The following is a 57671-nucleotide window of genomic DNA, read 5'->3' as shown; positions in this document are numbered from 1 at the left end:
ATGCGCAAGAAGACCGTTCTGCGGGCGGCCGCCGCCGCGACCGCAGCCCTGCTCACCGCCACGGCCTGTGCCACCCAGCGAGGCCAGGAGGACAAGGGCACCGCCGCCGACGGCGCGTGCAAGGGCCAGCAGACCACCGGGATCACCGACAAGACCATCAAGCTGGGCGGGATCTACCCGCTGTCCGGGCCGGCCTCCGCGTACGGCACGATCAGCAAGGGCGTGGCCGCTTACTTCAAGTACGTCAACGACAAGGGCGGTATCGACGGCCGCACGGTGGAGTTCGTCGTCCGCGACGACGGCTACCAGCCGCCCAAGGCTGTCGAGGAGGCCCGGAGACTGGTCGAGCGGGAGAAGGTCTTCGCCGTCTTCCAGACCCTGGGCACCCCTTCCACAGCGGCTGTGTGGGACTACCTCAACCAGCAGAAGGTGCCGCAGCCGTTCGTCGCCACGGGCGCCTCCGTGTGGGGGACGGACGAGGCGCACCCCTGGACCACCGGCTGGCAGCCCAATTATGTGGCGGAGGCACGGATCTACGCCAAGTACCTCAAGGACACCAAGCCCAAGGCGAAGGTCGCGGTCCTGTACCAGAACGACGACTTCGGCAAGGACCTGCTCGGCGGGTTCCAGGAGGCGCTGGCCGGCAGCGGCATCAAGGTCGTCGCCAAGGAGAGCTACGAGGTCACCGACCCGTCCGTCTCCGCGCAGATGGCCAGCCTCGCCCGGTCGAAGGCGGATGTGCTGCTGAACATCACCACACCCAAGTTCGGCAGCCAGGCCCTCGCGGCCGACGCCAAGATCACCAAGTGGAACCCGCTGCACATCGTGAACAGCGTGTCGTCGTCCGCCGCCGTGCTCAAGCCGGTCGGGTTCAAGAACGTCCAGGGCGTGGTCTCGGCCACCTACTTCAAGGACCCGGCCGATCCGCAGTGGGCCAGTGACCCGGAGATGAAGGCGTATCGGCAGGCACTCGGGAAGTTCGCGTCGGACGCCGATCCCGCCAACCAGTTCAACGCCTACGGCTGGGCCGTCGCCTCGACCATGCACCAGGCTCTCGCGGCGATGAAGTGCCCGACCCGGGAGGGTCTGCGGGATGCGGTGCGCAACCTGAAGGACGTCAAGGTGGGCATGCTGCTGCCCGGCGTCACCTTGAACACCGGGCCCGATGACGCCTTCCCGATCGAGACGATGCAACTGATGCGGTTCAAGGGTGAGCGGTGGTCGCTCTTCGGCGAACCGGTGGACACGCGCAAGGAGTTCGGCCCGGTCACCGGCTGATGTGACGTGAGACGGCCGCCGCCCGGAACCGGGCGGCGGCCGTCATGATCCGGTCCGCGCGGGTGCTCAGACGCCGACGGGCTTGCCGGGGCCGGGGACGCTGCGGAAGCGGAACGGCTCCGGTTCCCGGCCGGGCTGGATGAACCAGCACTCCCCGGTGCCGTCACCGGTGACGATCCGCAGCACCGTGTCCGCCACCACTTCCGCCGGGATGACGGGCAGTTGCTGTGCGGAGAGCATCTCGCGCAGCGGGTCGATGATCCGTGACTCGGCGAACCCCGGGCAGACGGCGTTGAAGCGCACGTTCTCCTGCGCGAGAGCCGGTCCGAGGGAGCGGGTGAGGCCCACGACCGCGTGCTTGTTGGCCCCGTACAGGGGATCGAGCGGTACCGCCGCCAGCCCCGCCAGCGACGCGGTCGCCACGATGGACCCTCCGCCGCGGGCCCGCAGCGCCGGCAGCACCGCGTGGGTGCCGAAGACCACACCGTCGAGGTTGGCGCCCATCGCCCGCCGGTAGCGCGCTGGATCGAAGTCCTCACCGACGCCGCATCCGGTCGCCACACCGGCGTTGAGCAAGGCGATGTCGACGCCGCCGAACTGCTCCTGGGCGAAGTCCACCAGTGCGCGGTTGGCGTCGAGGTCGGAGACGTCGCAGGCGCGGAAGTGGCCGCCGACCAGGTCGGCCACCTCCCGGCCGCCGCGCGCGTCGAGGTCCGCGACGACCACGCGGGCGCCCGCCTCGGCCAGTGCCAGCGCCGAGGCGCGGCCCAGTCCGCTGGCACCCCCGGTGACGATCGCCACCTTGCCCCGGAGCGGGGCGCCGTCCGTGTGTTCTCCCCGCGGGGCGGCGACCCCGCTCTCGGCGGCGCTCACGCCAGCTCCAGTACGAGCTTGCCGACGTTGTCGCCACGGAAGAGCATCTGGAGGGTCTCGGGGAAGTCGTCCACGGTGCCCCTGACCACGTGTTCCTTGACCTTGATGCGGCCGTCGCCGATCCAGCCGGCGATCTCCTGCGCGGCCTGCGCGTAGCGCTTGGCGTAGTCGAAGACGACGAAGCCCTCCATGCGGGCGCGGCGCACCAGCAGTGTGAGGTAGTTCGAGGGGCCGTTGACCGGTGTGGCGTTGTTGTACTGGCTGATCGCGCCGCAGATGACGACGCGTGCGTGCATCGCCAGCCGGGTCAGGGCGGCGTCGAGGATGTCGCCTCCGACATTGTCGAAGTAGACGTCGATGCCGTCGGGGGCGTGCTTGCGCAGGGCCTTCTTGACGTCGTCGGCGCGGTAGTCGATCGCCGCGTCGAATCCGAGTTCGTCGGTGAGCAGCGCGCACTTCTCCGGCCCTCCGGCGATGCCCACGACCCGGCAGCCCTTGGCCTTCGCGATCTGGCCGGCGATGGTGCCGACGGCGCCGGCCGCTCCCGACACCACGACGGTTTCGCCGTCCTTCAGGGCCCCGACGTCCAGCAGGCCGAAGTAGGCGGTCATGCCGGGCATGCCGAGCGCCCCGAGATAGGTCGAGGCCGGGGCGAGGGAGGTGTCGACCTTCAGGGCGCCCTTGCCGTCGGAGACGACGTACTCCTGGACCCCGAACGTGCCGACCACATGGTCGCCGGGCCGGAAGTCGGGGTGGTTGGACGCGGTGACCTCGATGACCGAGCCGGCGCGCATCACCTCGCCGATGCCCACCGGCGGCAGGTAGGAGGGGCGGTCGTCCAGCCAGCCCCTCATGGCCGGGTCCAGGGAGATGACGCGCGTCCGGCCCGCGAACCGGCCCGGGCCCGGATCCTCGACGGGCCCCGAGAAGTGCTCCCAGTCGTCGGGCTTCACCTGGCCCACGGGGCGGGCGGCCAGACGGATCTGGCGGTTGGTCGCAGTCATTGCGCCTCCTGTCGTTCGCGGCTTCCGCGACCATACCGACCAGTAGGTACGCAGCGTGGCGTGATGTTCACCACAGGCAGTCCGGCTCACTGCGGATGGGGCGCCGCACCGAGCCCGAAACGTAACGTCCAACGGGCTTACCAGGCATTCCTACCAGTCGGTAGTGTTCGCCGCCGCAGCCGTCCCTCCGACCCCCTGCACGGATCAGCGCCACAGTGAAAGGCCCAGGCGATGACATACGCCGACGAAGACTGGTATCCGCCCTCACCACCGGGGTGGCAGCAGCCGGGGACCGCGCCCCAGGGGCACACCTCCCGACACCAGCCGTACGGCAGAGATCTGTGGCAGGAGCCGTACGGGTACACCTCCCGGCACGACGCGTACGGGCACACGCCCCGCCACGACCCGTACGAGAACTACCGGAACGGTGCCGACCTCGCCGCCCTCCGCTCGGCCTACCGCCTGCTCCGCCGGGTCTCCACGCTCACCGCACTCGGCTCCTTCGTGGTGTACGTGGTGCTGTCCTGCGCCACCCCGGATCTGATGGGCTCCAAGATCGCCGGAGAGCTGAGCCTGGGCATGGTCCTCGGGGTCCTGCAGCTCGTCGTCACCTTCGCGGCGGTCTTCTGGTACGGCCGCAGCGCGGAGCGCTCGGTCGACCCGTTGGCACAGGTCGTCAGGGAGCAGGCGGGCACGAACAGCGGAGCGGCGCGATGACCGACTTCAATTCCGGAACCCAGGCCACCGTCCTGATCCTGTTCACCACCCTGGTCACGCTCACGCTGCTGATGTGCGTGATGGCGGGACCGGAGCGCGACGACCTCGCGAACTTCTACACCGGCTACCTCTCGCTCACCCCGCTCAAGAACGGGCTGGCGATCGCGGGCGACTACATCTCCGCGGCCACGGTGCTGAGCACCACCGGCATCGTCGCCCTCGCCGGATACGACGGCTATGTCCTGGCGGTCAGCACGGCCCTGTCGCTGGTGCTGCTGATGTTCCTGCTGGCCGAACCGCTGCGCAACGCGGGCAGCTTCACCATGGGCGACGTCCTCGCCCGCACCATGCCCGGGCGGGCCGTCCGCATCGCCGCCTGTGTGGTGACGCTCGCGGCGACCCTGCCCTTCCTGGTCGTCCAGCTCTCCGGGGCCGGATCGCTGCTCACCTTCATCCTGGACATCCCGCACGGAGCGGGCGCCCGGACGATCTGCATCACCCTCGTCGGCAGCCTGATGATCGTTTACGCGGCGATCGGCGGCATGCGGGGCACGGCGCTGATTCAGATGATCAAGATCGTGCTTCTGCTGGGCACCAGCTTCGTCGTCGCCGTCCTGGTACTCAACCGCTTCGACTGGAGCCCGGGTGAGGTGCTCAGGGCCGCCCAGCAGGGCAGCGGCGCCGGCCCCACCTTCCTCCAGCAGGGCCTGCAACTGGGCACCTCGGCCGGTGAGCGGCTGGACTTCGTCGGTCTCCAGATCACCGTGATCCTCGGCGTGGCCTGTCTGCCGCACATCACGATGCGCCTGTACTCCGCGCGGGACGTCCCGGCCGTGCGCCGCTCCATGTCCTGGGCGGTCAGCACCGTCACCACGTTCTGCCTGCTCGTGATCATCATGGGCACCGGCGCGGCGGCGCTGGTGGGATCGCAGTACATCACCGCCGCCGACCCGCAGGGCAGGACGTCGATACTCATGCTGTCCCGGGTCCTCGGCGGGGACGCCTCCTCCGTCGGTGCGACGGTGCTCTACGCCGCCGTGGCGGGCGTCGTGTTCATCACCCTGCTGTCCTCGGTCGCGGGAATGACCCTGGCCGCGGCCTCCTCCCTCGCCCACGACCTGTTCGCCCACGCGGCACAGCGGGGCAAGGCGGAGCCGCGCACGGAGATGGCGGTGGCGACCTGGGCGAGCGTGGGCGTGGGAACCCTGGCCATCGTTCTGGCCACCCTCGCCCAGAACTGGAACGTCGGCGTGCTGACCACGCTGGCCATCTGCATCGGGGCGTCGGCGGTGGCGCCCGCGCTGACCTACTCCCTGTTCTGGCGGGGATTCACCCGCACCGGCATGCTCGCCACCCTCTACGGCGGCGCGGGCTCGGCGCTGATACTGATGGTCTTCTCCCAGGCGGTCTCGGGCACACCGGCCGCCGTCTTCCCGAACGCCGACTTCGACCTGTTTCCGATGCAGTCCGCCGGCCTGGTCTCCATCCCGTTCGGCTATCTGGCGGGCTGGCTGGGCAGCCGCCGCGACCACCGGCGCCGCGCCGCCGAGAGCCGCGAGAACCTGCGACTGTACGAGGAGAACGAGCCACGGCTGCTCGCCGCGGCCGAATGACCACGGCCGGGCCCGGCGCGGGCCGGATCAGGGACCGGCAGGTGCCTTGTCTCAGACCGCGCTGAGCCCGCCGTCCACCACCAGACTCTGTCCCGTGATGTAGGAGGCCCGATCGGAGAGCAGGAAGGTGACGGCCTCGGCGACTTCCCACGCCGTGCCCTGGCGGCCCAGCGGGATCCGTTCGAACGAGACGGTCCGCGAGGCTCGCGCTGCGGAAGCGACGCGGCCCATCGGAGTGTCGATCAGACCGGGGACGACGAGGTTGGCACGGATGGCCCGCGGTGCGCCCTCCTTGGCGACATGACGGACGAGACCGAACAGCGCCGCCTTGGAACTGTCGTATGCAGGGGAGTTGGTGGCGGCACGGAGTCCGGCGACCGAGCCGGTCAGCACCATCGCGCCGCCGTCGGCCAGTTCGGGCAGGCCGTACTTCGCCGCCAGGAAGGGAGCACGCAGATTGAGCGCCATCACATGCTCCCAGTCCTCGGGCGAGGTGTCCGCCAGACCGGAGCCGAGGCCGGCACCCACGTTGACCACGATGGCGTCCAGACCGCCGAGGCGGCGGCGCGCCTCGGCGATCACCGCGGAGGACTGATCCGGGTCGGTGGCATCGCCCACGACGGTGATGGCGTCGGCACCCTCCGCGCGCACGAGCGCGGCGGTGGCCGCGGCCGTGTCGGCGGAAATGTCGGCGCAGGCGACAGCCGCGCCTTCGCGCGCAGCGAGGACGGCAATGGCCCGGCCGTTGCCCACCGGAGCTTCGGGATCGTCGCTGGGCCGGGTACCCGCGCCGATGACCAGCACCGAGCGGTCGGCCAAGCGGCGGGCGGCGGTGATCGGCGGCTGCGGAACGTCGCTCACGGCCTCATGTCCCTTCGGTGGAGCCTGTCGCAGTGGACCCCGTCGTGCCCGCGGCAGCCGGGGAAAAAGGGGGCGGGTCGAAGCCCGGATCGAGTGGTGTGCCGGCCGAGTTCAGGAAGAACGCCACCATGTGGTACTGACCTATGAGCAGGGTGATTTCCAGCAGGTCGGCATCGTCATGCAGCGCGGCGAGAGCCTCCCAGGTGGCTGCGGAGAGCCGTGCGTCGAAGTGGAGCTCATCGGCGGCGCGCAGCAGGTGCCGTTCGTACTCCGCCCATCCGTCGGCATCCGGCCCCTGGAGAATCCGTTCGATCTCGGCCTCGGTGAGGCCGACCGCCTTCGCCAGCGGTACGTGGCGGCCCCATTCATAGATGGCCCCCGTGTGCAACGCGGTACGAAGGATCAGCAGTTCACGGACCCGGCCCGGAAGCCTGCCGCTGCGCAGCAGATGGGCGCCGAACGGCATGAAGCGCTCGTAGAGATCGGGATGGCGTACGAGGGTGGTGAAGATGTTGGGGACCCGGCCTCCCGGATCCCGTGGGGCCAGGGCGAGCAGGTGGCGGATCCGGGTGTCCCAGCGGTCCTCGGCGAGCGGGGTGAGGCGAGGGCCGGCCCCGGTGGCATCGCCGCGCCGTGGGTCATCCTGCGTGGTCATGGCAGCCTCCAAGTTGAGACACGCGTTCCGTCTGTCGGCCGTCACCGGCGGTCACGTCACTGTGCTTGTCCCGCGGGCCTGATGTCGATGGCTCGTCAGCAAACGATGACCGGGGGCATATTGTTCGCTCCTACAACGCGCGGGCGACAACAGAGGTGAAGTCCATGACCGGACCGCAGGGCGGCGCACAGACGCTGGAGGCGGTGATCGACGCCATGCGCGGCAAGGAGGCCGAGGTCGGCGACCGACTGTGCACGAGGCTGGCCGACCGCATTCCGTCCTACCGCGCCGTGCCCGGCGAACTGGTCGAGGAAGCGTGGTCCCGGCACTTCAGGCGTGCGCTCACCGTGCTGCGCGACGGCTCGGTGCCCGCGCCCGAGGACATCGACGAGGCGGATGTCGCCAGGGACCGAGTGACCCGGGGAGTACCGCTGGGCGACGGCCTGCGCGCCTTCAGGGGGGCACTGGGCGCAATACGCGACCTGTTCATCTCGGAAGCGACCCACCGAGGACTCGACCCGCTCCTGATGGTCGAGCGCACCAAGGCCCTGTGGCAACTCGCCGACACCGAAAGCCTGCAGATCGCCTCGGTTCACCGCCAGGCAGAAGTCGATGCGGCCCTGTGGGACGCCCGTCGTCGCGCGGACTTCCTGCGCGGCCTGCTCTACGGGGCGCACAGCGCGGCGGAGATCAACAGCGGCGCCGCGATCTACGGGCTGGATCCGCAGCGTCGCTATCAGGCCATCAGAGCCGTGCCGAGGGGCGGTCTCGGCCTCGACCGGTCGGAGCGGGTGCTGGAGACGCTGTGCCGTGCACACGGCCGCACCGCGATGCTCGCCGTGCTGGACGGGACGATCGCGGGGGTCACGGAGAGCAGGCCCGTCATCGGGGAGCTGGAGTTCACTGCGGGACTCGGTCCCCCGACGCACCTCGGCGAGGTCCACCGGTCCTTCCTGACCGCCGGCCGCATGCTGGACGCGGCCCGTGCCTATGACCGGACAGGCGTGTACGACCTGGGTGACCTGTCCTGGAGAGCGGCGGTCCTCGGCGAGCCGGAACTCTCCGCTGTGCTCGTTGCCCGCTATCTGACGCCGCTCGAAGCGGAAGGCGCTTTCGGCGAGCTCATCGAGGAGTCCGTACGGCTGTACCTGGAGACAGGGCGGCACATCGCCGACGTCTCGAGGAGTCTGCACATCCACGTCAACACCGTCCGCTACCGTCTGCGGCGCTTCGAGGAACTGACCGGCGCCCGCCTCGACTCGCCGGATACGACGGTGGAGATCAGCTGGGCACTGGCGGCACGCGAGCTTCGGACATCGGGGTCCGCGTGATCACGGCCCGAGCAACGGCTGCTCGGTCCAGACGGTCTTTCCCTCGCGCGTGTAGCGGGTACCCCAGCGCTCGGTCAGCTGGGCCACCAGGAACAGGCCGCGCCCGCCCTCGTCGGTGGTCCGGGCGCGACGCAGGTGCGGTGCGGTGTGGCTGGCGTCGGCGACCTCGCACACCAGAGAGCGTTCACGGATCAGTCGCAGGGTCACCGGCTCACTGCCGTAGCGGTAGGCGTTGGTCACCAACTCACTGGCGATCAGTTCCGTGGAGAACGACAGGTGTTCCAGCCCCCAGCGGGCAAGCTGGGTGGTGATGAGCGTTCTGGCGTGAGCGGCGGCGGTCGGTTGCAGCGGCAGGTGCCAGGAGGCGACGTTCTCCGGGGGCAGGACACGGGTACGCGCAACGAGCAGGGCGATGTCGTCGGCGGGCTGCGCGGCCACGAGGGACTCGACCACTGCCTGGCACGTCTGCTCCAAGGGGTCCGCGGGATGTGTGAGCGCCGCGCGCAGCCGTTGCAGGCCCGTGTCGACGTCGATGTGTGCTTCACCGATGAGTCCGTTGGTGTAGAGCGTGAGCAGACTGCCCTCGGCCAGTTCGATCTCCCGGGACTCGAACGGCAGGCCGCCCAGCCCGAGCGGCGGGCCCGGGGGCAGGTCCAGCATGGTGACCTGCCCATCGGCTCCGGTCACCACGGGCAGGGGGTGGCCGGCGCGCGCCGCGACGCACTGCCGGGAGACGGGGTCGTAGACGGCGTACAGGCAGGTGGCACCGACGACTTGTTCGACCGCGGACAGTTGGCCGGCTGTCTCCTGTTCCGCAGCAAGGATGTTGACCAGGTCGTCCAGCCGGGAGAGGACCTCGTCCGGCTCCAGGTCGAGGGTGGCGAGGGTGTGGACGGCGGTACGCAGCCGGCCCATCGTGGCAGCGGCGTGCAGTCCGTGGCCCGCCACGTCGCCGACGACGAGGGCCACCCTGGCCCCGGACAGAGGGATGACGTCGAACCAGTCACCACCGGGCCCGGGGGCCGTGCTGGCCGGGAGGTAGCGGTGGGCCACATCGACGGCCGACTGGTGCGGAACCGTCCTCGGCAACAGCGCGCGTTGCAGAGTGGACGCGGTCTGCTGCTGCTGGGTGAAGCGCCGGGCGTTGTCGATGCTGACGGCGGCACGCGAGGCGAGCTCCTGGGCGAGGGTCAGATCGTCGACCTCGAACGGCTCCGGGTGCCGCGCTCGCCACAGGCTCATCACGCCCAGCACCAAGCCACGGGCGGCCAGCGGCACCACGATCAGGGAATGGGCCGAGAGATCCGGTGCAGGCTCGCCCCGGCGTGGATCCGCCCAGAACCAGTCGGGCGACAGGACCGGCTCCAGGACGGGACGCCCATCGGCGAGGCATCTGGCCTGTGGCGTGCCGGGTGCGAAATGCACCCGCTCCCCCTGCGGGTTCCTCGCGTCGGGCTGCTGGGCCACGACGCTGCGGACCGCAACCCGTGCGACCGGGACCGTCAGGGCGTGCGCCGGCTCCTCGCCGCGCATCACGGGCTGCGACAGGTCCACCGACACGAAGTCGGCCAGGTGAGGGACCATCACATCCGCGAGTTCCCTGGCCGTCTCTCCCACATCGAGCGTCGATCCCATGCGGGCCCCGGCCTTGTCGAGGAGCGCCAGACGCAACCGGGCGCGATGGCGTTCGGTGACGTCCTCGACCGTCTCGGCCACTCCCAGGACCCGGCCGGCGGGATCTTCCAGCCGAAAGGCCGACACGGACGCGGCACGGACGCGCGTCGGATCCCGCTCCAGACGGGCGTACTGCTCGGTGGAGACGAGTGATCTTCCGCTCTCCATCACCTGGCGCACCCGGTCCACCGACCTCCGGGCATCCTCGGAGACCAGCAGCGTGCCCGTGGGCATCCCCCGGAATTCGGCGGCCGGGACTCCGGCGAACTGCTCGATGGCCCGGTTCACCCGCAGAACCGTCAGGTCGGGACTGTGCACGACCAGACCGATCGGGCACCGGCGGAACAACCCGTCGAGGACGGCTCGGTCCCTTTGCTGCTCCAAGACCTCCGCCGCGGGTGCACCGACGAGGAGCCACTCGCGGACATCGTCACGGCGCTGCAGCGCGCCCACCCTCACACCCATCTCGACGAGACGCCCGCTGCGATGCCGCACCGCCAGTACGCCGAACCAGCCTCCGTCCCTCCTGCACGTCGCCCGCGCGGCCTTGGCGGCCGTCAGGTCGCCGGGGTCGATCAGGACGTCGAGCGCCGGACGGCCGATCACCTCGGGCCCGGCGAAGCCGAGCAGTTCTTCGGCACGCCTGCTCCAGGCAACGACGTTCCCCCGGTCGTCGAGCACCGCCGAAGCGGCGTTGTGCAGAGCGAACGGATCGTCGTCGCTCTCACTGAGCACCGTGATCCGCTTCTCCACCTCGGACACCACCTCGTACTCGGCTCCGACGACCGGTGCGCCGGCCGGACTGATGCCACGTGCCGTATTGAACCCGGTCGGGCCGGCAGTCCGCCCGGCGCCGTGGCACGGCACAGCGTCCATCACCCGCACGGTCCCACACGGGATCCGCCCGCCCCTCCCACGTTGGCGCGGCACGCCCGGGGCGAGGCCTTGCCGTCAGGTCAGGTTCGACGGGACGATCCCGTAGCGGCGCATCTTGCGGTACATCGTGGCGCGGGAGATCCCGAGGTCCTGCGCGGTGCGCTGGACGTTGGAGTTACGGTTCAGCAGCCCGCGCAGAATGGCGTCGCGTTCCAGCGCTTCGATGGTGGTCAGGACCTTGTGCGAGGACACCCGGCATTCCGGCGGAAGGTCCTCCGCGTGGATCATCCGGTCGGAGGGCCGCCGCGCCAGGCCACGGATCACCGACTCGAGCTGCCGTACGTTCTCCGGCCACGGACATCGCTGCAGCATGGACAGCGCATCCATCGAGAATCCGCTCTCGCCGCTCGCTCGGTACTTGCGCAGGAAGAACCGCATCAGGTGCTCGATGTCCCCATGACGATGGCGCAGCGGCGGTATCTCCACCGAGATGCCGCAGAGCCGGTCGAGCTCATCGTCGGTGCTGACCATCGACGGCTGACGGGTCATCACCAGTTGCCCGGTCGCGGTGCCGTCCAGGTCCGTCAACAGGCTTGTCAGCTGCTGCCGCAGTGGGTCGCTCAACAGGTGGACGTCGTGCAGGACGAGCACGTGGGACGGCTCGACCAGCAGCCTTTGGATGTCATGCAGCCAGCGCTCGATGACGGCCGGTGCATCCGACGCCGGTGGCTGTGTCATCACCAGGCTGCGTCCGCCACCGTGGGCCCGGTGCAGGGCCTCGACCAGCGTCTTCTTGCCCACGCCGGCTTCGCCCAGGAGACGCAGCCACGTCCCGGCGACGAAGGCCGCTTCGCTGTCGGCGACCGCACGCAGCCAGTGCGGACAGGAACCGACCAGTCCCAGGTTCGACCGGGCGGGCACGGCCGCAGGGCCGGGCTGGGGGCGCCCGATCAGCCGTACGCGGAAGACGGCGCCCGCGTCGCTGTCCTCGCGGCGGCAGCGACTGACCCTGAGTTCGGCGACCCGTCCGGAGGGCAGGGCGATGCTGCGGGTCCCCTCCCACCGGGGGTCTTCGCCGACCTCCCTGGCATGGTCGAGCAGCGCGTAGTGGTCCGGCCCGGTCACGGCCGCTCTGAACTGCTCGTTCATCATGACGACATCGCGGTTGAGGGCCAGTACGGGCCCCGGGCGCACCGAGGAGCATGCCTCCATGTAGTCCTGGAACAGGGCCCGTTCACGCCGCGAGGTGATCGCCGCGATCTCGGCCTCGATCTGGGCCGCGACCGAGCGGGCGAAGGCCATCAGCATGCCGTCGGAGCCCGGCTGGATGGTGGTGAGGTTGAAGGCTCCCAGCAGGGTGCGCCGGGTGGGATGCAGGATCGGTACGGCCGCGCAGCGGAAGTCCCGCAGTGCCTCGACGTAGTGCTCACTTCCCGCGATCATGACCGTGCGGCCGCTGGCCAGAGCGGTCCCGATGCCGTTGGTGCCCACGTAGCGCTCGGCGAACACATGGCCCGGCGCCAAATGCACACGGTTGAGGTTCGTCGTCAGACCCTCGTGAGACACCTGCCGGGACAGCACCACGCCGTTGCGGTCTGTGATCATCGTGGACACGGGGTCGTCGGCGAGCTGCTCGTGCAGCCTGTCCAGGATCGGCAGCGCCGCCCGGGCGAGGGGGGTGTCGAGGTTGGGGTTGTCCAGGTAGGGGGCGTCGAGGCTGCCGGACTTCACCTTGTATTCCATCGAGCGGTGCCACGAGGCCACCACGAGCGGCCGGGCGCTCGGATCCTTGGTGACTTGCATGTAGAGCTCTCTGGCTGCTCGCAGCGAGCTCCCGGATGGGTGTCGGGGCATTTAACACTCCCGTACGGCGTGCGTCACAGTCCCTCGGTGCAGTGATTGGAACAGCTCGACGGCGCCACGCCTACGTTCTGTATCACATTGAGACATACGCGGACGGTTTCTGAGACATCGACGGGCGAACGGCGACCTGTGTAATCGGCGCACCACCCACCCGCCGACTCGCAGGGAGCCGCGATGAAAGCCGTGCAGGTCATCGAGTACGACGAGCCGCCCGTGCTCATGGACGTGAGGGACCCGCAGATCACCGGTCCGCTGGATGTGATCGTGAGGATCGGGGGCGCCGGGGTCTGCCGGACCGATCTGCACATCCTCGAAGGACAGTGGAAGCAGAAGAGCGGGGTCGCCCTGCCCTACACGATCGGTCATGAGAACGCCGGCTGGGTCGAAGAGGTCGGGCAGGCCGTCACCCACGTCCAGGTCGGCGATCCGGTCATCCTGCACCCGCTGGTGACCTGCGGCCTGTGCCGCGCCTGCCGGGCGGGCGACGATGTGCACTGCATGGACTCGGCCTTCCCCGGAATCGACACCGACGGGGGCTACGCCGAGTACCTGAAGACCACGGCCCGCTCGGTGGTGCGCCTCGCCCCTTCCCTGGAGCCTGCCGCGGTGGCCGCCCTGGCCGACGCCGGACTCACCGCGTACCACGCCGTCGCCAAAGCGGCCCGGGTGCTGCGGCCCGGCGACAAGGCCGTGGTCATCGGTGCCGGCGGCCTCGGGCACATCGGCATTCAGGTGCTGCGGGCCCTGTCGCCGGTCGAGATGATCGTCATCGACCGCAGCCCCGAGGCGCTCGCGCTGGCCAAGGAACTGGGCGCCGACCACACGATCGTCGCGGACGGAAGCGAGGCCGAACGCGTACGGGAGCTCACCGCAGGGCACGGGGCGGAGGCGGTCCTCGACTTCGTCGGCGAGGGGGGCGCCGTGGAGACGGGCGTGGCATGCCTGCGCCGCCATGGCGACTACTACGTCATCGGCTACGGCGGCCGGCTGAACGTTCCGACGATCGACGTCATCTCCACGGAGATCAACTTCATCGGAAACCTCGTCGGGTCCTACAACGACCTCTCCGAGCTGATGGTCCTCGCGGCCCAGGGCAAGGTCACCCTGCACACGCAGCGGTACCCCCTCGCCTCCTTCCAGCAGGCCCTTGACGACCTGGACGCCGGCACCGTACGCGGCCGAGCGATCTTGATCCCCTGACGCGACAGGAGAAGCCTCATGCGCAGCAGACCGTACACAGCCCTGGCCGCCGCCGCGGCCGTCGCGGCCCTGACCGCCACCGCATGCACCGCCCCGACGCAGGAACAGGACAAGCCCAAGGAGAAGGCCGCACTCTTCAAGCCCGGATCGGAGATCAGCTACAAGAAGTACGGCAAGGACTACCCGGCCACGACGGTCAAGGACACTCCCGGCCCCTGCAGCTACGAGTCGATCAGCCGCAAGGACTACTCCGGGCAGACCCTGAAGATCATCAGCCATGCCGTCCCCGTCATCGGTGAGCCGACGCAACTGCATGCCAAGCAGTTCGAGGAGATCACCGGCGGGAAGGTGGAGGTGGTCAACGTCCCCTTCGGCGAGCTGCACCAGAAGATCCTCACACCCCTGCAGGCGGGACAGCCCGCCTACGACGTCATGTTCTACCCGTCCCTGTGGATCGGCGACATGGCCCCCTACCTGGCACCGGTGCCGGAGAAGTACCTCAACACCCCCGGCATGAAGGACGTCACCAAGGCCTACATGGACGTGGCGACCTGGAACGGGAAGGTGGTGCAGTACCCGGTGGACGGTGACCGGCACTACCTCAAGGTCCGCACCGATGTGCTGAAGGACCCCGAGCGGCAGGCGGCGTACAAGAAGGCCACGGGCAAGGACCTGCAGGTGCCAAGGACGTGGGCCGAATACCAGGAGATAGCCGGGTTCTTCAGCGGCAAGGACCTCGACGGCGACGGCAAGCGCAACTACGGCAGTGCCGAGGTGACCAAGCGCGACGACCTGACGTTCTCCGCGTTCATCAGCCGGGCGGCGCCGTATGTGAAGAACCCGGACGTCAAGGGCGGTGTCTTCTTCGACATCGAGACCATGAAGCCGCTGATCAACACCCCCGGCTTCGTCCGTGCCCTGGAGGACATGGTGAAGGCCAAGGCCACCTGGGCACCCGGCGGCGCCAATTTCGGCCTGGGAGACGAGATCTTCTCCTTCGGCGGCGGCCAGACGCTGATGTCCTACTCCTGGGACGACGCGTTCATCCAGGCCCAGCAGCCGGACAGCAGGATCCGTAACAAGGTCCAGGCGGCGCCGCTGCCGGGGTCCTCGGAGGTCTACAACCGCACCACGAAGTCGTGGGACAGCAAGCCCAACCAGGCGCCTTACTTCACCTGGGGTTGGACCTCCGCGGTGGCCAAGGCCTCCAGCCACCAGCAGATGGCCTTCGACTACCTGTGCTTCTTCAGCAACGAGGCCAACACCGGCCTCGACCTGACCATCGGCCGTTTCGGTGTCAACCCCTACCGCAACACCCACTTCAACCCGGCGTTCTGGGAGGTCCAGGGCTGGGACAAGGACGTCGCCACCTCGTACGCGCGAACGCTCTCCGACATGGAGAAGAGCCCCAACCGCGTCTTCGACCTGCGCGTTCCGGGTGTCAACCAGTACATGTCCGCGCTGGCCAACGGTGTCGCGGCTGCCCTGGCGGGCCAGGACAATCCGCAGCAGGCACTGGACGACGTGGCCCGGGAATGGTCCAAGATCACCGACCAGATCGGCAAGGACAAGGTCCAAAGCGCCTACCGCAACGTGGTCGCGCTCGAGGACAACTCCTGATCCGACCGCAGGACGCCCCGGTGGCCGGACCCGACCGGCCACCGGGGCCGCCCGCCCCCTTCCGCAAGGAGAACCATGGACGGCCTGCGCCGGCACAAGAGCATGTTCCTGCTGCCGGGACTGCTCACACTCTTTCTGATCATCATTTTCCCGCTGCTGTTCACCATCCGCGTCAGCTTCTCCGGATGGAACGTCAGCCACCCTCAGATGGACTTCATCGGAGGGGCCAACTACACCGCGATGCTGCACGACAGCCGCTTCTGGACCTCCATCACCCGGCTGATACTGCTGGCCGGCGGGTCGGTCGTGATCCAGTACGTCATCGGGTTCGGTATGGCCCTGCTGGTCTGGCGCGAGGTGCGCGGCCGCCGGTTCTGGCGGGTGCTGTTCCTCGTCCCCATGATGACCACGCCCGTGGTGATGGCCGCCATCTGGCAGACGATCTTCCACGAGTCGCTGGGGCCGGTGAACGATCTCCTGGGGATGCTGGGCCTGAGCAGCGTTCCCTGGCTCACCGAGTCCGGGCCGGCGCTGGTCGCGCTGATGACGGTCGAGGTCTGGCAGTGGACGCCCTTCCTGTTCCTGCTGCTGCTCGCCGGCCTGCTCAGCCTGCCGAAGGAACCGTTCATGGCCGCAGCGATCGACGGCGCCGGCACCTGGCGCACCTTCTGGAAGGTGACGTTCCCGCTGATGGCTCCGGTGTCCGTCGCGGCGGTCGTCATCCGGCTGATCGAGGCGTCCAAGCTCTCCGACAGCGTCTACGTCCTGACCTCCGGCGGGCCCGGCTCCTCCACGGAGACGCCGGGCTACTACCTCTACATCCAGGGGCTGAGGGACCAGCAGACCGGCTACAGCGGGGCGATGTCCCTGACCTACCTCGTCCTGATGATCGTGACGCTCACGGTCGTCGCCGCCCTGCTCACCAGGGCCTTCAAGCTGAAGGGGGACTCATGAGGTCGCGCCTTTATCCCATGTTCAAATACACCGTGATCGCCCTGTGGGCCTGCTTCGTCGCGGGACCGTTCTTCTGGGCCATGACGACGAGCTTCAAGAACGCCAACGCGGTCCAGGGCGGTCCCACCTACCTTCCATGGGCACAGTACGAGCCCACCCTGACCGGCTGGCGCAACATCTTCGGCGGAGCCGGCGGTGTCGATGTGATCGATCCCTTCATCGACAGCGCGATCGTCACCGTCGCAGCGTCCGCCATCAGCCTGGCCCTGGGGTCGCTGGCCGCCTACGCCCTGTCCCGCTACCGGTTCCGGCTGGGCTTCATCAAGAACAGCGACATCGTCTTCTTCTTCGTCTCCCAACGGATCATGCCGCCGGTCGTCCTGGTGATTCCCTTCTTCTATCTCCTGCAGTGGGGCGGCCTGCTGGACAGCATCGCGGGCCTGGTCATCGTGACGGTCGCTCTGCTGCTGCCGATCGCGGTCTGGGTGATGGTGGACTTCTTCAACGGCATCCCGCGGGAGATCGACGAGATGGCGATGCTGGACGGCTGCGGCCCGTTCCAGACCTTCGTACGGGCGATCCTGCCGAACTCCCTGCCCGGGCTGACCGTGGCGGCGATGTTCTGCGCCGTGTTCGGCTGGAACGACTTCTTCTTCGCCTTCCGGCTGACCTTCACCGAGGTGCAGACCCTGCCCCAGGCGGTCGTTGCCCTCAACTCCTCGATTCCGCCGTGGTGGACGCTGTCCGCCGCCGCGCTCTTCGGCGTGGCGCCACTGATACTGCTCGCCCTGTGGGTGGAGCGCCTGTTGTCCAAGGGGAACCTGTCGGGAGCCGTCCGATGAACCTGAGTGCCACCGATCTGTGTCTGACCGTCGACGGCGTCGACCACCTCACCAACGTGACCGCAGCCTTCCAGCCGGGGCGGCTCCATACCGTCATCGGCCGGACGATGGCCGGAAAGACAACGCTGCTGCGGGTCCTGGCCGGCCTGCAGAAAGTGGATTCCGGCTCCCTGACCCGGGCGGGAGCGGACTTCCTCGGGACACCGGTGTGGCAGCGCGACATCGCCATGGTCTACCAGCAGTTCATCAATTACCCGCATCTCAGTGTGTTCCACAACGTGGCCTTCCCGCTGAAGCGGGCCGGGCTGTCCCGCGAGGAGATCCAGCGCCGGGTTCGGCAGAGCCTGGCGAGTGTGGGGCTCACGGACTTCGAGAAGCGCAAGCCGTCCCAGCTCTCCGGCGGCCAGCAGCAGCGCGTCGCCATGGCCCGCGCCCTGGCACGCGGCACCGGCATCCTCCTGCTCGACGAGCCGCTGGCGAACCTGGACTACAAGCTGCGTGAGCAGTTGCGCGACGAGTTCAAGACCCTCTTCTCGGACCGGGGCGAGACGATCGTCATCTACACGACCACGGAACCCGCCGAGGCCATGATGCTCGGGGACGTGGTGCTGGTCATGCACGAGGGACGAATCCTGCAGACCGGCACTCCGCAGGAGGTGTACGAACGCCCGGCGACCACCACGGTGGCGTCCATCATCAACGACCCGCCCATGAACATCTTCACGGGCCGGCTCGAGAGCGGCCAGGTCACGGTGGCCGGCTTCCAGGCCACACATGTGTCCGCGCACCTGGCCGATCTGCCCGACGGCACCTACCAGTTCGGCCTGCGCGCCACGGACGTCAGCCTGGCCGTCGCCGGGGTCGAAGGGGTGGTCGCCTTCGTGGAGATCTCCGGATCCGAGACCTTCGTTCACGTGGCTGTCGGCCAGAGCCCTTTCGTCGTGCAGATCGAGGGGATCCACGACGTCGCCCTCGGCGATCTGGTCCGGCTGCGGCTGCGTCCCGACCGGCTGTTCGCCTTCGACGAAGAGGGGACGCTCGTGCGGACACCTTCATACGATCTCGCTTCAGTGGAAGGGCGTTGACATGGCGCAGTTGGACATCGTCGACGTCGCGCACGCCTACGAACCGGATGCCGAGGAGGAGCGGTGGGCCCTCAAACCGCTGAACCTGACCTTCGAGTCGGGCAAGACCTATGCCCTGGTCGGGCCCTCGGGCTGTGGCAAGACGACGCTGCTGAACATCCTGTCCGGCCTGGTCACACCGTCCCGGGGACAGGTGCTGTTCGACGGCGTCGACGTCACCGCCCTGCCCACGAAGGCTCGTAACATCGCCCAGGTCTTCCAGTTCCCCGTCATCTACAAGTCGATGACGGTCTACGAGAACCTCGCCTTTCCGCTGCAGTGCCGACGCTGGGACAGGGCGAGGATCGACGCCAAGGTCCAGCAGGTCGCCGCGGCCCTGGATCTGCGCGACCGGTTGGGACAGCCCGCCCGCGGACTCACCGCCGACGACAAGCAGCTGATCTCGCTCGGCCGCGGGCTGGTCCGCGACGACGTGGCGGCCGTGCTGATGGACGAGCCGCTCACCGTCATCGATCCGCAGCTGAAACACATGCTGCGGCGCAAGATCCGGGAGATCACCGAGCAGTTCAGGCCCACGGTGATCTACGTGACGCACGACCAGTACGAGGCGATGAGCTTCGCGCAGGAAGTGCTGGTCATGAAGGACGGCCGCGCCGTGCAGCAAGGCACCCCGGAGCAGCTCTTCGAGGCGCCCTCGTCCACCTACGTCGGCTACTTCATCGGCTCACCGGCGATGAACTTCCTCACCGTGGACAACAACGACGGGCCCTTCGCACTGGGCGGCAGGACGTTGTCCGTTGCCTGGGACATCCCGCGGAGCACGACCGAGGTCCAGGTGGGGGTCCGGCCGGAGTACGTCAAGGTCGTCACGGACCCCGGTCACAACACCTTCCCCGGCAGACTGCTCGGGGTGAGGGACCACGGGGCGCAGCGCGTACTCGAGGTCGAGGTCGCCGGACAGCTGGTCAGGGCCAAGACGCCGCGGGAGGAGGGAGTGCCGGCGGGCGAGGAGGTCCTGGTCCATCTGCCGCGCGCCAAGGTCCTTCCGTACACCGAGGGCCGGCTGATACTTCAGCCGTAACCGTCCGTCGGGGTGCCCGGCGCCACCGTCTGCTTGATGCGGGCGGCTGCGCCGCGCAGCGCACAGACATCAGCGAAGGAATCACATGATCTTCATCACCGCAAAATTCCGGGTCCGCCCCGAACACGCCGATCGTTGGCCCGAGATCACTGCTGACTTCACCCGGGCCACACGTGCCGAGCCCGGCTGCCTGTGGTTCGACTGGTCGCGCAGCCTTGCGGACCCGACGGAGTACGTCCTGGTCGAAGCCTTCCGCGACGACGAGGCCGGAGTCAGGCATGTGCAGTCCGCGCACTTCAAGGCAGCGCAGCAGACGCTGCCGCCCCATCTGGTCGAGACGCCGCGTGTCATGAACGTGACCGTTCCGCAGGAGGACTGGTCGCTCCTCGGGGAAATGGCCGTGACCGGTCGGGAGTAGTCCTGCTGGTGATCACCGGACGCACCGACTCCGGTGATCACCAGCAGCGGCCCCGAGCTCGTTCTCCGTACCACACCATCTCCTGAAGCGCTTCGTCGCCGGGGCCACTGTGCCTCTGCTCACACCGCTGCCCGCTCGCGGCAATTTACTAGGACGTCCTACTATCTATCTCAGTCAGCGTTCTCCTGCCCTGCCTGGGAAGGCCCCCATGAGCGATCTGCACCGTCCCGTGCACCCTGTCCGCCTGGTCACCGCGTCGGCCCTGTTCGACGGGCACGACGCGTCGATCAACATCATGCGACGGATCTTCCAGTCCCAGGGCGCCGAGGTGATCCACCTCGGGCACAACCGGTCGGTTCAGGAGGTCGTGGACGCGGCGCTCGAGGAGGACGCCCACGGCGTGGCCGTCTCGTCCTACCAGGGCGGGCACGTCGAGTACTTCGAGTACCTCGTCCAGTCGCTGCGCGAGCGGGGCGCGGACCACATCCGGGTGGTGGGCGGCGGAGGCGGCGTCATCGTGCCCGAGGAGATCGCCCGGCTGCGCCGGAGCGGCGTGACCATCTTCTCCCCCGAGGACGGTCAGCGCATGGGCCTGGCCGGAATGGTCAACTCGGTGGTGAAGGACTGCGACTTCGACCTCTGGGACAGCAAGCAGGCCGACGCAGCAGCCGTACTGGCCGGGGACCGGTTCGCCATCGCCCGCGCCATCACCGGTGCGGAGCTCGGCAAGCTGTCCCCCGATCTCCTGGAGCAGCTGCGTGCCGCCGCGGCCGCACGGCCCCGGCCGGTGCTCGGCATCACCGGAACCGGCGGCTCGGGCAAGTCCTCGCTGACCGACGAGCTGGTGCGCCGCTTCCGTGTCGACCAGCAGGACAAGCTGCGCATCGCGGTGATCGCCGTCGACCCGACCCGGCGCCGTGGCGGCGGCGCGCTGCTCGGTGACCGGATCCGTATGAACTCCCTGGACGGGAACCGGGTCTTCTTCCGGAGCCTGGCCACTCGTGGCAGCCATGAGCTGCCCGAGCATCTCTCCGATGTGATCGACGTCGTCAAGGCCGCCGGGTTCGACCTGATCGTCGTGGAGACGCCGGGCATCGGCCAGGGCGACGCGGCGATCGTGCCGTTTGTGGACACGTCGATGTATGTGATGACGCCGGAGTTCGGCGCCGCCTCGCAGCTGGAGAAGATCGACATGCTCGACTTCGCCGACGTCGTGGCGATCAACAAGTTCGAGCGGCGCGGCGCCAAGGACGCCCTGCGCGACGTGGGCCGCCAACTGGTCCGCAACCGCGAGGCGTTCGGTAGGAAACCCGAGGACATGCCGGTGTTCGGATCCTCGGCGGCGACGTTCAACGACGACGGTGTCACCGCGCTCTACCAGCACGTCAGGTCGGCCCTGGCCGAGCAGGGACTGCCGCTGTCCGAGGGCACGCTGCCGACCGTCGATGTACGTCACTCCTCCGGTATCCGCCAGGTCGTGCCCACGGACCGGGTGCGCTATCTCGCCGAGATCACCGAGACGGTCCGCAGGTACCACACCGAGACCGACCGGCTGGCCGAAGGCGCCCGGCGCGTGCAGCGCCTGGACCTGGTCCGGGGTGAGCTCGTCGGGGCCGGCTCCGACGCCGCGAACGTGGAGGCGCTGCTCGACGACGCCCGCAGGCAGCTCCCGCACGTCGTCGCGGAACAGATCGAGAAGTGGCCCTCGATCGTCGCCTCCTACTCCGGCGACGAGCAGGTCGTGAAGGTCCGGGACAGGGAGATCCGTACGAAGCTGACGCGTGAGTCGCTGTCCGGCAACAAGGTCGCCCGTGTCGCCCTGCCCCGGTACACCGACCACGGCGAACTGGTGCGGTTCTGGCGCCGGGAGAACCTGCCCGGCTCCTTCCCCTTCACCGCCGGGGTGTTCCCCTTCAAGCGCGACGGAGAGGACCCGGCGCGGATGTTCGCCGGCGAGGGCGATCCGTTCCGCACCAACCGGCGCTTCAAGCTGCTGTCCGAGGGCCAGCCGGCCACCCGTCTGTCGACCGCCTTCGACTCGGTCACGCTCTACGGCCGCGACCCGGACGAGCGTCCCGACATCTACGGCAAGGTCGGCACCTCCGGTGTGTCGGTGGCCACGCTGGACGACATGAAGGCGCTCTACGACGGCTTCGACCTGGTCGCGCCGACGACCTCGGTCTCCATGACGATCAACGGACCGGCGCCGACCATCCTGGCGTTCTTCCTCAACACCGTCATCGACCAGCAGACCGGGAAGTTCCGTGCCGCCGAGGGCCGCGATCCGTCGCCAGACGAGGCGGCCGAGCTGCGCGCGCACGCGCTGGCGAGCGTCCGCGGCACGGTGCAGGCCGACATCCTCAAGGAGGACCAGGGCCAGAACACGTGTCTGTTCTCCACCGAGTTCTCCCTGCGGATGATGGCCGACATCCAGGAGTGGTTCATCGCGAACAAGGTCCGCAACTTCTACTCGGTGTCCATCTCCGGCTACCACATCGCCGAAGCCGGCGCGAACCCCATCAGCCAGCTGGCCTTCACCCTGGCCAACGGCTTCACCTACGTCGAGGCCTATCTGGCGCGGGGCATGCACATCGACGACTTCGCCCCGAACCTGTCCTTCTTCTTCTCCAACGGCATGGACCCGGAGTACACGGTGCTGGGCCGGGTCGCCCGCCGTATCTGGGCCGTGGCGATGCGGGAGCGCTACGGCGCGGGCGAGCGCAGCCAGAAGCTGAAGTACCACGTCCAGACCTCGGGCCGCTCCCTGCACGCCCAGGAGATGGACTTCAACGACATCCGTACGACGCTGCAGGCGCTCATCGCCATCTACGACAACTGCAACAGCCTGCACACCAACGCCTACGACGAGGCGGTCACCACACCCACCGAGGAATCCGTCCGCCGGGCCCTGGCCATCCAGCTGATCATCAATCGGGAGTGGGGCCTCGCGATGAACGAGAACCCGCTCCAGGGCTCGTTCATCATCGACGAACTCACCGACCTGGTCGAGGAGGCGGTGCTCCAGGAGTTCGAGCGGATCAGCGAGCGCGGCGGTGTGCTCGGTGCCATGGAGACCGGCTATCAGCGCGGCCGTATCCAGGACGAGTCGATGCTCTACGAGCAGCGCAAGCACGACGGCTCCCTGCCTGTCATCGGCGTCAACACCTTCCGCAACCCGCATGCGGACACCGCCGAGCCCGGCGCCATCGAGCTGGCACGCGCCACCGAGGAGGAGAAGGGGTCCCAGTTGCTGCGCGTGCGCGACTTCCATGGCGGCCATCGCGACGAGGCCCACGCCGCCGTGGCTGCCCTGAAGGAGGCGGCGGTCAGCGGCCGTAACGTCTTCGCGGTCCTCATGGACGCCGCCCGGGTCTGCTCGCTTCAGCAGATCACCGAGGCCTTCTTCGAGGTCGGCGGCCAGTACCGGCGCAACGTCTGACACGGCCCCACCGGTCCCCGGTCCGGCGACGAGTTCGCCCGGACCGGGGACCTCGCGCGTCAGCGCGGCGCGTCGTCAGAGCCGCCCCCGTGCGGGGTGCTTTCGTCGGTGCCCAGGCCGGCGGGCGCTCCCGCGCATCCTCCTGGTGCCAGAGCGCTCCGTTCAGAAGGGCAGAAGGAGAGATCGTGGCGACCAACGTCGACAAGAGTCGGCCCGGGCCCCTGCAGTTGCTCAGGGGCCAGAAGGCGTGTGTGACCGGTGCCAACTCCGGCATCGGTCTGGCGACCGCCGTGGCCATGGGCCGGGCCGGAGCGGACGTGGTGGTGAACTACGTCGTCGGCGCGGACGAGGCCGACAAGGTCGTGGAGCAGATCGAGGCCTTCGGGGTACGGGCCTACGCCCACGAGGCCGACGTGTCCGACGAGCAGCAGGTGGCCGACATGGTGGCCCGGATGGTCAAGGAGTTCGGCACCATCGACATCATGGTGGCCAATGCCGGCCTCCAGCGGGACTCCGCCCTGACCGAGATGACACTCGCCGAGTGGCAGAAGGTCATCGACGTCAATCTGACCGGCCAGTTCCTCTGCGCTCGTGAGGCCGCCAAGGAGTTCGTGCGGCGCGGCGTCGTGGAAGAGGTGTCCCGCTCGGCCGGGAAGATCATCTGCATGAGCTCGGTCCACCAGATCATCCCCTGGTCGGGACACGTGAACTACGCCTCCTCCAAGGGCGGGGTCGGCATGCTGATGCAGACGCTCGCCCAGGAGCTGGCACCCCACAAGATCAGGGTCAATGCCATCGGTCCCGGCGCCATCCGCACCCCCATCAACCGCGACGCCTGGTCCACCCCACAGGCGGAGGCCAGCCTGCTGCAGTTGATCCCCTACGGCCGTGTCGGCGACCCGGACGACATCGCCAACGCCGTCGTCGCCATGGCCTCCGACCTCCTCGACTATGTCGTGGGCACCACGCTCTACGTCGACGGCGGGATGACCCTCTTCCCCGGCTTCGCCACCGGAGGCTGAGCTCCGGTGCGCAGACCGCTGAGGTCCACATGCTCGGTTCAGTGACCTACCTGGCGGACACACCGCCCCAACTGCTGCCGGCCCGTGAGCTGATGGCCTTCACTCTGGGGTCGCACATCCTGCTCGTACCCTTCGGAGTGGCGCTCCCGTTCATCACGCTGTTGATGCACTACCGGGGGCTGCGCCGCAATGACGCCGTCGCCCTCAAGCTGGCCCGGCGCTGGTCGGCGGTGATGGCTGTCCAGTTCGCCATCGGTGTCGTCACCGGCACGGTGCTGTCGTTCGAGCTCGGTCTGCTGTGGCCCGGCATGCTGGGGCGCTGGGGTGATGTCTTCGGGCTCGGTTTCGGCGTCGAGGCGTGGGCGTTCTTCCTGGAGGCCGTCCTGATCGCGGTCTATCTCTACGGTTGGCGCCGTCTGAAGCCGTGGACCCATTTCTGGCTGGGTGCTCCGCTGCCGCTGGCAGCCCTGCTGGGGGCGTTCGGCATCATCGCCGCCAACTCGTGGATGAACACCCCGCAGGGCTTCGGCCTGGACGCCCAGGGCGAGCCCACCGATGTCGACGTCCGGCAGGCGATCTTCACCCCCATGTTCGGCCCGCAGTACTGGCACTTCGCTGTCGCGATGTTCATGACCGCCGGCTACGTGGTCGCCGGGGTGTATGCCGTGGGGTGGCTGCGCGGGCGCCGCGACCGGTACCACCGACTCGGTTTCACGGTGCCGTTCACCGTGGCCGCGATCCTCACGCCCATCCAGTTCATGATCGGCGACGCCACCGCCCGTGCCGTGTTCCACAAGCAGCCGATCAAGTTCGCGGCCATGGAAATCGTCTGGAAGACCGACACACACGTGCCGGAGTATCTGTTCGGGCGGCTGAACAGTGACGGGACGATCTCCGGTGGCATCAAGATCCCTCAGCTGGACTCGATCCTCGCCGGCTTCAAGCCGAGTACCAAGGTGACCGGACTGACGTCGGTGCCCGCCTCGGACCGGCCGACCGCGGTTCAGGCCACCATCGCCCACTGGGCCTTCGACATCATGGTCACCGTCGGGAGTCTGCTGATCCTGCTCGCGCTGTGGTACGGCTGGTGCTGGCTCAGACGCCGGGATCTGCCGCACAGCAAGTGGTTCTTCCGCAGCGCCGCCGTCGCCGGTGCCGCCTGCCTGGTCACGGTCGAATGCGGCTGGATCACCACGGAGGTGGGCCGTCAGCCGTGGATCGTCTACAACCGGATGAGGGTCTCCGAGGCGGTGACCGACACCGGCGCCGGAGCCCTGTGGGCGATGCTCGGCCTCGTCATGGCCGTGTACCTGATGGTGTTCGCCGCGTTCCTCGCGATCATCCTGAAGATGCGCACCCGGTGGCGCATCGCCGACGAGACTCCCACCGCGGGCGGCGCGGGTGACCCGGAAGCGGACACCCCGTACGGCCCCCGGGCCGAGCACGGGCCGGCTCCCACCGGAGCCTCGCCCCGGGGCGGCCCGGACCGGCACGGGGACGGTGCTCCATGATGGCGGACTTCATCGCCTGGGTGCTGGTCGTCGTCATCGCCGCCTACGCCTGCGGTGGGGGCACGGACTACGGTGCGGGCTTCTGGGACCTGCTGGCCGGCGGCGCGGAGCGCGGCAAACGGCCCCGCTGGCTGATCGACCACGCGATGGCGCCGGTCTGGGAGGTCAACAACGTCTGGTTGATCTTCGTGTTCGTCATCATGTGGACGGGTTTCCCGACGATGTTCCAGGCCGTCTTCGAGGCCATGTGGCTGCCGCTCGCGCTCGCGGCCGTCGGTCTGGTGCTCCGGGGGGCCGGGTTCGCCCTGCGCAAGCCGTCCCGTCGGCTGGCCCAACGGCGACTCTACGGCGCCGCGTTCGCCATCGCCTCGCTCGTCACACCCTTCTTTCTCGGGGCGGCGCTCGGCGGTATCGCCTCGGGGCGGGTCGAGGTCGGAACCACCGCCTCTGCCCACGCCTGGGCCAACCCGACCTCGGTCATCACCGGGCTGCTGGTCATCGCCGCCAGCGCCTTCCTCGGCGCGGTCTACCTCTGCTCCGACGCCCGGAGGTTCGGCGAGGACCGGCTCGTCGACTACTTCCGGCTGCGGGCTCTGCTGGCCTTCGCGGCCATCGTCGTCCTCGCGCTCATCGCGCTGCCCGTCACCCATGACGACGCCCGCTATGTCTGGGAGGGCCTCACCAGGGGCCTGGGACTGCTGATGGTTGTCCTGGCCGCGGTCTGCGGGCTGGCCACGGCGCTACTCCTGGTGCGCCGGTCGTACGGCTGGACCCGCTACACCTCGGCGGCGAGTGTCGCCCTCACCGTCGGCGCCTGGGGTTTCGCGCAGCGGCCCTATGTGCTGCCCACCACGCTGACGGTGGCCGACGCGGCAGGCGCCGCCCATACGCTGCGCTGGCTGGCGTTCGTCACGGTTGTCGCGGTGGTCCTGGTCGGGCCGGCGCTGGTGCTGCTGTACCGGCTCGACACGCTGGGCCGGCTGGAGCCGCTCACCGACGCCGACACGCAGGCGTCCGGCGCGTCCGAGACGGACGGGTGACGGACCCCCGGCTCGGCCGCGACGGAGCCGGGGGGCAGGGCCACCCGCCGCCGGCTCCGCCTCGCCCGCCTTGTCAGCGGATCCGCTCGGCGAGGTGGTCGCCCACCCGCAGGGCGTTGGCGATGGCCGTCAGCGACGGGTTCACCGCGCCGATGCTGGGGAAGAAGCTCGTGTCGACGACGTAGAGATTGTCGAGGTCATGGGCCTTGCACTCGATGTCGAGGGCGGAGCTGCGGGGATCGGTGCCGAACCGGACCGTACCGGCCTGGTGGGCGGTCGCCCCGATGGGCATCCCCTTGTGGAGGTAGATGCTGTGCGACAGCAGGTGGTGCCTGTGCATGCCCAGGTGTTCGAGCATCCCCTTGAGCTTGTGCTGGAGGCGTTTGAGGCCCGCGATGTTGTTCTTCTCGTCGAGGGCGAGATGGATGTCCCCGTTGCTGTCGAGGGTGACGCGGCTCTCGGGCAGGGGAAGGTCCTCCCCGCACAGCCAGAAGTCGACGGCATGATGGGCGAGCATCTCGAACGGCATGTCCGGGGTGACCGCACCGGCCCAGCGCGGGGCCTCGCCGTGGATCTGTTCGGCGTCCGACTTGCCCAGCATCTGGATGCCGCCGAGCGGGAAGTCCCAGTCGTCCGCCCCCAGGTACCAGTCGTTCAGGGCCAGTGTCTTCTGGAACTTGGTGGGGTTCGGTTCCCTCGACACCGCCATCAGGGCCAGGTTGTTGTGCCGCATGTAGTGTCGGCCCACCACGTCCGAGCTGTTGGCCAGACCGCCCGGATGCTTGTCGTTGGCCGAACGCAGCAGCAGTGCGGCCGAGTTGACCGCTCCACACGCGACGACGACGATGTCGGCGCTGAATCCCTCCGTCGTACCGTCGTCGAGCTCGGTCACCACGCGGGTCACCGTGCGGCCCGTCGGGTCGGTCTCCAGACGTCTGACATGGGCGCCCGTCACCATCGTGACGTTGTCGTGTTCCAGCGCCGGATCGACGCAGATCACCTGGGAGTCGGACTTGGCGCCGATCAGGCAGGGGAAGCCGTCCACCCGGTCGCAGCGGATGCAGACGCTGTCATGGGTCGCCCTGCCGTTCTCGTCCTGGGTGAGGTTCACCCCCATGGGCAGATGGAAGGGATGGAGCCCCTGCTTCTCCAGGTCGTCGCTGAGCTGCTGGATACGCGGCTCGTGTTCCACCGGCGGGTGGGGGTATTCGCCGGAGGCGAACCCTTCCGTCGGGTCCTCGCCGTGCCGGCCGTGGACGAGGTAGAGCTGCTCCGCCTGGGTGTAGTACGGCTCCAGGACGTCGTAACCGATCGGCCAGGCGGGCGAGATGCCGTCGTGGTGGCGCAGTTCGCCGAAGTCCTCGGGGCGCAGCCGGAAGAGCGCGGCGCCGTAGAACTTGGTGTTGCCTCCGACGTAGTAGTTCACTTCCGGAGGAAAGGAGTTGCCGTGCTTGTCGTACCAGAACTCGGGGGCGCGGTAGATGCCCTTGACGAAGACGGCGGTGGAGTCCCAGTTGTCCCGCTCCCGGGGCAGATAGCCGCCGCGTTCCAGGATCAGGATCTGCTTGCCGGTGGGAGCGAGCCGGTGGGCGAGTGTGCCGCCGCCGGCTCCCGTGCCGATGATGATGACGTCGTAGTGCTGCTCGTCGGCCATGCGATGCCCCGTTCTAGGAGTCGTCGGCTGCTTTCGCACATGCGCGCGACACCTCGTCGACGATGCTCCGAGGGTCGGCCGTGGCATCCACGGTCACGCCGGGCTCGTCCGGTCGCAGCGGTTCGAGGGCGGCGTACTGGGAGTCCACCATCCGGGCGGGCATGAAGTGCCCGCGGCGGTTCTCGACGCGTCGTCGGGCGGCGGCCCGATCGAGCGCGAGATACAGAAAGAGGACAGGTCCGGCCCCACGGAACGCGTCCCGGTAGGCGCGTTTGAGGGCCGAGCAGGCGATGACCCCGCCCCTGCCGGACGTGGTCGCCCGCCGGATCCAGTCGGCGACCGACTGCAGCCACGGCCCGCGGTCCTCGTCGTCGAGCGGCCGGCCGGCGGCCATCTTGGCGCGGTTCGCGGCCGAATGGAGACCGTCCGCCTCCACGAAGGGAACCGCGAGCCGTTCCGCGAGCAGCCGGCCCACCGTGGACTTCCCCGATCCCGACACACCCATCACGACCACGACCGGCGGCGCCGGAGACGCTGCTCCCACGGCCTTCCTCGCGGGTTCCTCCGTCCGGCTCGATTCGCGCCGGGGCGGGGACGGGGTGCCGCCCGGTGAACCGGCCGAGGGTCCGCCGGCCTCTACATTCGCGCCATGAGCCCTATGAGCCCCATGAGCCCGAGGGACCGTCCCGCCGGCGTTGACGCCGCGAGATTCCTGCTCCCGTACCCGGCGTCGCAGATCGGGGAGTTGCCGGGGGATCTGCCCGTCGCGGTCTGGGACGGGACCGGCGTCCGGCCCGGCATCGAGAGCCTGGCGGCGGTGGAGTTCTTCGTCGTCCCCTACACCTTCACGCACGCGGCCCTGCCGCTGCTCCCCCGTCTGCCGGCACTTAGGGTCGTGCAGTCGCTGTCCGCGGGTGTCGAGGAGCTCGGCCGGCACATCCCCGACGGCGTGGTGCTGTGCAACGCGGCCGGGGTGCACGACGCGAGCACCGCCGAGCTGGCGGTGACGCTCACGCTCGCGGCGCTGCGTGGTGTTCCCGAATCCGTCCGCCATCAGGACCGGGCACAGTGGCTGACGGGTTTTCGGCCGGCGCTCGCCGATCGCACCGTCCTGCTCGTGGGCTACGGCTCCATCGGTTCCGCGGTCGAGGCGCGGCTCGGCGCCTTCGAATGCGAGGTGCTGCGGGTGGCCCGCAGCGCCCGCGAGAGTACGCACGGTCCCGTGCACTCCGTCTCCCGCCTGCCCGAGCTGCTGCCCCGCGCCGACGTCGTGGTGCTCACCGTCCCGCTGACCGCCGACACCCGCGGCTTGGCCGACGCGGACTTCCTCGCTCTGATGCGGGAAGGGGCGCTGCTGGTGAACGTGTCCCGGGGACCGGTGGTCGACACTCAGGCGCTGCTCGCCGAACTCGGCACCGGACGGCTGAGTGCGGCCCTGGATGTCACCGACCCGGAACCGCTCCCCGCCGGGCATCCGCTCTGGCGCGCCCCCAACACGCTCATCACCCCGCACGTCGGCGGCACCACCTCGGCGTTCCTGCCGCGTGCGCTGCGCCTGATCCGGGCTCAGCTGCTGCGCTACCTCCAGGGCGAACCACTGGCCAACACGGTCCCGCCGCGGGTGCCATGACGCGGGCCTCGCGCCCCACGCCGGTTCTCGGATCGGGGAGTTCATGGGTCCTCAGAACACCGCGATCGGGTTGACCGGCGAGCCGGTGCCGCCCGGCAGTCTCAAGGGGGCGATCACACAGAGGAACGACCAGCGCTGCTCCTCCTCACAGGCCGCGGCCAGGTCCTCGAACTGCAGGTAGTCCAGCAGATGGACGCCCATCGCATGGACGGCCAGCACATGGACGGGGAACGCGACGCCCTCGGTGCAGCTCGGGGCGGTGTCGTTGTTGCCGTCGCCGCCCAGCACCGCGATCCGCCGGTCCGCCAGGAACTCCAGCGCGGAGGGGTGAAGACCGGCGCGCTCGTCCGCCGTGTGCCACGCCCCCAGCTCGGCACGGCGTCGGCGATGGCCGACCCGGACGAAGAGCAGATCGCCCTCGCCGACCTGGACGCCGTGGAATCGTTCGGCCTCGGCGAGGTCGTCGGGGGTCACGTGGTCGCCCGGTTCGAGCCACGGCACCCCGCGCAGCAGCGGGATGTCCAGCAGCACGCCCCGTCCGACGATTCCGTCGCGGGCCACCTCGACGGACAGGGCCGTGGCCCCGGCCGTCGTGACGGTGTCGGCGTCGACGCCACCGTGCAGCGTGCCGTCGTAGATCACATGACACAGCGCGTCGAGATGGCTGTCGGCGTCGCCGTGCACGTTCATCGTGAAGCGGTCCCTCGCGAACCCAAGTCCGCTCCGCTTCATCGCCCCCCGTACGGCGCCGGTCATGACGTGCACACACGGCTCGGGATCGTCGGGACCGGGCTCCGTCTGCACCTGCGCCGCCATCGTCACCGTACGGCCCGACCTCACCTCCGCCGCGGCCGCGAGCACATGACCCGGTCTGATGGTGTCGAGGGCGCCGCGCGAGACCTCGTGGGCGCCGTCGCCGGACTCGCGGCGGACGCGTGCGCAGAGTGCGGCGAAGTCTTCGGCGCTCAGCCGCGGCGCGGGGGCCGCCGGGGTGGGCACCACGCTCACTTTCCTTCCCGGTCGAGCGCTTCGTCCAGAGTGACGGCCGCCATGATCAGCGACAGATGGGTGAACGCCTGGGGGAAGTTGCCCAGTTGCTCCCCCTTCGGCCCCACTTCTTCGGCGAAGAGACCGACGTGGTTGGCGTAGGTCTGCATCTTCTCGAACGTGTAGCGGGCCAGCGGCAGCCGGCCGGCCCGGGCCAACGCGTCCACGTAGAGGAAGGTGCACAGGCTGAAGGTGCCCTCCGAGCCGCGCAGGCCGTCCGGTGATGCCGAAGGGTCGTAGCGGTAGACGAGACTGTCGGAGACGAGCCTGCGTTCCATCGCGTCGAGCGTGGACAGCCATGCCGGGTCCTGCGGTGCGAGGAACCTGACCCTGGGCATGATCAGGAGAGACGCGTCGAGGACGTCGCCGTCGTAGTGCTGGACGAAGGCGCGCTCCCGCTCGCTCCATCCACGTCGCATCACCTGGTCGAAGACGGCGTCCCGCGCGGTGCGCCACTTCTCCAGATCGGCGGGCCTGCGGAAGCGCTCCGCCAGCTGCAGCCCCTGGTCGAAGGCCACCCAGGACATCAGCCTGCTGTAGGTGAAGTCCTTGCGGCCCCCACGGGTCTCCCAGATGCCCTCGTCCGGCCGGTCCCAGGCGTCGGCGTACCAGTCCAGCGTTCTGGCCAGCGTCCTCCACCCCTCGTAACTGGCCTGGTGGGCGAGCTCACGGCCCTGGGATATCGCGTAGAGCGCCTCGCCGTAGATGTCGAGCTGGAGCTGGTCCGCGGCACCGTTGCCGATACGCACCGGGGAGGAGCCCCGGTAGCCCTCGAAGTGGTCGAGAATCTCCTCCGGCAGATCGGGGTTGCCGTCGATCCGGTACATCGTCTGCAGCGGCTCGCCCTCCTTGCCCTCGCGCTCGCGCAGCCGCTGCACCAGCCAGTGGACGAAGGCGGTGGCCTCCTCGGCGAAGCCGAGGTCCAGCAGGGCCCGCACGGACAGGGCGCCGTCGCGCACCCAGGTGAACCGGTAGTCCCAGTTGCGCTCCCCGCCGACCTGCTCGGGCAGCCCCATGGTGGCCGCGGCGACCAGGGCGCCGGTGGGGGCGTAGGTGAGGAGCTTGATGGTGATCACCGAGCGGTGCACCAGCTCCGGCCAGCGGCCGCGGTAGCGGGACTTGCGCAGCCACGCGTGCCAGTAGTCGACGACGTCCCAGAACTGTTTGGTGACACCTTCGACCGTGAGGGGTTCCGGCGTCTTTCCGGGGGCGCACACCGTGAAGACGGCGCCGCCGAACTCTCCGGCGCGCAGGGTCACCCGGCCGCGTACGTCACGGCCGTTCCGCTCCAGCGGGAACGTGGTCTGCAGATGCGCGTCGATTCCGGGAGCCCGGAACACGGCCTTCCTGTCGTCGACTTCGAGCGCGTGCTCGGCCCGGCCGTAGTCGAAGCGCGGCCGGCAGTCGAGCCGGAGGTCGACGGTCCCGCGTACGACGCGCACCACCCGGATCAGGGTGTGCGTGTCGGTGGCGATGCCGGTCCGGTCGGGAGGCATGAAGTCGATCACCTCGCCCACGCCATCGGGCGACATGAAGCGTGTCATCAGAACGGCCGTGTCGGGGTAGTAGAGCTGCTTGCAGGTGACGTCCGGGTGCTCGGGCGCCAGTTGGAAGTAGCCGCCGCGGTCGTGGTCGAGCAGGGCGGCGAAGATGCTGGGGGAATCGAACCGGGGAGCGGCGAACCAGTCGACGACGCCCTCGGACGAGACGAGGGCCGCCGTCTGCAGGTCGCCCACCAGGCCGTGCTCGGCGATGGGAGGGTAGCGGTCCATGGCCACTCCTCCAGGCTCGGAGATGCTCCTGGGAACCACCATCGCTCACCCCAGTGGTCCTCGCCATGCCGGAGCGATCGACGACGGGTCGGTCCTGGTCACAGGCGGTGCGCACCGGCGGAAAGCGGGGTGCCGGTTTGCCGACCGTCCGCCGGTCGGGCGTTACTGACTGATGTCGGCCCAGCGCGCGCCGAGCGACGGAGGTTGCCCATGGAGATGATCCACGTCCGGCTGGTGAGCCCTCCTGACCTCACTTCCCGAGCCGTGGAACTGCTGGCCGACGACCGCTAGGTCTTCAACCTCGTCGTGCATCGCGGACTGGCCCGCAATCCCGACGGCGACACGGTGGCGTGCGACATCCTGGCCGGAGCGGCCAACGCCATGCTGCGCGGCCTGCGCGACCTGGAACTCGACCGCCGCGGATCCATCGTCGTCGAGCCGGTCGACATGGCCTTCTCCACCACGGCCGCCCGGGCGGAGCAGCAGCACCTGGGGGCGCTCGCCCATGCGCCGGTCTGGGAGGAGTTCGAGGCACGCGTCCGCGCCGAGGGCACCTACCTGCCCAGCTTCTATCTGTATCTGGCGATCGCCGGAATCATCGGCTCGGTCGGGATTCTGACGAACTCTCAGATCCTGATCGTCGCGGCGATGGTCGTGGGACCCGAGTACGGCGCCATCACCAGCATCGCGCTGGGCCTGCACCACCACAACCACGAGAGGATCCGTCGGGGCCTGTTCGCCCTGACGCTGGGATTCTCCCTGGCCGTCGTGGTGACGTTCCTCTTCTCCTGGGCCATCCGGGGCCTCGACCTGCAGCCCAGAGCGTTCGAGCTGGGCATCAGACCGGTCTCCACGCTCATCGACGCCCCCAACGTCTTCTCCGTCGTCGTCGCGGTACTGGCGGGAATCGTCGGGATCGTGTCGCTCACCCAGGCCAGAACCAGCGCGCTCCTCGGCGTCTTCATCTCCGTCACCACCATCCCGGCCGCCGCCGACGTCGGAGTGTCCTGCGCGTTCTCCAGCTGGAGCCAGGCGCGCGGGTCACTGATGCAGCTCCTGCTGAACATCGTCCTGCTGATCGTGGTGGGCGTGCTGACGCTCCGCTGCCAACGCGCCTTCTGGCAACGCGTCGGACGGCGCTCCGCGCGCTTGCGCGGCGGGTGACGCGGAACGGGCGGGCCGCCAGGGTGCTGCGGCAGGCAGTCACCGGCGGACAGCCCCACCGGGTGAAGACGTCGGAGTACCCAGGCGGTGCGCCAGGAACGGCTCCTGGGCCAGGACCGCGCCCACGCTGATGCCGATCGCGACGGCCACGCACACCACGATGAGCCAGGAGAGCAGGACGAACACCGAACCCGCGGAACCGTACTCGGTCAAGGCCCGGTTGAGAGCCCGCGGCATATAGAAATGTGCCGTCAGCGACAGGCACGTCGACGCGATCGCCGTGATGACGGCACCCGGCAGGAGGGGCCGCCAGCCGATGAGGCCGCCCAGCAGGAGGTGCTGGGTCCACCACCACAGCGACGTCAGAGTCACCAGGGTGAGCGGAACCCCCAGCCATGCCCCGAGGCCGAACCCCTTGCGCAGCGGCTCCTGCATGACCAGCACTCCGAGCCAGAGGCCGATCCACGCGACCCACCGCCACGGAGCGATCTTCGTCCCCGCCCGGGGTATCTGCCAGGCCCGTTTGCACAACCGCTGCATCGCGCGGCTCACGGCGGTGGCCGACAGCAGCACCATCAGTCCGCCGACCACGCCGGTGGCCTGTTTCAGTTCGTTGCTCGTGGGACTGAACGCCTGCTCCAGTTGGGCCTTCGACGCCCCGCTCAGACCGAAGACGGCACTCACCGATCCCACGAGTTGATCCCGCACCGCCGTCGGGGCGTAGGCGGCGATCACGAAGATCAAGGGGATCGCGGTCAGGAAGCACTGAGCCGCGAGGCGGGTGGCGGAGTCGAAGATGTTCACCGACAGCATGCGGTCCACGAGGCGGGTGATGACCGGAAACCGGGTCTCGAGCCCCGCGTGGAATGCCTTCGCCCACGCCGCCAGCGCACCGGCCCGGCCGCTCCACCACGACGCACGCAGCACCGAACGGGTCCGTCGGCGCGCACCGGCCTCGGGGCCGGCCTCGTCGGGCCCGCCGCGCGGCTGTCCTCGGCCGTTCCCGGTGTCTCCGGGCGGCATCAGCCGCCGATGGGGGCGACGCCCGGCCACGGCAACCCGCTCCCATCCGCCGGCAGCACCCGTGCGGAGGTGTTCATTGAGCCGCTCCTTCCTACGTCCAGAGTGCGCGACGGCGCGTGCCCCGGCACCCCGGAAGACCGCCTCGCGCAAGGGCACCGGGCAGGAGATGCGGCCGATGAGCTCCGTGCATAGGCTCGACGTGTTCCGTGCACGATGGGATCACCCCATGGTCCTCGACCTGCTGCTCATCGCCCTCGCCATCACGCTCGACCCCCTTCCCGTCATGGCCTTCGTGCTGGTGGTCGCATCGGCCAGAGGGGTGTGGAAAGGGCTGACCTTCATCCTGGGGTGGCTGGCGTGCTTCGTCGCGGTGATCGCTCTGGTCCTGGCACTGACCGGCGGCCAGCCCCCGGCACCCAAGTCCCCGCCCTCCACGGCGGCCCTCGCCATCAAGCTCACCATCGGCGTGGCGCTGGTGCTCTACGGCGCCCACCGGCACCGGCGCCGACAACTCGTCAGGGACCGGACGCCGAGCGCAGCCACCACGGCGACGTCCGAGGCCGGCCACCCGGACACGTCCGAGCCGGACGTTTCGTCGCGCCGGGGGTCCTCCTCGTCCATCGGATCCCGGCTGGACCGCGGCTCCGTGGGGGCGTCCGCGGGCCTCGCCGTACTCCTACAGCCCTGGGGCCTGGTGGCCGCAGGCGCGGTCACGGTCGTGGAAGCCAACACGTCCCATTTCTCGACCTGGCTGGCGCTGTTCTCCTTCTGTTTGCTCGCCACCGCTACGCTGCTGGCCGCCGAGCTGTATGTGGTCTTCGCGCCGGAATCGGCCCAGCCCCGGCTGCTCAGGATGCGCGCCTGGATGGAGGGCCACCAGCAGCAGGCGATCGTGGCCGGATGTCTGCTGATCGGCCTGTATCTGACCGGAAAGAGCATCTATCAGCTGACCAGTTGAAGCCGTGGCGAGCGTCTGCAGGACCGGCCATTGCGCCGGCACGGCTGATTCATACGCGAGACTGTGACGGCATCGTGCCGCTCGGCGGCACGGTGGCGACAGGCACTGACCGGGGAGGGACCCACATGATCATCTTTGGCACCAAGGGCTACCTGTACCAGCTCGCGATACTGACGCTCGTGTGCGGCGGCTGCGGCAATCCGTCCGCGCACACGCTCAGGAAGCGCGTCACCAAGTTCACGCTGTTCTTCGTGCCGCTGTTCCCCGTCTCGACGAAGTACGCGACCCAGTGCACATTCTGCGGCGCGGAGCAGAAGGTGACCAAGGAGCAGGCGGAGCAGCTCCAGGCCCAGGCCGCGGGTGGCCCCGGCGCTCAGACCTACGGGCAGCCGCAGCAGCAGCCGTACCGGTCCTGAACGGATACCGGACTTGTGGCGCGAGGCCGACGTCCGGTTGGGCATCTCTGCACCGTCAAGTCCCGTGCCCCGCTCGGGATGAGCGGGGCACGGGACTTGGGTGGGATGCTGCGCTGCGGGCCGGGGGTACGACCCGTCAGGCGGCCGGCCGGGAGGAGGTGCCGCCGGCTTCGGTACGTACGGCCTCGACCGCTTCCCACTGCTCGGTGCTGAGGATCGCGAGCGCGGCCGGGAAGACGCCGTCCTGTTCCTTGAGGATGTGGTCGCGCAGCACGGCCATCGCCTCCATCAGCCGGTCCGGCCAGGCCGGGTCCGACGGCGTGGCGCCGTCGGCGGCCTCGTCGAGCACGGCCTCGATGCGGCGGTGCTCGGCCTCCAGGGCGGCGATCTGCTCGGGGAAGTCCTCGGCCATGGCCGGGAACAGTCCGTGCTCCTCCACCCGGGTGTGCGGGCCGAGCACTCTCGCGATCTCCCGGGCGGTCTCCGTCATCCGGGACAGGTCACCGTCCCGGTGGGCGGGGCGAAGGAGGCTGATCAGCCGGACGACCTCGTCGTGCTCGCGGGTCAGTTCGTCGATCGTCTCCACGGCCTGGCAGCCGCAGTACTCGCACACGGTGCTGCTCCCTTGTCCCTCTCGGATTTCCTCAGGTCCCGTCGTAGTGGTCCGCTCGCCTCTTACGCTGTCGTCTCGACCGTACGGGTCTCGGGCCGGCCGCCGGTGCGCGGCTTGCCCCCGCGGCCTTCGACCGCGGCGCGGACACTGGTGAGGGTGTAGGCCAGCGCGGCGGCGGCCACGATCGCGAGCAGGGCGAGGCCGGCCGCGTAGGTGCCGTACTCCCCGTACAGCGAGCCCATGACCAGCGGCGGGACGAAGCCGCCGAGTCCGCCCGCGGCGCCGACGACGCCGGTGACCGAGCCGACCTTGTTCGCCGGGGTCAGCAGGGCGACCAGGGCGAAGGTCGCGCCGCTGCCCGCGCCGAGCGCGGCTGCCATGGACAGGAAGGCGACGGTGCCCAGCGGGGCCAGCGGCGGGGTGAACGACTGGATCAGCGCTCCGGCCACCACCACGGTCAGGGAGCCGGCCAGCACGCGCGCGGGGTCCAGACGGTCAGACAGCCAGCCGCCGATCGGACGCATCGCGACCGCGAGCAGCACGAACCCGGCCATCCGGTTGGCGGCGTCGGCCTGGGTGAGGCCGTAGCCGGTCTTGAGGTAGGTGGGCAGGTAGACGGAGAAGGCGACGTAGCCGCCGAAGGCCACGGCGTACAGGGCGGCCGCCTGCCAGGTGATGCTCAGTCGGGCGGTGGCGGCCAGCCGGCGTCCCAGCGGTTCGGTCGGCACGATCCGGCCGGGGGCGTCACGCAGCAGCAGCGCGGCCACGACTGCGTAGGCAGCCAGGACGACCGCGGTGATCACGAAGGGGGTGGACATGCTGTTGGCGTCGACCAGCTTCACGGTGGTCAGGGCGCTGATCGCGGTGCCGCCCATGCCGGCGCCGAAGACGCCGATCGCCATGCCGCGCCGCTCGGGCGGGAACCATGCGTTGACCAGCGGCACACCGACGGCGAACGCGGTACCGCCGATCCCGAGGAAGAACCCGCCGATCAGAAGCTGAGTCAGCGAGGAGTGCCCGGCGAGGCCCAGATAGAGCACGGGCACGATGGTGGCCGCCGACACGATCGGGAACATCACCCGTCCGCCGAAGCGGTCGGTCAGCGCGCCCACCGGGATCCGGCCCAGGGAGCCGACCACGACGGGCACCGCCACCAGCAGCGACTGCTGGAAAGAGGTCAGATCGAGGCTGTCCTTGAACCGCGGGCCGAGCGGGCTCAGCAGCGCCCACGCCCAGAAGTTCACGGCGAAACCGACGGTGGCCAGCGCCAGCATCAGCCAGGCCCGGCCGGATACCGGCGCCCCTGACGGTGAGCTGTCGCTCTTCGACTTCGACTGCTGGACCATTTTCTCCGTCCCTTTCCAGTGCGTGGTGGTACGGCGCCACCCGGTTCGCACGTGCACAGCAGGCCTCTTGCCTGCACTGCGGCGACCCGTAACCACTGTCCGCATCCGGACCCACGCGCCCCAGGGGCCATCAGTCCCTACCGATCGAGCAGAGGGCCCGGCGTTCGGGCCCGGTCGTCCCTTCGCGCTCCCCCTCCCGTCCGTCGCCGTCCCCACCAGGGCCGATTCGCCACCGTTCCCGCCAGGGCCGACCGGCCCCGTCAGTAGGGCCGAACCGCCCACGGTGCACGACCGCGCGCCCGTCTAACGTCCCGCCCTACGGATGTCCCCGTACGACGCGCTCCGCGAGTGACGGAGGCGGGTTTGCGGGGTGGGGAACCTTGGCCGGTGCCGGGGCGTCTACCTGTGTGGATGGGTGAGCAGGCCCGCCCGGTGAAAGGAACGGGGACGACGAGATGAGCGACAAGGCCCGGAAGCTGTTCGAGGAACTCGACCTCGACCACAACGGGACCCTGACCCGTGACGAGGTGATCATCGCCATGCGGACCAAGGGCCCCTCGCTGGCCGCGTCGGGTGATCTGCCGTTCTGGGCGTTGGGAGACGCCGACGCGTCCTCGGCGTTCTTCGACGCCGCCGACCAGAACGGGGACGCGGTACTGACCCTGGAGGAGTTCTCGGCGGTGGTGGACCGCCGTTTCGGCTGGCACTGACCCCGCAGGGGCCACCCCACGGCACGGCCGCAAGGCGGCCGGTCCCGGCCGCCGGCAGCCGCACGATGCCGACTGAGCCGTCGTGCTCCGCGCCCACGCGTGTGCACACGGCCGCAGCACTCGTCGGCACGGGCCCGGCAGGACGGAGGAGCGGTGGAACTGCGCTGGCTGGAGTCGTTCGTCACCGTCGCGGAGGAACTGCACTTCGCGCGGGCGGCGGATCGTCTGCATCTTGCTCCCTCGGCGCTCAGCGCCCAGATCAGAGCGCTGGAGTCGCATCTCGGTGTGCGGCTGATCGACCGTGGGCGGCGCGCCCGCCCGGCGCTCACCGGCGCCGGGCAGCTGTTCCTCGAGGAGGCGCGGCTGACCCTGGCCCAGGTCGCCCGGGCCGAGTCGGTGGGCCGGCGCGCCGGGCGCGGGGAGCTGGGGCATGCCCAGATCGCCTACGTCGCCTCGGCCGCGTTCTCCGGAGTGCTGACCGATGTCCTCACCCGCTGCGCGGCCCTCGGCACCGAGGTGACGGTGCAGGTGCGCGAGCTGGAGACACCGGCCCAGCTGGAGGCGCTGGCCTGCGGGGACATCGACGTCGGCTTTCTGCGCTGGAGACCCGGGTACCCGCCGGAGGTCGTGGCGACCTGCCTGCTCACCGAGGAGGTCGTCGTGGCCCTGCCGGCCGGCGCGCCGCTGGCGGCGTACGAGGCGGTACCGGCAGCGGAGCTGCGCGACGAGTGGTTCGTGGCCCCGCACTTCGACGAGGAGTACGGCTGCCGCGACCAGATCCTGGAAGTCGCCGAGCTGGGCGGCTTCACTGCGCGGTGCGCTTCGCCGGTACGGGACTTCATCGCCGCGCTCACGCTGGTGGGCGGCGGGCTTGCCGTGGCCCTGGTCCCGGCCTCGCTGCGCCGCGTGCAGATACCGGGAGTCGTCTACCGCCCCCTGGCGGACGTACCACTGACCACCCGGCTGGTGGGCGCCTACCGCAGGGGCGAGACCTCGCCCGCGGTGCTCGGGGTGATCCGGCATCTGCGGGAGGCGGCCGCCGCCGGGAACAGCCACCGGCCTGAGCTGTTGGAACCCCGTTAGGCTCTGAGGGCCCGTCACCACAGCGGCGTCCGGCGCGTGCGGGCGGCGGACGCCGTGGGCGATCAGCGGAACGCCTCCTGGCCCGTGATCGCCTGGCCGATGACCAGTGTGTGCATCTCGCTGGTGCCCTCATAGGTCAGGACGGACTCCAGGTTGTTGGCGTGCCGCAGCGGCGAGTACTCCAGGGAGATCCCGTTGGCGCCGAGGACGGTGCGGCACTCGCGGGCGATGGCGAGCGCTTCCCGGACGTTGTTGAGCTTGCCGGCGCTGATCTGCTCGGGCCGGATGCGGTGCTGGTCCTTCAGCCGGCCCAGGTGCACGGCGAGCAGAGCGGCACCGCACAGGGACACGGTCATGTCGGCGAGCTTCTTCTGGGTGAGCTGGAAGGCGCTGATGGGCTTGCCGAACTGCACCCGGGAGTCGGCGTATTCGATGGCCGCCTGGAGCGAGTCGCGCGCCGCGCCGACCGCGCCGAACAGGATGCCGAAGCGGGCCTCGTTCAGACAGGACAGCGGTCCGCGCAGGCCCTCCGCGTGCGGCAGCCGCGCCGAGTCGGGCAGTCGTACGTTGTCGAAGTACAGCTCCGAAGTGACGGAGGCGCGCAGCGACATCTTGTGCTTGATGTCCTGCGTGGTGAATCCGGGCGTTCCGCGGGGCACGAGGAAGCCGCGGATGCCGTCCTCGGTCTGCGCCCACACGGTCGCCACATCGGCGATGCCGCCGTTGGTGATCCACATCTTGGAGCCGTTCAGGATCCAGTCGCCGCCGTCGCGGACGGCCCGGGTGCGCATGCCGGCGGGGTTGCTGCCGAAGTCGGGCTCGGTCAGGCCGAAGCAGCCGATCGCCTCACCGGCGGCGAGCCGGGGCAGCCACTCCTGCTTCTGCTCCTCGGAGCCCCACTTCCAGATGGAGAACATCGACAGCGAGCCCTGTACGGAGACGAAGCTGCGGAAGCCGGAGTCCGCCGCCTCCAGTTCCAGACAGGCAAGGCCGTAGCCGACCGCGTTCGTCCCGGCGCAGCCGTATCCGTCGAGGTGCATGCCGAGTACTCCCAACTTGCCCAGTTCGGGGGCAAGTTCACGCGCGAAGTGCGCGTTCTCGAACCACTCGCCGAGGTGCGGGCGCACCCGGTCGGCGAGGAACTTGGCGACGGTGGCCTGGATCTGGCGTTCCTCGTCGGTGAGGGTGGAGGGGAGGTCCAGCAGGTCGAGGGGGTCCTTGATCGGCTTGCGGCTCATGGTGTGCTCCTGGTGGTGACGGTGTGGTCGAAAGGTCAGCGGACGATGTCCGCGGTGTGCCGGCCCAGGCCCGGTGGCGGCAGGCGGTACTGGGCGGGTGTCGCGCTCAGCGCGATGGGGTTCGCGACCTGCCGGGAGGGCCTTTGCTCCGCTGTGTCGCCGGGCGTGGCGGGAATGTCGACGATGCCGGGAAGGCCGAGCTTCCGGGCCAGGTCGAATGCCTCGTCCATGGTGTTGACGGGTCCGGCGGGCACTCCCGCGGCCAGCAGGACGGCCGACCAGTGGTCCGCGCCTTGGGCGCGCAGGCGTTCGGTCAGGATGTCGCGGAGGGCGGCGCGGTGAGCGACCCGGTCGGCGTTGGTGCGGAAGCGGTCGTCGCGGGCGAGTCGGGGATCCCCGACGGCTTCGGCGAGCACCGCGAACTGCCGGTCGTTGCCCACCGCGATCGCGAGGGGACGATCGGCGCAGGCGAAGGTCTCGTACGGGGCGATGCTCGGGTGCGCGTTGCCCAGGCGGCCCGGAACCACACCGGCGACGGCGAACGCCGAGGCCTGGTTGACCATGGCGGACAGCAGTGAGCCGAGCAGGTTGACCTCGACACGCTGGCCCTCTCCCGTGGTGTCCCGGTGCCGGACGGCCGCGAGGATGCCGAGCGCGGCATGCAGCCCGGTGATCACGTCGACCAGGGCCACGCCCGTCTTCATGGGCTCCCCTGCCGCGTCCCCGGTCACGCTCATCAGGCCGCCCATGGCCTGCACGAGCAGGTCGTATCCGGGGATCGCCGCGCCCGCGCCACTGCCGAAGCCGCTGATCGAGCAGAAGATGAGTCCCGGGTGCCGGGCGCGGAGTTCGCGGTGGCCGAGCCCCAGCCGTTCCATGGTGTTGGGACGGAAGTTCTCCACCAGCACGTCGGACCGGGCGATGAGGGCGCGGGCCTGTGCGAGGCCGTCCTCGGTCGTGAGGTCCAGGGCGACGGACCTCTTGTTCCGGTTGACGCCGAGGAAGTACGTCGAGGTGCCGTTCTGGTCGGCCGGGGGGTACCAGGCCCGGGTGTCGTCCCCGATGCCCGGCCGCTCCACCTTCACCACGTCGGCGCCGAGGTCGGCGAGAAGCATGGTGGCATAGGGACCGGCGAGAACCCGGGAGAAGTCGGCGATACGCAGACCGTCGAGCGCACCGCGCCCGCCCGCGTCGGGACCACCGGCCCGTTGGTCCGGCGTGTCGTGCTGGGTGCCCACGCACCCTCCTCTCTGATCCGAACCGTTCTCCGTCACCACGAGCGCTCCAACGGCGTTGACGGGCCGGTGAGTTCGACGACGGGAAGAGTTCGGTGACCGGAAACGGGTGATCGGAATCCGAAGTGTCTCCACCACCCTGGCCCGGCCGCAGATCGCGGTCAACGACGACCTGACGCATCTTTGTGCGCGGAACGCGTGCAATACACCCAGGTCGGAGCCGGTGGCCTCGCGCTACTCTCAGGCCGTCGGGTCCGCCGGGCGTCAGGCGATCGGCGGAGCCGGCCGGCCGCGCAGTCGGCGTGTCCTGAGGACCAGTTCGAGTTCGAAGCGGCGGTCGGGGTCGTCCAGTTCCTCGCCCCACAGGTCCCGGATCTGCCGCAGCCGGTACCGGACGGTCTGGGCGTGGACGCCGAGCCGGGTCGCCACCGCGGGTGCGCTGCCCTGGGTCTCCAGCCAGGCGAGCAGCGTCTCGGCCAACCGGTCGGCCTGTCCGGGGCCGAGGTCGGCCAGCGGGGCGAGCCGTCGGCGCGCGAGGTCGTCGAGCAGGTCGTCGGCGGGAAGCAGCACGAGGGCCTCGGCGTGCTCGCTGCAGTGCAGAAGGCGGCCCTGGGGAAGCAGGTCGTCCTGGATCATCCTGGCGGCCAGTGCCGCCCAGCGCAGTGAGGTGGCGGCCCGGGCCACCGGCACGGTTGGGCCGAGGGCACCGGACCAGCCTGCTGTGGCGCGGTGCAGTTGTTCCAGGCGGCCGGGTGTGTCGGGATCCGGGAGGATCAGGCGCGGCTGTTCGTCGTCCGTGTCCAGCAGGGCACCGTCACCGAGGGCGGGGCTGACCGACTCGTGGGAGGGGCGCAGCAGTACGGCCACCGCAACCTCGTCGGGCAGATCCCAGTCGACGGCGGCGGCGCGTTGCGCGAGGGCGGCGGACGGGTCGGTGTGGTGCTCGGTGAGGAGGAGATCCATCAGCAGGCGCTGGCGGCGGATCCGTTCCCCCGCCTGGCCCGCGGCCGCTTCGGCGTAGCCGCGCACCGAGTGGGACACGAGTTCGTCGAGGTACTCGAACGCGGATTCGGCGAGTTCGTACATCGCGGGCGGGGGAATCCCGGTCTGCTGTCCGATCTCGGCGAGGCTGCGCCAGGCCAGGCGTACGTTCAGCCGGTAGATCGCCTGCAGGGAGTCGAGACTGCGCCCCCTGAGTGCCGCATTGCCTCCGAACTCCTTGAAGATTTCGGGGAGTTCGCTGGGCCGCTCGGTGGTCTCGGTCAGCTGTTGCACAAAGTTCTCGAGCGCGAGACTGATCGCCAGGATCGCCTTCGGCCGGCCCGTCTCGTCGGCCGTGAAGTCGAGGTTCGGGTACTCCTGGCCCATGGCTCGCAGGATGTCCTTCACGATGTCCGGCAGCCGCTCCATGGCCAGGTCGGCGAAGCGCCGCACCTGTTCCGGCGGTACGTCGTGCCAGGCGGGGGGCGCGGGCATCAGCAGCCACCTCCTAGCGATCGGTGGTGGGTGCCCGCGACGCGGGCGCCTTCCCGGCACCCGCAGGGTCGGGGAACGTGACGAGCGGTGTGTTCGGCTGCTCGGGAGCGGCGTTCAGCGCGGCGACGAGGCCGAAGGCGGCACCTGCGGCCAGGGCGGCGGAGAGTACGCAGGTCAGAAGGGCGGTGAGGATTCTGTGCATGGGGACGGGGAGCCTCTCGTTCCATGAGGTTGTCACCCAGCGTTCCGGCCCGGTCCGGCACGATCAGTATGAGTTCACGGTTGACAGCGGGTCAAGAGCGACCTAGTTTCGCCGCTCACAGCTGCTACTCCCCGGTAGGCCAACCGTCGCCCCGGGAGATCCGGACTGCCCGCGCAGCGCCGCGCAGTCCGCCCTTTCCGCTGCCACCGGAGTCCCCTCATGCGTCGCACAGCTTCCGCCCTGCCGTTTGTTTTGCTCGGTTTGGGCGTTTTCGTCCTAGTTCTCAGTCAGCTGCTCGCCGGGTACGTGGAACCACGCGTCAAACGCACCCCGGTGAACATCGAGTCGACCTCGGTCCTCACCGGGACCGGCAGCTATTTCGACACATCCGCCGTGTCCACCGTGCGCGGCAAGCGCCTCACGGTCACCCGCCGGATCGTGGGGGACGTCACCGCCAGTGAGCGCAGCGGGAACGCGGTGTGGAACGTCTCCACGCAGATCGACAGCCCGGGAACGCTGGCCCTGCGCGACCCGCGCAAGTCGCTGCAGTGGACGACGGAGCGCTGGGTCACGGACCGGCGCACCAACCGGCCGGTGCACTGCTGCGGCGAGCAGCCGTCGTTCGCGGGCGACGCCTACCTGAAGTTCCCGTTCGACGTGCAAAAACGCACCTACACCTGGTGGGACGGCGTCCTGGGCGCGGCCGTGCCGCTGAAGTTCTCCGGGACCACGCAGGTGCTCGGTCACGAGGGTTACCTGTTCACCGGAGCCGTGGCTCCACGGCGGACGGACGTCGCCCGTCAGGTGCCCGGAGCACTGGTGGGACGGCCGGGCCAGAGCCAGGTGAAGGCCGAGCAGTGGTACGCCAACGCCAGGATCGAGCTGGTGGTGGAGCGCCGTACGGGCCGGATCATGAACGCGCGCATCGCGCCGAAGATCACGCTCCGGGCTCCCGGCGCGCAGCGTGACGCGGTCACCCTGCTGGCGAGCAACCGTCTGGAGTTCACCGACGCGACCCGCCGCGCCCAGGTGGCACAGAGCTCTGCCGACAGCAGTCGGCTGGAAGCCCTCGGCGAGACCGCGCCCGCGTACGGCACGGTCGCGGGCGGCGTCCTCGCGGCCGCGGGCCTGACCCTCCTGGTCCGAGGGCGGCGGCGCCCGGCTGTCGACGAGGCCTCACAGAGAGTGGACAGGACTCACACAGGTGACTGATCGGAGGAGGCGCGCAACCCGGAATTGTCACGTGGGTGCGTAGCCAGACACAGCGTCCACTCCGAAAACTTACGTTACTTCCCAGTAGAGCCGCACCCTCCCCGGATCCGGCGCAAGCTCCACACACCCCACACCCCACACCCCCACCCAGCGTGTCTCCCCGGACGCCCCACTCCCCACTCCCCACTCCCCACTCCTCCCCCCTCCCCCCCGCACCCGACGAGTTGGAGCACCGATGCCCCAGCACGTTTCCCCCCTGGTCCCCGGCCAGGCGGAGATCGTCCCCACTCATCCCAGAACCGCCGCAGCCGCGGCCGACGGGTCCCCCGCCGTCACCGCGCGCGCCGTATCCGGACCGCCCCCGGTCCCGCGGCGGATCGTCTTCCTGGCCCGCCGCGATCTGGACAACCCCGCGGCCGGCGGCTCCGAACTGCTCATCGACCGCATCGCCGACGGGCTCACCGCCGCGGGCCACCAGGTCACTCTGCTGTGCGGAGGCCCGGCCGCGTACCGCGACTACCGCGTGGTGTCGGCGGGCGGCGACGCAGGTCACTTCCTGCGCGCCAAGCGGGCGTTCGCCAACCAGGTCGGCGACTGCGACCTGCTGGTGGAGGTGTGCAACGGCATGCCCTACCTGGCTCCGCTGTGGCACAAGGGTCCGACGCTGTGCCTGGTCAACCATGTGCACACCGACCTGTGGGACATGCGCTACCCGGGCCCTTTCGCCCGGCTCGGCCGCAGGCTGGAGCACTGGGCACTCGCTAGCACGCACCGCGCCAATCTGCTGGTCGCCGTCTCCGACTCCACCGCGTCGGCCCTGCGTGGCATCGGCGTGGCACCCGAGCGGATCAGGGTGGTCCACAACGGCGTCGAGGAGCCCGGACCGCTTCTGCCCGAGGACCCCGACCCGCTGTTCGTCGCCGTCGGACGACTCGTCGAGTACAAGCGGATCGAACTGCTGCTACGGCTGTGGGAGCGGGTGCGTCCGGTCACCGGCGGGCGGCTCGTCATCGTCGGCGACGGTCCCGAACGGGAACGCCTGGAGGCCATGGCCGGACCGGACGTGGTGTTCACCGGCCGGGTCTCGGAGGCGGAGAAGCACCGGCTGCTGTGCCGGGCGTGGCTACTGCTGCATCCGTCCCTGGTGGAGGGCTGGGGCCTGGTGGTCACCGAGGCGGCCGCCCGCGCCACCCCGGCCGTCGGCTTCGACATCCCCGGCCTGCGCGACTCCGTCGTGAACGGGGTGACGGGTGTACTGGCCGGGGGTGAGAGCTCGTTCGCCGCCGCCTGGTGCACCCTCGCGCTGAGCGGGCAGCGCCGTCTGGCCATGGGCCGAGCAGCCGCGGCACGCGCCGAGAACTTCCGCTGGAGCAGCACCGTCCGGCAGTTCCGCGACGTGGCCGCCGAGGCCTTCCATGCGGCCCGGCACACACCTGCCGACCCGCCTGTGCCGCCCGTCCGCCGTCGTCGCCCTCGCCCCCCGGAGCCGCGCCCGGCGACAAGACCCACCGTGCCGGTGGCGCGCAAGGGCACCGACCATGGCTGAGCTCGTCGAACGACCCATCAAAGACCCCTCCTTGAGCCGGTCGCTCGCCCTGTTCCGGGCCTTCCTGCGGGAACAGACCGACCCCGACCACTGCTACACCCTGCTCGCACGCGACGCGGTCGACCAAGTGGCCCGCCATACGGACCTGGAGGCCCGGATCGTCCTCGATGTCGGCGGCGGCTGCGGCCACTTCACCGAGGAGTTCCGCCGCCGGGGCGCCCACGGTTACCTCTTCGAGCCCGACCCCGGCGAGCTGGGGTCACGAGGCCGCCCGCCCGAGGGCGCCGTGGTCGCCGACGGATATCTGCTGCCGGTGCCCGACGGTGTCGCGGACGTGTGCTTCTCCTCCAACGTCCTGGAGCACGTCGCGGATCCGGAGACCTTCCTCAGCGAGATGGTCCGGGTGACCAGGCCGGGCGGACTGATCTACCTCTCGTTCACCAACTGGTTCTCCCCGTGGGGCGGTCATGAGACCGCGCCCTGGCACTACCTCGGGGCACGCCGGGCCCGCGAGCGCTACCGGCGGCGGACCGGGCGCGAGGCCAAACACACCGTCGGCGAGAACCTCTTCCCCGTCCATATCGGCCCCACCCTGAAGCACGTACGCGGCCGCGAGGACGTCGACATCGTCTCGGCGCGTTCCCGCTACTGGCCCTTCCTGCCCGGCGCGATCACCCGCATCCCGGGACTGAGAGAAGTCGCCACCTGGAATCTCCTGCTGATCCTGCGCCGTACCGGATCTCATCCGGCGCCGGACGGCGACCGGGGCGAGACACGTTCAAGCGAGGCACGTTCATGAGCACCACGGTCCAGGCCCCCGCGCACGCCACCCCCGCACCTCCGCCGGCCTCCCCTCCCGAGCACCGACGCGGACGACGCACGCTGTTCGGGTTCTGGGCAGCCGTGCTGACGGCGTTCATCATGGCGGCCCCGGGAAGGACGACCTTCGAGACGAAGCTCGCGGTGGCCGTCGATCCGCTGGGATTCCTCGGCGACCTCGGCCAACTCTGGCACGACCAGGCCGGTTTCGGCGGCATCGCCAACCAGAACGTCGGCTACGCCTTCCCGATGCTGCCGTACTACGCCCTGATGCACCTCGTGCACATGCCGGTGTGGCTCGCCGAGCGGCTGTGGCTGTCGATCGTCGTGACCGCGGCGTTCTGGGGCGCGCTGAGGCTGGCCGAACGGCTGCGGGTGGGCACGCCCACCACCCGGCTGCTCGGCGCGACGGCCTACGCCCTGTGGCCCACCTTCACCATCGTCGTCGGCTCCACCTCGGCCGCCGCGCTGCCCGGGGCCCTGCTGCCGTGGGTGCTGCTGCCCCTGACCTCCGCGACGTCGAGTCCGCGGACCGCCGCCGCCCGCTCGGCCCTGCTCGTCGCGTTCATGGGCGGGGTCAACGCCGCCTCGACGCTCGCCTCGCTGCTGCCGGTGGCCCTGTATCTGCTCAGCCGGCCTGCCGGCCGCCGGCGCCGTGCGCTGCTCGCCTGGTGGCTGCCGGGTGTGGTGCTGGCCACCGCCTGGTGGGTGGTGCCGCTGATGCTGCTGCGCGTGTACGGCGAGGACTTCATGCCGTACGTCGAACAGGCCGACACCACGACCGCCACCATGTCCGCGACCGAACTGCTGCGCGGAGCGGGCAACTGGGTGGCGTATCTGAACTTCGGCGAGGCCTGGCTGCCGGCGGGCTGGACCGTCGCCGCCTCCGTCGTCACCGTGCTCGGCTCGGCGTTCGCCGCGGCCCTGGGGCTGGCGGGTCTGGCCCGCCGGGACGTCCCCGAGCGGCGCTGGCTGCTGCTGACCGTGCTGGCCGTCGCACTGATCACCCTCGCCGGATACGGCGGAGCGCTCGGCGCCCCCTTCCACGACACCGTGCAGGCATGGCTGGACGGCTGGCTCAAGCCCTTCCGCAACATCTACAAGTTCCAGCCTGGGCTCGCCCTCGCGCTGGCCCTCGGCCTGGCGCATCTGACGGCCGCCGTCTCCCTGCGCCGGGGCCCTGCGACACCGCGCGGCCGGCGGTGGGTGCCGGCGGTCGCCGCGCTGCTCGTCCTGCCGGGTCTGGCATGGCCGTACGTGAACGGGACCGTCCTCCAGCCCGGAGGATTCACCAAGCTGCCCACCCACTGGGAGCAGGCCGCCGACTGGCTGGACGCACACGCGGCGGACAGCCGTGCCCTCGTCGTACCGGCCACCGCCCACGGCATCTACACCTGGGGCTCACCGATCGACCAGCCCTTCGACGTCCTGGCCAAGACCCCTTGGGCACAGCGCGACTTCGTGCCGTTCGGCACGCCCGGCGCACGCCGTGCGACGGACGCGGTCGAGCAGGCGCTGCTGTCCGGCAGTGAGGTGCCGGGCCTGCGGTCGTACCTGGCACGGGCGGGACTTGCCGACGTGGTCGTGCGCAACGACCTCGACCCCGACCAGATCGGCTATGTGCCCCCGCAGACGGTCCGGCAGACCCTGATGGCCTCCGGCTACCGCAAGGCCGCCGGCTTCGGGCCGCTCATGACCGGCGGACGCATCGCCTCCGGCACGCCCGTCCAGGTGCAGGGCCTCTACCCGCGCCTCCAGGCGGTCGAGATCTACGAACCCGTGGGCAGCGCCGATCGTCCCGGACGCGTCGGGGTCAGCGCGGCCGGCGACACCGCCGTCGTGAGCGGCGGTCCCGAGGCGCTGCTCCAGTTGTCCGCCGACCCGGCGCTGCGCGACCGTCCGGCCGTCCTGGCCTCAGACGCCCATCCGGGAGTCGACGCACCCGCGATCACGGCCGTGGCCGACGGACTGCGCCGCACCGACACCCGCTTCGGCCTGGTCAACTCCAACACCTCGTACACCTACACCGTGAACGAGCGGAACCCCTCCGGCAGCCTCCAGAACCCGGGCGGGCGCCCGAAGCAGATCCTGCCCACCGGCGGCACCGGACACCAGACGACGGCCGTGCTGCGCGGCGCGGCCTCGGTGACCGCGTCGACCAGTGGCAACTGGCTGTTCCATCTGCCGCAGTACGACCCGGTGAACGCCTTCGACGGCGATCCGGACACCGCGTGGGCCGAAGGCAGCCCGGGCAAGGCGGCCGGCCAGTGGCTGCGGGTGGACTTCACCGAGCCCACCGAGCTGCCGTCCTCGCTCCGGCTGACCCCGCTGCCCGCGGACGCCACCCGCCCCGCGCCCACCCGGGTACGTATCGAGACGGACCGCGGTTCGGCCGACAGCGCGCTGCGCCCGGACGGCACCCCGCAGTCGGTCCGTGCGCCCGAGGGCAGGGCGACATGGCTGAAGATAAAGATCCTTGACGCCCGTTCGGCACGCCCCGGGCTGTCCGGTGCCGGGTTCTCCGAGGTGTCGGTACCCGGTGTGAAGGTGACCCGACTGCTGGCCCTGCCCACCGACGCCGAGCGCACTCGGACAGGCGCACGGGTGTACTCGCTGCACCGCGGCACCGACCCGGGCGGGCTGGCCCCGGCCTCCTCGGAAGCGGGCTTGCACCGGCAGTTCCACACCCCGGACCCGGGCGCCTACGCCGTGTCGGGGCGGGCCGTGGCCGTACCCGGCGACGAACTGGACCGGCTGCTCGACCGGGTGGCACCAGGACAGCGCAACAGGATCGCCGCATCCGCCGACTCCACCAGCCGCACCGGCACCTCGCTCAGCGCCCGCAACCTGGTCGACGGCGACCTGACGACGGCCTGGATCGCCGGTGACCGCCCTGTCGTCCATCTGCGCTGGCCGGGCAAGAGGAAGATCGACGAGATCGTCCTCGGGGCCGCGGGCGGCCTGTCCGCCCGTCCCCGGGAGGTGCGGATCAGTTCGTCCGACGGTGCGACGACGGCCGCGGTGAACGCCGACGGGCTCGCCCGGTTCGGGGCGATGACGACGGACCGCCTCGACATCACCGTCACCGGGACCGCACCGCTGACCGTCTACAACCCCGTGGCCGACGCGCGGCTCCAACTGCCCGTGGGCCTCAGCGAGGTGTACGTGCCGGCGCTGGACGATCTGCGGGTGCCCCGGCCGAAGCCGGACGCACGGTTCTCGCTGCCGTGCGGTCAGGGCCCGGTGATCGACATCGACGGCACACTCCACCCGACACAGGCGTCCGGCCTGGTCCGCGACTTGACGGAACGTCGGCCGGTGACGGTGGAACTCTGCACGGGCAAGGCCAAGGACGCCGGCGTGGAGCTGGCATTCGGTAGGCACCGCGTGGAGACCGGCGGGGCCGGACCGCTGGCGGTCACGGACGTCACCCTGTCCCGCGGCGAGCCACGGCCGGCCTCCGGAGCGGCGGGCCGCGAGGTCGCCGTGCGGGAGTGGACCGGCGACAGCCGGACGGTCTCCGTGACCGCGGGGTCGGGCGAGGCGTCGTATCTGCGGACGTACGAGAACTTCAACGACGGCTGGAAGGCCACGCTGAACGGCGAGACCCTCACCCCGGTCCGGCTCGACGGCTGGCAGCAGGCCTGGCTGATCCCGGCCGGGAGCTCGGGCACCGTGCGCCTGGAGTACGAGCCCACCGGGCTGTACCGGGCCGGACTGGCCGGCGGAGCGGTCGGCGTCGCCGCGCTCGCGGTACTCGCCTTCCTGGGACGCAGGCGGGCCGTTCAGGGCGCTCACGCCCTGGACGACCGTACAAACACCGCCGTTGCCCCGGCGCCCGGTCGGGTCCTGGGAACGGTGGCGCTGACCGCCGTCGTGGCGGTGGCGGCGGGACCGCTCGCCCTGGTGGTCCCCGCGCTCGCGGTGGTCGCCCGGCTGCGGCCCGGCGCCCTGGTCCCGACCGCCGCCGCGGCCATGGCCGGGGCGGGCATCGTGGCGGCCACGGGCGCGGGCGGACCGGTCTCCGCGGAGCGCGGCGCGTTCGGCGCGATCGCCCAGGTGCTGGCGCTCGTGGCCCTGTCCGCGGCCGTCGTCACGACCGGACGCCCGGCACAGGCCCCTCGCGAGGAGAAGCCGGAGCCGGGCGACGAGTCGGGCGAGGAACGATGACCTCGATCGAGGCCGCGACCCACGACGGACGCGGCAGAACCCGCCCGGTCCTGGCGCGGATACCCTTCCCCACCGTGGACGAGGTCTCCCGGCACTGTCTCAGCGACGACGAGCCGGAGACCGTGCACATCGAAGTCCATCTGCCCGGGCGCCCGGACCCGGTACGGCTGCGGGAGGCATTCCACCGGGCGCTGCTCCTCCACCCGCGGATCCTGGTACGCCAGGCACCGCACCGCTGGTACCGGCGGTCCTACGAGTGGGAGCTGACCGCCGCGCCGGACACGGACCCGGTGAGCTTCACCCGGCCCGGACCCGATGCCCTGGCCCGGGCCCGCGCCCGCGCGCTCACCCTGTGCCCGCCCCTGTCCCAGTCGCCGCCCGTACGTCTGGAGGTGGTCACCGTGGAGGCGGCGCGGACCGTCCTGCTGCTGACCCTCCACCACACCGCGCTCGACGCACCGGCCGGACTACGGGTACTCGCCACGACCGCAGCGCTCTACAACGGCGAGGACGCTCCTGGGCCGGGACGGCCCGCGCCCGTTCGGCACGCGGGTTTCGCGGGTCCGGTGCCGTCCGCGGGGCGGTTCCGGCCCGTACGGCTGGCGGCCGGTCCCACCGCTGAGCGGCCACGGACCGGATCCTCCGGGAACGGCCTGCTGCTGATGGAACTTCCGGTGCCGCCGCGTACCGTACCCACCGGCGCCGACCACCCGCACCCGGCCGCATGGACCGTCAACGACCAACTCCTGGTCGCCGCCTCGCTGATGGTGGGCCGCTGGAACCGTTTCCACGGCGTACCCTACGGCCCCGTGCGGATCACCATGCCCGTGGACGACCGTACCCGCGACATGGCCATGCCCATCGGAAACGGGACACGACTGGTCGAGGTGCCCGTCGCGCCCGAGGACCCGTGCGAGGAACGGCTGCTCCTCGCACCTCGTCCCGATCCGGCGGCCGTGGCCAGGTTGCTGCACACCACTGCCCGGCGCACCCGAGCACTCAAGTCGCTGCCGCGCACTCCGCTCGGACCGGGAGCGGCGCTGCTGACGGCTCCCGTGCTTCCGGTCGGCGTACGCGGCGCGCTCACCCGCCACATGCGCCGGGCCGCGGCCCGCTGGACGTCGACCCTGCTGCTCAGCAACATCGGGCGCGTGCCGTACCCGATGGACTTCGGCGACGCCGGGCGGGCCCACGCCGTGTGGTTCTCGGCGCCGGCCCGTATGCCCCGCGGACTGAGCGTGGCGGCGGCCTCCACCGACAGACGGCTGCATGTGTCGCTGCGCTGGTCGCGCGATCTCCTCGACGACGCAGGGGGCGCCACCCTGGCCCGGCTCTTCGAGGAGTGCCTCTCCACGACATACAGCCCGTGCAGCCCGTCCAGCCCCCGGAGCACGTCATGACCTCCACTCCCCCGACCACGGCGGCGCCCGCCGCCCCGCCCACCGGGCTGCGCGCCTTCTACGAGGATCCCGCCGTCCCGGTCGCCTCCGGCGCGGACCGCAGCCACCGGCAGGCACGGATGCTCGCCCGCGCGCTCGGGCCCGTACGGCCCGACCGGCCGGCCGCGACCGTACTCGACGTCGGCTGCGGGGACGGCACGGCCGCGGCCGTCGCCGCGCGCGTCCTGGCAGGGCACCGGATCGTGGGCGTCGACTGGTCGCAGGACGCACTGCGCCGGGCGGCGCGGCGAGTACCGCAGGTGGTGCGGGGCGAACTGTCCGACGGCAGGCTGCCGTTCGCCTCCGGGGCCGCGGACGCGGTGCTGTTCAGCGAGGTCGTCGAGCACCTGGTCGACCCCGACAGCGCCCTCGACGAACTGCACCGGGTGCTGCGGCCGGGCGGCCATCTGATGCTCTCCACCCCCAACCTCGCCGCCTGGTACAACCGCGCCCTGCTGCTCGCCGGTGTCCAGCCCGTCTTCTCGGAGGTGAGCCTGCGCCGTATCCACGGCAGACCGGGCGACCAAGTGGTGGGCCATCTCAGGCTGTTCACGGCTCGCGCACTGAGGGAGTTCGTGGCCGCATCCGGATTCGATGTCGTACGAGTGGAAGGCGCTCGCTTCCACGGAGTACCGCGGCCGCTGCGCCCGCTCGACCGTCTGGCCTGCCGGCTGCCGTCCCTCGCCTCCATCCTCCTCGTGCACGCGCGAAGGAAGTAGGCGCGATGGTCTGGGGAGTGACCGCGGCACTGGCGGCGAACGTCCTCTACAGCACCGGATTCGTGCTGGAGAAGCGGGCGCTGGCCGGTCTGCCCCCACTGCACGCGGGACGCCCCGGCCGCGCACTGCGCCTGCTGGCGGGCAGCCCGCTGTGGATCGGCGGTGCGCTCGCTCTCGCCCTCGGCTTCGCCGCCCAGCTCGCCGTCTACCGAACCCTGCCGATCGCAGCCGCCCAAGGGCTGTTCGTCTCCGGGCTGGTGCTGTTGCTGCTGCTCTCCTCGGCAGTGCTCGGCGAGCGGCCGACGGCCGCGGAACGGCGCGGTGTCGCCCTCATCGGCCTGGCTCTGCTGATGACGGTGGCCTCGCTGCACAGCGACTCCCAGCCGATCGGCCGCACCGCCCCGGCGGTCACCCTGCTCACCGTGTGCCTACCGGCGCTCGGCCTGGGCCTGTGGCTGTACGCCGCGGCCGAGCGCCGGGCCCGGCACCGCCACCGCCCGTCACCGACAGGGGTGGCGTACGGCGTGGCGATCGGCCTGCTGTACGGGGTGAGCTCACTCGCGATCAAGGGCGTGTCGGGACAGCTGGCGACAACGGACTTCGGTGACTTCGGCGAAGCGGCACCAACCCTCCTCGCCTCCCCCTACCCCTACCTCCTGCTCCTCACCGCGCCCTTCGGCCTCCTGCTCTCCCAGACCGCGCTGCAACGCTGCCGAGCTTCCCTCATCGTGCCCGTGTGCACCACGGTCACCTGCGTGTTCAGCGTGGCCGGCGGAACGATCACCTTCGGTGAACCGCTCCCCCAGGACCTGCCCCGGCTCGCCCTGCGTCTGGGCGGCATCGCGCTCGCCCTGACCGTCCTGCTGACCCTGCCGCGCCACGACACGCACCCACCCACCCCCTGAAGGAACCGATCATGAATCCTGACGACCCGCTGCTGAAGATCCTCGCCTGTCCGCTCGACAAGGGACCGCTGATCCTGGACGGGCCGGGCTCGGCGCTCTACAACCCTCGACTCGGCCGCCGCTATCCCGTGATCGACGGCATCCCCCAGCTTCTTCCGGACTCCGGTGAGCCCGCGTCGGAGGAGGAACTGACACGGCTGAGGAGTCCGGGGTACGGGACGGGACCCAGCTGAAGCGGGAGCAGGAAGCGCGGGCGCAGCTCTTTCCGTGGTCGGAGAAGCGATCACTTCCCTTCCGCCTGTGTGAGCTGCCCCCCTCGCACGCCCCGCTGGAACCGCCCGCCTCCTGTGGTCGTCTTGTGGGCTGGCTGTGTTCGAGGCGGGGATGCGGGGGGACGTTGTGAAGCGGAACGTGACGAAGGCCGGTCTCGTGGCGGTGGTCATGGCGACGGTGCTCGGGGCCTCGGCCTGCGGCGGGGGAAGCGGCGCGGCGGCCGGCGGAGGGAAGGGGCAGACGCAGGCGACGCAGGAATCCGCGGCGTCCCCCGGCGACGAGGCGTCGTCCGCTTCGGCGCTGACGTCCTCCGCCACCGGGGGGCAGTTGTCCGGGATCGCGCAGACCCAGGCGTCGCCCCTCACCCGGCGCGTGCCGTGGAACCTGGACATCCTGGACCAGCGGTCGCGCCCGCTGAACGGCAAGCTCACCACGACCGCGACGGGCAAGGGCGTTCACGTCTACGTGATCGACACCGGGATGGAGATCGCCCACAGGGAGTTCGGCGGACGGGCCCACCTCGGCGCCGACTTCGTGGGCCGACAGGACTCCGGGGACTGCTTCGACGAAGGGGGGACGGGTCACGGCACCTTCGTCGCGGGCATCATCGGCGGCGCGAAGTACGGTGTGGCGCCCAAGGCCGAGCTCGTACGGGTCCAGGGCATCCTGTGCGAGAGCGATGGCGCCGGCGCCCCCGGGGCGGCCGAGGCGGCCCTGGTGAAGTCGGTCAAGTGGGTCACCGCGCACGCGCAGAAGCCGGCGGTGGTGAACATGTCGCTCAACATGGACCACCCGTCGGCGGCTCTGGACGCTGCCGTCAAGAAGATGGTCCGTGCGGGGATCCCGACCGTCGTGTCGGCCGGCAACTTCAACGACGACGCCTGCAAGCACTCCCCGGCCGGCGTCCCCGGCACGATCGTCGTGGCGGCCTCCACCTCGAACGACCGCGTGTGGAAGGACTCGGGCTCCTACGGATCCGGTTATGGACGGTGCGTGGACCTGTACGCTCCGGGCCAGAAGGTGACCGCCGCCCTCCTGGGCGGTGGCACGTTCACCGAGGACGCCGGCGCGACGTCCTGGGCCGCGCCGCACGCGACGGGCGTGATCGCGCTCTACCTGTCGGCACACCCCCACGCCAGCGCGAACCAGGTCCATGTCTGGCTCGACCGCACGGCCACCCGCGGTGTCGTGCGCGGCGTCCGCGCGGACACCCCGAACCGGCTACTCAACACCGGCGGCCTCTGACGGGTCCCGGCCGCCCGCGGTCCATGGGAGCCCTGGCCGAACTTGATCGTGCGATCACGCCACTGGCGGAAGGCGGCGTCCGCAGGGATCCCTCTGTGCGAGTGCCTCCCCCGAGTCGAGTACATCCGGGATCATCAAGCATGCTCCCGGACGACTGGCAACTCACCGAAGACGTCGACGACTTCCTCGCCCGAGCCGGCAACTTCCTGCGCTCGCGCCCTGCCCTGCACAACACGCCGCTGACGGACATCGAGAAACTGCGAACACGCAGGGCGGACGCACACGGTCCCGAAGCCGCCGTCTTCGGCCGACTGGAGTCAGGAGGCGAGGTCCGCGCAGTCTTTTATCGCACTCCACGCGGCCGCCTGAGCCTCACGCCCCTCTCTGACGAACAGGCCGGCACCCTCGCCGCTCACCTGGCCGGCCTCGGCCACTCCCCCTCCGACGTCATCGCGGACCACGACACCGCCACCGCTTTCGCCGAGGCATGGCAGCGGCACACGGGCGCAGCGCCGGTACCTTTCTGGCGGACTCACCTTCACCGTCTCGGCACGCTCACCCCACCGCAGCCGCGTCCAGAGGGCCGGGGCCGCGTCGCGGGCGAGAAGGACCATGAGCAAGTCGTGCGCTGGTGCCGTGAGTTCTGCGTCGATGTCGGTGAGCACGTCTCCGTGACTCCTCCCCCGGCTGAAGCCGGGGGCTTCTCGTTACGCCGGGTTGGCGTCGCGAAGGACCAGCCCGGCCCGTAGAACGTTGAGAGCGCCTACCGTGTCAGCGTGCGCGTGGTGGCCGCACGAGATGCAGTGGAACTTTTCCTGT

46 protein-coding genes and 2 pseudogenes are annotated in these 57671 nt (G+C 70.2%); 31 read left to right on the top strand and 17 right to left on the bottom strand.

Going from position 1 to position 57671, the window contains the following annotated elements; genetic code table 11:
* The gene (locus F7R91_RS33950; RefSeq protein WP_225320937.1) at positions 1-1278 is read left to right on the top strand and encodes an ABC transporter substrate-binding protein; all 1278 of its coding nucleotides are present in this window, start codon (positions 1-3) and stop codon (positions 1276-1278) included.
* Positions 1279-1344: 66 nt separating this feature from the next.
* Here the strand turns inward: F7R91_RS33950 and F7R91_RS33945 are convergent, their stop codons facing one another.
* Both F7R91_RS33945 and F7R91_RS33940 read right to left on the bottom strand, forming a co-directional pair.
* Positions 1345-2151: an SDR family NAD(P)-dependent oxidoreductase gene (locus F7R91_RS33945; protein WP_150955941.1), complete on the bottom strand. Its 807-nt coding sequence runs from the start codon at positions 2149-2151 to the stop codon at positions 1345-1347.
* Positions 2148-3155 (bottom strand): NADP-dependent oxidoreductase, encoded by a 1008-nt coding sequence (locus F7R91_RS33940; protein ID WP_191971749.1) that lies wholly within the window; start codon positions 3153-3155, stop codon positions 2148-2150. The genes F7R91_RS33945 and F7R91_RS33940 overlap by 4 nt, the downstream gene beginning before the upstream one ends.
* A 231-nt stretch (positions 3156-3386) precedes the next feature.
* Between F7R91_RS33940 and F7R91_RS33935 the strand changes: the two genes are divergently transcribed.
* Positions 3387-3872: a DUF485 domain-containing protein gene (locus tag F7R91_RS33935; RefSeq protein ID WP_150955938.1), complete on the top strand. Its 486-nt coding sequence runs from the start codon at positions 3387-3389 to the stop codon at positions 3870-3872.
* On the top strand, positions 3869-5485 hold the full coding sequence (locus F7R91_RS33930) for a sodium/solute symporter (RefSeq protein WP_150955935.1): 1617 nt from the start codon (positions 3869-3871) through the stop codon (positions 5483-5485). The genes F7R91_RS33935 and F7R91_RS33930 overlap by 4 nt, the downstream gene beginning before the upstream one ends.
* Positions 5486-5536: 51 nt before the next feature.
* Here the strand turns inward: F7R91_RS33930 and F7R91_RS33925 are convergent, their stop codons facing one another.
* Complete coding sequence (locus tag F7R91_RS33925) at positions 5537-6346, bottom strand: SDR family NAD(P)-dependent oxidoreductase (RefSeq protein WP_150955932.1); 810 nt, start codon at positions 6344-6346, stop codon at positions 5537-5539.
* Positions 6347-6350: 4 nt separating this feature from the next.
* Positions 6351-7001, bottom strand: coding sequence for a carboxymuconolactone decarboxylase family protein (locus F7R91_RS33920; RefSeq protein ID WP_150955929.1), 651 nt, complete (start codon positions 6999-7001; stop codon positions 6351-6353).
* A 164-nt stretch (positions 7002-7165) separates the two neighbouring features.
* On the opposite strand from F7R91_RS33920, the gene F7R91_RS33915 reads away from it, so the two are divergent.
* Entirely contained in the window at positions 7166-8332 is a 1167-nt protein-coding gene (locus F7R91_RS33915; RefSeq protein WP_150955926.1) for a PucR family transcriptional regulator, read from the top strand.
* Here F7R91_RS33915 and F7R91_RS33910 read toward each other — a convergent pair whose 3' ends face one another.
* Together F7R91_RS33910 and F7R91_RS33905 are read right to left on the bottom strand one after the other, a co-directional pair.
* Complete coding sequence (locus F7R91_RS33910) at positions 8333-10882, bottom strand: SpoIIE family protein phosphatase (protein ID WP_191971748.1); 2550 nt, start codon at positions 10880-10882, stop codon at positions 8333-8335.
* A gap of 75 nt (positions 10883-10957) precedes the next feature.
* Entirely contained in the window at positions 10958-12685 is a 1728-nt protein-coding gene (locus F7R91_RS33905) for a sigma-54-dependent Fis family transcriptional regulator (RefSeq protein WP_225320936.1), read from the bottom strand.
* A gap of 234 nt (positions 12686-12919) precedes the next feature.
* Here F7R91_RS33905 and F7R91_RS33900 point away from each other — a divergent pair, with 234 nt between their 5' ends.
* From F7R91_RS33900 to F7R91_RS33850, 11 genes are all read left to right on the top strand, one after another.
* Entirely contained in the window at positions 12920-13945 is a 1026-nt protein-coding gene (locus F7R91_RS33900) for an NAD(P)-dependent alcohol dehydrogenase (RefSeq protein ID WP_150955921.1), read from the top strand.
* 18 nt (positions 13946-13963) lie between these two features.
* Positions 13964-15565 (top strand): extracellular solute-binding protein, encoded by a 1602-nt coding sequence (locus tag F7R91_RS33895; protein ID WP_150955918.1) that lies wholly within the window; start codon positions 13964-13966, stop codon positions 15563-15565.
* A 75-nt stretch (positions 15566-15640) separates the two neighbouring features.
* Positions 15641-16519, top strand: a complete 879-nt coding sequence (locus F7R91_RS33890; protein WP_150955915.1) for a carbohydrate ABC transporter permease — start codon at positions 15641-15643, stop codon at positions 16517-16519.
* A complete protein-coding gene (locus F7R91_RS33885; protein WP_150955913.1) occupies positions 16516-17361 on the top strand; it encodes a carbohydrate ABC transporter permease in 846 nt (281 codons plus the stop codon). Before F7R91_RS33890 ends, F7R91_RS33885 begins: the two co-directional genes overlap by 4 nt.
* The gene (locus F7R91_RS33880) at positions 17358-18446 is read left to right on the top strand and encodes an ABC transporter ATP-binding protein (protein ID WP_150955910.1); all 1089 of its coding nucleotides are present in this window, start codon (positions 17358-17360) and stop codon (positions 18444-18446) included. The genes F7R91_RS33885 and F7R91_RS33880 overlap by 4 nt, the downstream gene beginning before the upstream one ends.
* A gap of 1 nt (position 18447) precedes the next feature.
* The gene (locus tag F7R91_RS33875) at positions 18448-19527 is read left to right on the top strand and encodes an ABC transporter ATP-binding protein (protein ID WP_150955907.1); all 1080 of its coding nucleotides are present in this window, start codon (positions 18448-18450) and stop codon (positions 19525-19527) included.
* Between the two features lie 85 nt (positions 19528-19612).
* Positions 19613-19945: a putative quinol monooxygenase gene (locus F7R91_RS33870; RefSeq protein ID WP_150955904.1), complete on the top strand. Its 333-nt coding sequence runs from the start codon at positions 19613-19615 to the stop codon at positions 19943-19945.
* A gap of 208 nt (positions 19946-20153) precedes the next feature.
* Positions 20154-23384, top strand: a complete 3231-nt coding sequence (gene icmF / locus F7R91_RS33865) for a fused isobutyryl-CoA mutase/GTPase IcmF (protein WP_150955901.1) — start codon at positions 20154-20156, stop codon at positions 23382-23384.
* A gap of 185 nt (positions 23385-23569) precedes the next feature.
* The gene (locus F7R91_RS33860) at positions 23570-24406 is read left to right on the top strand and encodes an SDR family oxidoreductase (protein ID WP_225320935.1); all 837 of its coding nucleotides are present in this window, start codon (positions 23570-23572) and stop codon (positions 24404-24406) included.
* Positions 24407-24435: 29 nt separating this feature from the next.
* Positions 24436-25917 (top strand): cytochrome ubiquinol oxidase subunit I, encoded by a 1482-nt coding sequence (locus tag F7R91_RS33855; RefSeq protein ID WP_150955898.1) that lies wholly within the window; start codon positions 24436-24438, stop codon positions 25915-25917.
* Positions 25914-26957 (top strand): cytochrome d ubiquinol oxidase subunit II, encoded by a 1044-nt coding sequence (locus F7R91_RS33850; protein ID WP_191971747.1) that lies wholly within the window; start codon positions 25914-25916, stop codon positions 26955-26957. Before F7R91_RS33855 ends, F7R91_RS33850 begins: the two co-directional genes overlap by 4 nt.
* 73 nt (positions 26958-27030) lie before the next feature.
* Here the strand turns inward: F7R91_RS33850 and F7R91_RS33845 are convergent, their stop codons facing one another.
* Both F7R91_RS33845 and F7R91_RS33840 read right to left on the bottom strand, forming a co-directional pair.
* Complete coding sequence (locus F7R91_RS33845; protein WP_150955896.1) at positions 27031-28611, bottom strand: GMC oxidoreductase; 1581 nt, start codon at positions 28609-28611, stop codon at positions 27031-27033.
* 13 nt (positions 28612-28624) lie between these two features.
* A complete protein-coding gene (locus tag F7R91_RS33840) occupies positions 28625-29155 on the bottom strand; it encodes a gluconokinase (protein WP_225320934.1) in 531 nt (176 codons plus the stop codon).
* Positions 29156-29269: 114 nt separating this feature from the next.
* On the opposite strand from F7R91_RS33840, the gene F7R91_RS33835 reads away from it, so the two are divergent.
* Positions 29270-30241: a 2-hydroxyacid dehydrogenase gene (locus F7R91_RS33835; RefSeq protein WP_225320944.1), complete on the top strand. Its 972-nt coding sequence runs from the start codon at positions 29270-29272 to the stop codon at positions 30239-30241.
* Between the two features lie 51 nt (positions 30242-30292).
* Here the strand turns inward: F7R91_RS33835 and F7R91_RS33830 are convergent, their stop codons facing one another.
* Positions 30293-31240 carry a cyclase family protein gene (locus tag F7R91_RS33830; RefSeq protein ID WP_408056086.1) on the bottom strand — a complete coding sequence of 316 codons (948 nt, stop codon included), beginning with the start codon at positions 31238-31240 and terminating at the stop codon, positions 30293-30295.
* Positions 31241-31245: 5 nt separating this feature from the next.
* Positions 31246-33060 carry a glycoside hydrolase family 15 protein gene (locus F7R91_RS33825; protein ID WP_150955894.1) on the bottom strand — a complete coding sequence of 605 codons (1815 nt, stop codon included), beginning with the start codon at positions 33058-33060 and terminating at the stop codon, positions 31246-31248.
* 210 nt (positions 33061-33270) lie between these two features.
* Here F7R91_RS33825 and F7R91_RS33820 point away from each other — a divergent pair.
* Positions 33271-34224, top strand: a pseudogene (locus F7R91_RS33820) (DUF389 domain-containing protein).
* A 39-nt stretch (positions 34225-34263) separates the two neighbouring features.
* Here F7R91_RS33820 and F7R91_RS33815 read toward each other — a convergent pair.
* Positions 34264-35247, bottom strand: a complete 984-nt coding sequence (locus F7R91_RS33815) for a YhjD/YihY/BrkB family envelope integrity protein (RefSeq protein WP_150955892.1) — start codon at positions 35245-35247, stop codon at positions 34264-34266.
* A gap of 175 nt (positions 35248-35422) precedes the next feature.
* On the opposite strand from F7R91_RS33815, the gene F7R91_RS33810 reads away from it, so the two are divergent.
* Together F7R91_RS33810 and F7R91_RS33805 are read left to right on the top strand one after the other, a co-directional pair.
* Entirely contained in the window at positions 35423-36205 is a 783-nt protein-coding gene (locus tag F7R91_RS33810) for a GAP family protein (protein WP_408056083.1), read from the top strand.
* A gap of 125 nt (positions 36206-36330) precedes the next feature.
* Complete coding sequence (locus F7R91_RS33805) at positions 36331-36621, top strand: zinc-ribbon domain-containing protein (RefSeq protein ID WP_150955890.1); 291 nt, start codon at positions 36331-36333, stop codon at positions 36619-36621.
* 136 nt (positions 36622-36757) lie between these two features.
* On the opposite strand, the gene F7R91_RS33800 is transcribed toward F7R91_RS33805, so the two are convergent.
* Together F7R91_RS33800 and F7R91_RS33795 are read right to left on the bottom strand one after the other, a co-directional pair.
* Positions 36758-37234: a hemerythrin domain-containing protein gene (locus tag F7R91_RS33800; RefSeq protein ID WP_150955888.1), complete on the bottom strand. Its 477-nt coding sequence runs from the start codon at positions 37232-37234 to the stop codon at positions 36758-36760.
* Positions 37235-37296: 62 nt separating this feature from the next.
* A complete protein-coding gene (locus F7R91_RS33795) occupies positions 37297-38508 on the bottom strand; it encodes an MFS transporter (RefSeq protein ID WP_191971753.1) in 1212 nt (403 codons plus the stop codon).
* A gap of 527 nt (positions 38509-39035) precedes the next feature.
* Here F7R91_RS33795 and F7R91_RS33790 point away from each other — a divergent pair.
* Together F7R91_RS33790 and F7R91_RS33785 are read left to right on the top strand one after the other, a co-directional pair.
* Positions 39036-39290 (top strand): EF-hand domain-containing protein, encoded by a 255-nt coding sequence (locus F7R91_RS33790; protein WP_150955884.1) that lies wholly within the window; start codon positions 39036-39038, stop codon positions 39288-39290.
* A gap of 153 nt (positions 39291-39443) precedes the next feature.
* Positions 39444-40373, top strand: a complete 930-nt coding sequence (locus F7R91_RS33785; protein WP_150955882.1) for a LysR substrate-binding domain-containing protein — start codon at positions 39444-39446, stop codon at positions 40371-40373.
* Between the two features lie 62 nt (positions 40374-40435).
* Here F7R91_RS33785 and F7R91_RS33780 read toward each other — a convergent pair whose 3' ends face one another.
* From F7R91_RS33780 to F7R91_RS33765, 4 genes are all read right to left on the bottom strand, one after another.
* Complete coding sequence (locus F7R91_RS33780; RefSeq protein WP_150955880.1) at positions 40436-41611, bottom strand: acyl-CoA dehydrogenase family protein; 1176 nt, start codon at positions 41609-41611, stop codon at positions 40436-40438.
* A 35-nt stretch (positions 41612-41646) separates the two neighbouring features.
* On the bottom strand, positions 41647-42849 hold the full coding sequence (locus F7R91_RS33775) for a CaiB/BaiF CoA transferase family protein (RefSeq protein ID WP_150955877.1): 1203 nt from the start codon (positions 42847-42849) through the stop codon (positions 41647-41649).
* A 261-nt stretch (positions 42850-43110) separates the two neighbouring features.
* Positions 43111-44322 (bottom strand): helix-turn-helix domain-containing protein, encoded by a 1212-nt coding sequence (locus F7R91_RS33770; RefSeq protein ID WP_150955875.1) that lies wholly within the window; start codon positions 44320-44322, stop codon positions 43111-43113.
* A 13-nt stretch (positions 44323-44335) separates the two neighbouring features.
* Complete coding sequence (locus F7R91_RS33765) at positions 44336-44524, bottom strand: hypothetical protein (RefSeq protein ID WP_150955871.1); 189 nt, start codon at positions 44522-44524, stop codon at positions 44336-44338.
* A gap of 219 nt (positions 44525-44743) precedes the next feature.
* Between F7R91_RS33765 and F7R91_RS33760 the strand changes: the two genes are divergently transcribed.
* The 10 genes and pseudogenes from F7R91_RS33760 to F7R91_RS33715 all read left to right on the top strand — a co-directional run.
* On the top strand, positions 44744-45736 hold the full coding sequence (locus F7R91_RS33760) for a DUF3068 domain-containing protein (RefSeq protein WP_150955868.1): 993 nt from the start codon (positions 44744-44746) through the stop codon (positions 45734-45736).
* Between the two features lie 235 nt (positions 45737-45971).
* On the top strand, positions 45972-47282 hold the full coding sequence (locus F7R91_RS33755; protein WP_150955865.1) for a glycosyltransferase family 4 protein: 1311 nt from the start codon (positions 45972-45974) through the stop codon (positions 47280-47282).
* 16 nt (positions 47283-47298) lie between these two features.
* Positions 47299-48081 carry a class I SAM-dependent methyltransferase gene (locus F7R91_RS33750; protein WP_150956033.1) on the top strand — a complete coding sequence of 261 codons (783 nt, stop codon included), beginning with the start codon at positions 47299-47301 and terminating at the stop codon, positions 48079-48081.
* Positions 48078-52271: an alpha-(1->3)-arabinofuranosyltransferase domain-containing protein gene (locus tag F7R91_RS33745; RefSeq protein ID WP_150955862.1), complete on the top strand. Its 4194-nt coding sequence runs from the start codon at positions 48078-48080 to the stop codon at positions 52269-52271. Before F7R91_RS33750 ends, F7R91_RS33745 begins: the two co-directional genes overlap by 4 nt.
* A complete protein-coding gene (locus F7R91_RS33740; RefSeq protein ID WP_150955859.1) occupies positions 52268-53671 on the top strand; it encodes a condensation protein in 1404 nt (467 codons plus the stop codon). Before F7R91_RS33745 ends, F7R91_RS33740 begins: the two co-directional genes overlap by 4 nt.
* The gene (locus tag F7R91_RS33735; RefSeq protein WP_150955856.1) at positions 53668-54429 is read left to right on the top strand and encodes a class I SAM-dependent methyltransferase; all 762 of its coding nucleotides are present in this window, start codon (positions 53668-53670) and stop codon (positions 54427-54429) included. The genes F7R91_RS33740 and F7R91_RS33735 overlap by 4 nt, the downstream gene beginning before the upstream one ends.
* 5 nt (positions 54430-54434) lie before the next feature.
* Positions 54435-55334 (top strand): DMT family transporter, encoded by a 900-nt coding sequence (locus F7R91_RS33730; protein ID WP_191971746.1) that lies wholly within the window; start codon positions 54435-54437, stop codon positions 55332-55334.
* Positions 55335-55345: 11 nt separating this feature from the next.
* Complete coding sequence (locus F7R91_RS33725) at positions 55346-55567, top strand: Trm112 family protein (protein WP_150955853.1); 222 nt, start codon at positions 55346-55348, stop codon at positions 55565-55567.
* A gap of 178 nt (positions 55568-55745) precedes the next feature.
* Entirely contained in the window at positions 55746-56852 is a 1107-nt protein-coding gene (locus F7R91_RS33720) for a S8 family peptidase (protein WP_225320933.1), read from the top strand.
* Between the two features lie 140 nt (positions 56853-56992).
* Positions 56993-57526: pseudogene (locus tag F7R91_RS33715) on the top strand (GNAT family N-acetyltransferase); the annotation flags it as partial.
* Between the last annotated feature and the right edge of the window lie 145 nt (positions 57527-57671).

Origin of the sequence: Streptomyces luteolifulvus (genome assembly GCF_008806595.1) — a bacterium.
GTDB classification, from domain to species: Bacteria; Actinomycetota; Actinomycetes; order Streptomycetales; family Streptomycetaceae; genus Streptomyces; species Streptomyces luteolifulvus.
Note: the sequence above shows the minus strand (reverse complement) of the source record. Positions and strands in the feature narration are given on the sequence as shown.

Coding starts and splice junctions, on each gene's coding strand:
- F7R91_RS33950 (WP_225320937.1), top strand. CDS start 1: ATGCGCAAGAAGACCGTTCTGCGGGCGGCCGCCGCCGCGACCGCAGCC.
- F7R91_RS33940 (WP_191971749.1), bottom strand. CDS start 3,155: ATGACTGCGACCAACCGCCAGATCCGTCTGGCCGCCCGCCCCGTGGGC.
- F7R91_RS33935 (WP_150955938.1), top strand. CDS start 3,387: ATGACATACGCCGACGAAGACTGGTATCCGCCCTCACCACCGGGGTGG.
- F7R91_RS33930 (WP_150955935.1), top strand. CDS start 3,869: ATGACCGACTTCAATTCCGGAACCCAGGCCACCGTCCTGATCCTGTTC.
- F7R91_RS33920 (WP_150955929.1), bottom strand. CDS start 7,001: ATGACCACGCAGGATGACCCACGGCGCGGCGATGCCACCGGGGCCGGC.
- F7R91_RS33915 (WP_150955926.1), top strand. CDS start 7,166: ATGACCGGACCGCAGGGCGGCGCACAGACGCTGGAGGCGGTGATCGAC.
- F7R91_RS33910 (WP_191971748.1), bottom strand. CDS start 10,882: ATGGACGCTGTGCCGTGCCACGGCGCCGGGCGGACTGCCGGCCCGACC.
- F7R91_RS33905 (WP_225320936.1), bottom strand. CDS start 12,685: ATGCAAGTCACCAAGGATCCGAGCGCCCGGCCGCTCGTGGTGGCCTCG.
- F7R91_RS33900 (WP_150955921.1), top strand. CDS start 12,920: ATGAAAGCCGTGCAGGTCATCGAGTACGACGAGCCGCCCGTGCTCATG.
- F7R91_RS33895 (WP_150955918.1), top strand. CDS start 13,964: ATGCGCAGCAGACCGTACACAGCCCTGGCCGCCGCCGCGGCCGTCGCG.
- F7R91_RS33890 (WP_150955915.1), top strand. CDS start 15,641: ATGGACGGCCTGCGCCGGCACAAGAGCATGTTCCTGCTGCCGGGACTG.
- F7R91_RS33885 (WP_150955913.1), top strand. CDS start 16,516: ATGAGGTCGCGCCTTTATCCCATGTTCAAATACACCGTGATCGCCCTG.
- F7R91_RS33880 (WP_150955910.1), top strand. CDS start 17,358: ATGAACCTGAGTGCCACCGATCTGTGTCTGACCGTCGACGGCGTCGAC.
- F7R91_RS33875 (WP_150955907.1), top strand. CDS start 18,448: ATGGCGCAGTTGGACATCGTCGACGTCGCGCACGCCTACGAACCGGAT.
- F7R91_RS33870 (WP_150955904.1), top strand. CDS start 19,613: ATGATCTTCATCACCGCAAAATTCCGGGTCCGCCCCGAACACGCCGAT.
- icmF (WP_150955901.1), top strand. CDS start 20,154: ATGAGCGATCTGCACCGTCCCGTGCACCCTGTCCGCCTGGTCACCGCG.
- F7R91_RS33855 (WP_150955898.1), top strand. CDS start 24,436: ATGCTCGGTTCAGTGACCTACCTGGCGGACACACCGCCCCAACTGCTG.
- F7R91_RS33850 (WP_191971747.1), top strand. CDS start 25,914: ATGATGGCGGACTTCATCGCCTGGGTGCTGGTCGTCGTCATCGCCGCC.
- F7R91_RS33845 (WP_150955896.1), bottom strand. CDS start 28,611: ATGGCCGACGAGCAGCACTACGACGTCATCATCATCGGCACGGGAGCC.
- F7R91_RS33835 (WP_225320944.1), top strand. CDS start 29,270: ATGAGCCCCATGAGCCCGAGGGACCGTCCCGCCGGCGTTGACGCCGCG.
- F7R91_RS33825 (WP_150955894.1), bottom strand. CDS start 33,060: ATGGACCGCTACCCTCCCATCGCCGAGCACGGCCTGGTGGGCGACCTG.
- F7R91_RS33815 (WP_150955892.1), bottom strand. CDS start 35,247: ATGCCGCCCGGAGACACCGGGAACGGCCGAGGACAGCCGCGCGGCGGG.
- F7R91_RS33810 (WP_408056083.1), top strand. CDS start 35,423: ATGAGCTCCGTGCATAGGCTCGACGTGTTCCGTGCACGATGGGATCAC.
- F7R91_RS33805 (WP_150955890.1), top strand. CDS start 36,331: ATGATCATCTTTGGCACCAAGGGCTACCTGTACCAGCTCGCGATACTG.
- F7R91_RS33795 (WP_191971753.1), bottom strand. CDS start 38,508: ATGCTGGCGCTGGCCACCGTCGGTTTCGCCGTGAACTTCTGGGCGTGG.
- F7R91_RS33790 (WP_150955884.1), top strand. CDS start 39,036: ATGAGCGACAAGGCCCGGAAGCTGTTCGAGGAACTCGACCTCGACCAC.
- F7R91_RS33780 (WP_150955880.1), bottom strand. CDS start 41,611: ATGAGCCGCAAGCCGATCAAGGACCCCCTCGACCTGCTGGACCTCCCC.
- F7R91_RS33770 (WP_150955875.1), bottom strand. CDS start 44,322: ATGCCCGCGCCCCCCGCCTGGCACGACGTACCGCCGGAACAGGTGCGG.
- F7R91_RS33765 (WP_150955871.1), bottom strand. CDS start 44,524: ATGCACAGAATCCTCACCGCCCTTCTGACCTGCGTACTCTCCGCCGCC.
- F7R91_RS33760 (WP_150955868.1), top strand. CDS start 44,744: ATGCGTCGCACAGCTTCCGCCCTGCCGTTTGTTTTGCTCGGTTTGGGC.
- F7R91_RS33755 (WP_150955865.1), top strand. CDS start 45,972: ATGCCCCAGCACGTTTCCCCCCTGGTCCCCGGCCAGGCGGAGATCGTC.
- F7R91_RS33745 (WP_150955862.1), top strand. CDS start 48,078: ATGAGCACCACGGTCCAGGCCCCCGCGCACGCCACCCCCGCACCTCCG.
- F7R91_RS33740 (WP_150955859.1), top strand. CDS start 52,268: ATGACCTCGATCGAGGCCGCGACCCACGACGGACGCGGCAGAACCCGC.
- F7R91_RS33735 (WP_150955856.1), top strand. CDS start 53,668: ATGACCTCCACTCCCCCGACCACGGCGGCGCCCGCCGCCCCGCCCACC.
- F7R91_RS33730 (WP_191971746.1), top strand. CDS start 54,435: ATGGTCTGGGGAGTGACCGCGGCACTGGCGGCGAACGTCCTCTACAGC.
- F7R91_RS33725 (WP_150955853.1), top strand. CDS start 55,346: ATGAATCCTGACGACCCGCTGCTGAAGATCCTCGCCTGTCCGCTCGAC.